The organism is Pseudomonas botevensis, from assembly GCF_019145475.1.
Classification (GTDB): Bacteria; Pseudomonadota; Gammaproteobacteria; order Pseudomonadales; family Pseudomonadaceae; genus Aquipseudomonas; species Aquipseudomonas botevensis.
In genome coordinates, this window is the sequence record NZ_JAHTKI010000006.1 from 170,306 (window position 1) to 227,976 (window position 57,671).

At 57.7% G+C, this 57,671-nt stretch carries 47 protein-coding genes, 2 tRNA genes, 1 other RNA gene and 1 pseudogene (2 of these 51 running past the window's edge); 19 read left to right on the forward strand and 32 right to left on the reverse strand.

Annotation, left to right across the window (positions count from 1 at the left end; all coding sequences use genetic code 11):
* The 11 genes from infB to rlmE form a co-directional block, all read right to left on the reverse strand.
* On the reverse strand, nucleotides 1-2,464 hold the 5' portion of the coding sequence (gene infB / locus KVQ74_RS10695) for a translation initiation factor IF-2 (RefSeq protein WP_217831038.1). It extends 65 nt beyond the left edge of the window; the window shows 2,464 of its 2,529 coding nt (coding positions 1-2,464); its start codon is at nucleotides 2,462-2,464; its stop codon lies beyond the left edge, outside the window.
* Nucleotides 2,465-2,491: 27 nt separating this feature from the next.
* On the reverse strand, nucleotides 2,492-3,973 hold the full coding sequence (nusA, locus tag KVQ74_RS10700; RefSeq protein ID WP_217831039.1) for a transcription termination factor NusA: 1,482 nt from the start codon (nucleotides 3,971-3,973) through the stop codon (nucleotides 2,492-2,494).
* 47 nt (nucleotides 3,974-4,020) lie between these two features.
* Nucleotides 4,021-4,479: a ribosome maturation factor RimP gene (gene rimP / locus KVQ74_RS10705; RefSeq protein ID WP_217831119.1), complete on the reverse strand. Its 459-nt coding sequence runs from the start codon at nucleotides 4,477-4,479 to the stop codon at nucleotides 4,021-4,023.
* 126 nt (nucleotides 4,480-4,605) lie between these two features.
* Nucleotides 4,606-4,682: transfer RNA gene (locus tag KVQ74_RS10710), tRNA-Met, on the reverse strand.
* A gap of 97 nt (nucleotides 4,683-4,779) precedes the next feature.
* Nucleotides 4,780-4,865: transfer RNA gene (locus KVQ74_RS10715), tRNA-Leu, on the reverse strand.
* A gap of 22 nt (nucleotides 4,866-4,887) precedes the next feature.
* Entirely contained in the window at nucleotides 4,888-5,271 is a 384-nt protein-coding gene (secG, locus tag KVQ74_RS10720) for a preprotein translocase subunit SecG (protein ID WP_011332406.1), read from the reverse strand.
* Nucleotides 5,272-5,275: 4 nt separating this feature from the next.
* Nucleotides 5,276-6,031, reverse strand: a complete 756-nt coding sequence (gene tpiA / locus KVQ74_RS10725; RefSeq protein ID WP_217831040.1) for a triose-phosphate isomerase — start codon at nucleotides 6,029-6,031, stop codon at nucleotides 5,276-5,278.
* A 65-nt stretch (nucleotides 6,032-6,096) separates the two neighbouring features.
* Nucleotides 6,097-7,434 carry a phosphoglucosamine mutase gene (gene glmM / locus KVQ74_RS10730; RefSeq protein ID WP_217831041.1) on the reverse strand — a complete coding sequence of 446 codons (1,338 nt, stop codon included), beginning with the start codon at nucleotides 7,432-7,434 and terminating at the stop codon, nucleotides 6,097-6,099.
* A gap of 16 nt (nucleotides 7,435-7,450) precedes the next feature.
* Nucleotides 7,451-8,302: a dihydropteroate synthase gene (gene folP / locus KVQ74_RS10735; protein WP_217831042.1), complete on the reverse strand. Its 852-nt coding sequence runs from the start codon at nucleotides 8,300-8,302 to the stop codon at nucleotides 7,451-7,453.
* An 8-nt stretch (nucleotides 8,303-8,310) separates the two neighbouring features.
* On the reverse strand, nucleotides 8,311-10,218 hold the full coding sequence (gene ftsH / locus KVQ74_RS10740) for an ATP-dependent zinc metalloprotease FtsH (RefSeq protein ID WP_217831043.1): 1,908 nt from the start codon (nucleotides 10,216-10,218) through the stop codon (nucleotides 8,311-8,313).
* Between the two features lie 216 nt (nucleotides 10,219-10,434).
* Nucleotides 10,435-11,058, reverse strand: a complete 624-nt coding sequence (gene rlmE / locus KVQ74_RS10745; RefSeq protein WP_217831044.1) for a 23S rRNA (uridine(2552)-2'-O)-methyltransferase RlmE — start codon at nucleotides 11,056-11,058, stop codon at nucleotides 10,435-10,437.
* A gap of 102 nt (nucleotides 11,059-11,160) precedes the next feature.
* Between rlmE and yhbY the strand changes: the two genes are divergently transcribed.
* On the forward strand, nucleotides 11,161-11,469 hold the full coding sequence (gene yhbY / locus KVQ74_RS10750; RefSeq protein ID WP_217831045.1) for a ribosome assembly RNA-binding protein YhbY: 309 nt from the start codon (nucleotides 11,161-11,163) through the stop codon (nucleotides 11,467-11,469).
* A 12-nt stretch (nucleotides 11,470-11,481) separates the two neighbouring features.
* Here the strand turns inward: yhbY and KVQ74_RS10755 are convergent, their stop codons facing one another.
* The 8 genes from KVQ74_RS10755 to grpE form a co-directional block, all read right to left on the reverse strand.
* Nucleotides 11,482-11,931, reverse strand: coding sequence for an MFS transporter (locus tag KVQ74_RS10755; RefSeq protein WP_217831046.1), 450 nt, complete (start codon nucleotides 11,929-11,931; stop codon nucleotides 11,482-11,484).
* Nucleotides 11,909-12,385: a transcription elongation factor GreA gene (gene greA, locus KVQ74_RS10760; protein ID WP_217831047.1), complete on the reverse strand. Its 477-nt coding sequence runs from the start codon at nucleotides 12,383-12,385 to the stop codon at nucleotides 11,909-11,911. Before greA ends, KVQ74_RS10755 begins: the two co-directional genes overlap by 23 nt.
* Complete coding sequence (carB, locus tag KVQ74_RS10765; protein ID WP_217831048.1) at nucleotides 12,382-15,603, reverse strand: carbamoyl-phosphate synthase large subunit; 3,222 nt, start codon at nucleotides 15,601-15,603, stop codon at nucleotides 12,382-12,384. The genes greA and carB overlap by 4 nt, the downstream gene beginning before the upstream one ends.
* A gap of 126 nt (nucleotides 15,604-15,729) precedes the next feature.
* The gene (gene carA / locus KVQ74_RS10770; protein ID WP_217831049.1) at nucleotides 15,730-16,866 is read right to left on the reverse strand and encodes a glutamine-hydrolyzing carbamoyl-phosphate synthase small subunit; all 1,137 of its coding nucleotides are present in this window, start codon (nucleotides 16,864-16,866) and stop codon (nucleotides 15,730-15,732) included.
* 257 nt (nucleotides 16,867-17,123) lie between these two features.
* Nucleotides 17,124-17,930: a 4-hydroxy-tetrahydrodipicolinate reductase gene (gene dapB, locus KVQ74_RS10775; RefSeq protein WP_217831050.1), complete on the reverse strand. Its 807-nt coding sequence runs from the start codon at nucleotides 17,928-17,930 to the stop codon at nucleotides 17,124-17,126.
* A gap of 9 nt (nucleotides 17,931-17,939) precedes the next feature.
* Entirely contained in the window at nucleotides 17,940-19,064 is a 1,125-nt protein-coding gene (gene dnaJ, locus KVQ74_RS10780; RefSeq protein ID WP_085711856.1) for a molecular chaperone DnaJ, read from the reverse strand.
* A 298-nt stretch (nucleotides 19,065-19,362) separates the two neighbouring features.
* Nucleotides 19,363-21,279, reverse strand: a complete 1,917-nt coding sequence (gene dnaK, locus KVQ74_RS10785) for a molecular chaperone DnaK (RefSeq protein WP_217831051.1) — start codon at nucleotides 21,277-21,279, stop codon at nucleotides 19,363-19,365.
* A 103-nt stretch (nucleotides 21,280-21,382) separates the two neighbouring features.
* Nucleotides 21,383-21,949 carry a nucleotide exchange factor GrpE gene (grpE, locus tag KVQ74_RS10790; protein ID WP_217831052.1) on the reverse strand — a complete coding sequence of 189 codons (567 nt, stop codon included), beginning with the start codon at nucleotides 21,947-21,949 and terminating at the stop codon, nucleotides 21,383-21,385.
* A 240-nt stretch (nucleotides 21,950-22,189) separates the two neighbouring features.
* Here grpE and recN point away from each other — a divergent pair, with 240 nt between their 5' ends.
* Nucleotides 22,190-23,863: a DNA repair protein RecN gene (recN, locus tag KVQ74_RS10795; protein ID WP_217831053.1), complete on the forward strand. Its 1,674-nt coding sequence runs from the start codon at nucleotides 22,190-22,192 to the stop codon at nucleotides 23,861-23,863.
* A gap of 79 nt (nucleotides 23,864-23,942) precedes the next feature.
* Here the strand turns inward: recN and fur are convergent, their stop codons facing one another.
* Nucleotides 23,943-24,347 carry a ferric iron uptake transcriptional regulator gene (gene fur / locus KVQ74_RS10800; protein WP_064119476.1) on the reverse strand — a complete coding sequence of 135 codons (405 nt, stop codon included), beginning with the start codon at nucleotides 24,345-24,347 and terminating at the stop codon, nucleotides 23,943-23,945.
* Between the two features lie 97 nt (nucleotides 24,348-24,444).
* Between fur and KVQ74_RS10805 the strand changes: the two genes are divergently transcribed.
* Nucleotides 24,445-24,972, forward strand: coding sequence for an outer membrane protein assembly factor BamE (locus tag KVQ74_RS10805; protein WP_217831054.1), 528 nt, complete (start codon nucleotides 24,445-24,447; stop codon nucleotides 24,970-24,972).
* 60 nt (nucleotides 24,973-25,032) lie between these two features.
* Here the strand turns inward: KVQ74_RS10805 and KVQ74_RS10810 are convergent, their stop codons facing one another.
* The 3 genes from KVQ74_RS10810 to KVQ74_RS10820 are packed head-to-tail and all read right to left on the reverse strand — an operon-like array spanning nucleotide 25,033 to nucleotide 27,185.
* On the reverse strand, nucleotides 25,033-25,347 hold the full coding sequence (locus KVQ74_RS10810; protein WP_217831055.1) for an RnfH family protein: 315 nt from the start codon (nucleotides 25,345-25,347) through the stop codon (nucleotides 25,033-25,035).
* Nucleotides 25,340-25,774, reverse strand: coding sequence for a type II toxin-antitoxin system RatA family toxin (locus KVQ74_RS10815; RefSeq protein ID WP_217831056.1), 435 nt, complete (start codon nucleotides 25,772-25,774; stop codon nucleotides 25,340-25,342). Before KVQ74_RS10815 ends, KVQ74_RS10810 begins: the two co-directional genes overlap by 8 nt.
* Nucleotides 25,775-25,781: 7 nt before the next feature.
* A complete protein-coding gene (locus KVQ74_RS10820) occupies nucleotides 25,782-27,185 on the reverse strand; it encodes a sodium-dependent transporter (protein ID WP_217831057.1) in 1,404 nt (467 codons plus the stop codon).
* A 119-nt stretch (nucleotides 27,186-27,304) separates the two neighbouring features.
* Here KVQ74_RS10820 and smpB point away from each other — a divergent pair, with 119 nt between their 5' ends.
* A complete protein-coding gene (gene smpB, locus KVQ74_RS10825) occupies nucleotides 27,305-27,787 on the forward strand; it encodes an SsrA-binding protein SmpB (protein ID WP_217831058.1) in 483 nt (160 codons plus the stop codon).
* Nucleotides 27,788-27,928: 141 nt separating this feature from the next.
* Here the strand turns inward: smpB and KVQ74_RS10830 are convergent, their stop codons facing one another.
* Entirely contained in the window at nucleotides 27,929-28,696 is a 768-nt protein-coding gene (locus KVQ74_RS10830; protein WP_217831059.1) for a GntR family transcriptional regulator, read from the reverse strand.
* A 262-nt stretch (nucleotides 28,697-28,958) separates the two neighbouring features.
* On the opposite strand from KVQ74_RS10830, the gene KVQ74_RS10835 reads away from it, so the two are divergent.
* The 12 genes and pseudogenes from KVQ74_RS10835 to KVQ74_RS29290 all read left to right on the forward strand — a co-directional run bounded on the left by KVQ74_RS10835 (nucleotide 28,959) and on the right by KVQ74_RS29290 (nucleotide 42,670).
* Nucleotides 28,959-30,653 (forward strand): lactate permease LctP family transporter, encoded by a 1,695-nt coding sequence (locus tag KVQ74_RS10835; protein ID WP_217831060.1) that lies wholly within the window; start codon nucleotides 28,959-28,961, stop codon nucleotides 30,651-30,653.
* 150 nt (nucleotides 30,654-30,803) lie between these two features.
* Nucleotides 30,804-31,628 carry a (Fe-S)-binding protein gene (locus tag KVQ74_RS10840; RefSeq protein ID WP_217831061.1) on the forward strand — a complete coding sequence of 275 codons (825 nt, stop codon included), beginning with the start codon at nucleotides 30,804-30,806 and terminating at the stop codon, nucleotides 31,626-31,628.
* On the forward strand, nucleotides 31,625-33,079 hold the full coding sequence (locus tag KVQ74_RS10845; protein ID WP_217831062.1) for a LutB/LldF family L-lactate oxidation iron-sulfur protein: 1,455 nt from the start codon (nucleotides 31,625-31,627) through the stop codon (nucleotides 33,077-33,079). Before KVQ74_RS10840 ends, KVQ74_RS10845 begins: the two co-directional genes overlap by 4 nt.
* On the forward strand, nucleotides 33,079-33,750 hold the full coding sequence (locus KVQ74_RS10850) for a LutC/YkgG family protein (RefSeq protein ID WP_217831063.1): 672 nt from the start codon (nucleotides 33,079-33,081) through the stop codon (nucleotides 33,748-33,750). Before KVQ74_RS10845 ends, KVQ74_RS10850 begins: the two co-directional genes overlap by 1 nt.
* Complete coding sequence (locus KVQ74_RS10855; RefSeq protein WP_217831064.1) at nucleotides 33,747-36,557, forward strand: FAD-binding and (Fe-S)-binding domain-containing protein; 2,811 nt, start codon at nucleotides 33,747-33,749, stop codon at nucleotides 36,555-36,557. The genes KVQ74_RS10850 and KVQ74_RS10855 overlap by 4 nt, the downstream gene beginning before the upstream one ends.
* Nucleotides 36,558-36,686: 129 nt before the next feature.
* A complete protein-coding gene (locus tag KVQ74_RS10860) occupies nucleotides 36,687-36,968 on the forward strand; it encodes a hypothetical protein (protein ID WP_217831065.1) in 282 nt (93 codons plus the stop codon).
* Nucleotides 36,969-37,064: 96 nt separating this feature from the next.
* Nucleotides 37,065-37,454, forward strand: a transfer-messenger RNA (tmRNA) gene (ssrA, locus tag KVQ74_RS10865).
* Nucleotides 37,455-37,640: 186 nt separating this feature from the next.
* Nucleotides 37,641-38,824: pseudogene (locus KVQ74_RS10870) on the forward strand (tyrosine-type recombinase/integrase).
* 905 nt (nucleotides 38,825-39,729) lie between these two features.
* Nucleotides 39,730-41,097 (forward strand): YfjI family protein, encoded by a 1,368-nt coding sequence (locus tag KVQ74_RS10875; protein WP_217831066.1) that lies wholly within the window; start codon nucleotides 39,730-39,732, stop codon nucleotides 41,095-41,097.
* A complete protein-coding gene (locus KVQ74_RS10880) occupies nucleotides 41,081-41,440 on the forward strand; it encodes a hypothetical protein (protein WP_217831121.1) in 360 nt (119 codons plus the stop codon). Before KVQ74_RS10875 ends, KVQ74_RS10880 begins: the two co-directional genes overlap by 17 nt.
* Complete coding sequence (locus tag KVQ74_RS10885) at nucleotides 41,418-42,398, forward strand: integrase domain-containing protein (protein WP_217831067.1); 981 nt, start codon at nucleotides 41,418-41,420, stop codon at nucleotides 42,396-42,398. Before KVQ74_RS10880 ends, KVQ74_RS10885 begins: the two co-directional genes overlap by 23 nt.
* On the forward strand, nucleotides 42,395-42,670 hold the full coding sequence (locus KVQ74_RS29290) for a hypothetical protein (protein ID WP_225929946.1): 276 nt from the start codon (nucleotides 42,395-42,397) through the stop codon (nucleotides 42,668-42,670). Before KVQ74_RS10885 ends, KVQ74_RS29290 begins: the two co-directional genes overlap by 4 nt.
* 113 nt (nucleotides 42,671-42,783) lie before the next feature.
* Here KVQ74_RS29290 and KVQ74_RS10890 read toward each other — a convergent pair whose 3' ends face one another.
* From KVQ74_RS10890 to KVQ74_RS10925, 8 genes are all read right to left on the reverse strand, one after another.
* Nucleotides 42,784-44,166: an HsdM family class I SAM-dependent methyltransferase gene (locus KVQ74_RS10890; protein ID WP_217831068.1), complete on the reverse strand. Its 1,383-nt coding sequence runs from the start codon at nucleotides 44,164-44,166 to the stop codon at nucleotides 42,784-42,786.
* The gene (locus tag KVQ74_RS10895) at nucleotides 44,163-44,747 is read right to left on the reverse strand and encodes a restriction endonuclease subunit S (RefSeq protein WP_217831069.1); all 585 of its coding nucleotides are present in this window, start codon (nucleotides 44,745-44,747) and stop codon (nucleotides 44,163-44,165) included. The genes KVQ74_RS10890 and KVQ74_RS10895 overlap by 4 nt, the downstream gene beginning before the upstream one ends.
* 498 nt (nucleotides 44,748-45,245) lie before the next feature.
* On the reverse strand, nucleotides 45,246-48,368 hold the full coding sequence (locus KVQ74_RS10900; RefSeq protein WP_217831070.1) for a type I restriction endonuclease subunit R: 3,123 nt from the start codon (nucleotides 48,366-48,368) through the stop codon (nucleotides 45,246-45,248).
* A complete protein-coding gene (locus tag KVQ74_RS10905; protein ID WP_217831071.1) occupies nucleotides 48,365-49,417 on the reverse strand; it encodes a PDDEXK nuclease domain-containing protein in 1,053 nt (350 codons plus the stop codon). The genes KVQ74_RS10900 and KVQ74_RS10905 overlap by 4 nt, the downstream gene beginning before the upstream one ends.
* Nucleotides 49,414-50,352, reverse strand: coding sequence for a COG2958 family protein (locus KVQ74_RS10910; RefSeq protein ID WP_217831072.1), 939 nt, complete (start codon nucleotides 50,350-50,352; stop codon nucleotides 49,414-49,416). Before KVQ74_RS10910 ends, KVQ74_RS10905 begins: the two co-directional genes overlap by 4 nt.
* 1 nt (nucleotide 50,353) lies before the next feature.
* Complete coding sequence (locus tag KVQ74_RS10915; protein ID WP_217831073.1) at nucleotides 50,354-51,661, reverse strand: restriction endonuclease subunit S; 1,308 nt, start codon at nucleotides 51,659-51,661, stop codon at nucleotides 50,354-50,356.
* The gene (locus tag KVQ74_RS10920; protein ID WP_217831074.1) at nucleotides 51,651-53,378 is read right to left on the reverse strand and encodes a class I SAM-dependent DNA methyltransferase; all 1,728 of its coding nucleotides are present in this window, start codon (nucleotides 53,376-53,378) and stop codon (nucleotides 51,651-51,653) included. The genes KVQ74_RS10915 and KVQ74_RS10920 overlap by 11 nt, the downstream gene beginning before the upstream one ends.
* Before the next feature lie 336 nt (nucleotides 53,379-53,714).
* Entirely contained in the window at nucleotides 53,715-54,716 is a 1,002-nt protein-coding gene (locus tag KVQ74_RS10925; RefSeq protein ID WP_217831120.1) for a restriction endonuclease, read from the reverse strand.
* Nucleotides 54,717-55,023: 307 nt separating this feature from the next.
* On the opposite strand from KVQ74_RS10925, the gene KVQ74_RS10930 reads away from it, so the two are divergent.
* The 3 genes from KVQ74_RS10930 to KVQ74_RS10940 all read left to right on the forward strand — a co-directional run.
* Nucleotides 55,024-55,404: a DUF6124 family protein gene (locus tag KVQ74_RS10930; RefSeq protein WP_217831075.1), complete on the forward strand. Its 381-nt coding sequence runs from the start codon at nucleotides 55,024-55,026 to the stop codon at nucleotides 55,402-55,404.
* A gap of 260 nt (nucleotides 55,405-55,664) precedes the next feature.
* Complete coding sequence (rimJ, locus tag KVQ74_RS10935) at nucleotides 55,665-56,252, forward strand: ribosomal protein S5-alanine N-acetyltransferase (RefSeq protein WP_217831076.1); 588 nt, start codon at nucleotides 55,665-55,667, stop codon at nucleotides 56,250-56,252.
* A 69-nt stretch (nucleotides 56,253-56,321) separates the two neighbouring features.
* Nucleotides 56,322-57,671, forward strand: the 5' portion of a protein-coding gene (locus tag KVQ74_RS10940; RefSeq protein ID WP_217831077.1) for an ArnT family glycosyltransferase. The gene runs 84 nt beyond the window's last position; only the first 1,350 of its 1,434 coding nucleotides appear in the window; it begins with the start codon at nucleotides 56,322-56,324; the stop codon falls past the right edge of the window.

Here is a 57,671-nt window from a genome sequence, read left to right on the forward strand (position 1 = left end):
TGTAGCTCTTCACGCCGATACCGCATTCCATGCCGGCACGTACTTCGGAAGCGTCATCCTTGAAGCGGCGCAGGGATTCCAGCTCGCCTTCGAAGATAACGATGTCTTCACGCAGTACACGGATCGGACGGTTACGGTGAACGACACCTTCGATCACCATGCAACCGGCGATCGCGCCGAACTTCGGCGAACGGAACACGTCACGCACTTCGGCCACACCCAGGATGTTCTCGCGAACATCGCTGCCGAGCATGCCGGTCAGGGCTTTCTTGACGTCTTCGATGATGTCGTAGATCACGTTGTAGTAACGCATATCCAGACCTTCCTGCTCGACGATCTTCCGTGCGCCAGCATCGGCACGCACGTTGAAGCCGAACAGTACAGCGTTGGAAGCCAGTGCCAGGTTGGCGTCGGATTCGGTGATACCACCGACACCGCCACCGACCACGCGCACTTGCACTTCGTCGTTGCCCAGGCCGTTCAGAGCGCCCTGCAAGGCTTCCAGCGAACCACGGACGTCGGACTTGAGGACGATGTTGAGCGTCTTCTTCTCTTCCTGGCCCATGCTTTCGAAGATGTTTTCCAGCTTGCCGGCGTGAGCGCGAGCCAGTTTGACTTCGCGGAACTTGCCTTGACGGAACAGAGCCACTTCACGGGCTTTCTTCTCGTCGGCAACCACACTCATCTCGTCGCCAGCGTCCGGCGTACCGTCCAGGCCGAGGATCTCGACCGGAATGGCCGGACCTGCTTCCTTGATCGGCTTGCCGTTCTCGTCGAGCATGGCACGTACACGGCCATAGTTCGAGCCGACCAGCACCATGTCGCCCTGGCGCAGGGTACCGTCTTGAACCAATACGGTTGCAACCGGACCACGACCCTTGTCCAGGCGGGACTCAACCACTACACCACGGCCAGGAGCCGAAGGAGTCGCGGTCAGTTCCAGTACTTCGGCTTGCAGCAGAACGGCTTCGAGCAGTTCGTCAACGCCAGTACCCATCTTCGCGGAAACCGGTACGAATGGGGTGTCGCCGCCCCACTCTTCGGAGGTCACACCGTGAACCGACAGTTCGCTACGGATGCGATCGAGGTCGGCACCCGGCTTGTCGATCTTGTTCACCGCAACCACCAGCGGAACGCCAGCAGCCTGGGCGTGCTGAACGGCTTCGATGGTTTGTGGCATCACGCCGTCGTCCGCCGCAACCACCAGGATCACGATGTCGGTCGCCTTGGCACCACGGGCACGCATTGCGGTAAACGCGGCGTGACCCGGGGTGTCGAGGAAGGTGACCATGCCGCGTTCGGTTTCAACGTGGTACGCACCGATGTGCTGGGTGATACCGCCGGCTTCGCCCGCAGCAACCTTGGCACGACGGATGTAGTCGAGCAGCGAGGTCTTACCGTGGTCAACGTGGCCCATTACGGTCACGACCGGCGCACGAGGAACCGCTTCACCTTCGAACTTCAGGGACTCGGCCAGGGAATCTTCCAGGGCGGTGTCACTGATCAGGGTCACTTTGTGGCCCAGTTCTTCAGCAACCAGTTGGGCAGTTTCCTGATCCAGTACCTGGTTGATGGTGGCTGGAGTGCCCAGCTTGAACATGAACTTGATGATTTCGGCAGCCTTGACCGACATCTGCTGGGCGAGATCGCCAACAGTGATGGTTTCGCCGATTTTCACTTCACGCACGACAGGGCCGGTCGGGCTCTGGAAACCGTGGGCATTGCGTTTCTTCAGCTTGGACTTGCCGCGACCACCACGACGGAAGCCATCGCTTTCTTCGTCGGTAGTACGTGGCGCCGCACGTGGAGTCGGCGCTTTTTCCTTGACCGAGGCGCGATGCGGAGCATTTTTGCGCTCGCCATCACCACCACCGCGACGGCTGTTTTCATCAGCACGTGGCTTGTCCGGACGGCGTTGCTCGTCACGCTTGCGAGTGTCGGCAGCTGGCGCGGCAGCCTCGACCGGCGCAGCTTCGCGCACAGGTTCGGCCACAGCAGCAGGAGCAGGAGCAGCGGCAACCGGCTCGGCGGCAGCGACTGGCGCAGCAACAGGCTGGCGACGCGCTTCTTCTTCGGCGCGATGCTTGGCTTCTTCTTCAGCCTTCTGGCGGGCAGCATTTTCTACTGCACGACGCTCGTCCAGTTCACGCTTGCGCTCGGCTTCGATTTCTTCCGGGCTGCGCTGTACGAAAACTTTCTTCTTGCGAACTTCAACGCTGATGCTTTTGCTGCCAGCCACACGCAGGGTGCTGGTGGTTTTACGCTGCAGCGTGATCTTGCGTGGTTCTTCCACTTTCGCCTTGTGGCTGCTTTTCAAGTGAGTCAGCAGGGATTGCTTTTCACTGTCAGTCACATTTTCTTCGGCGGCGGTGTGCGGCAGACCTGCCTCACGCATCTGCTGCAACAGGCGCTCTACCGGTGTTTTGACCTCATCGGCCAGTTGTTTCACCGTGACTTGCGTCATGCACTTCTCTCCTCAGGCCGCGCCTAATTACTCGAACCAGTGGGCTCGGGCGGCCATGATCAACTTGCCGGCACGATCATCGTCAATGCCGTCGATGTCGAGCAGGTCGTCAATAGACTGCTCGGCCAGGTCTTCGCGGGTAATTACGCCGCGCACCGCCAGTTCCATCGCCAAATCCTTGTCCATACCCTCAAGCGAGAGCAGGTCTTCGGCCGGATGGGCGTCTGCCAGCTTTTCCTCAGTAGCGATGGCTTTGGTCAACAAGCGATCCTTGGCACGAGCACGAAGCTCGTTGACGATGTCTTCGTCAAAGCCGTCGATGTTGAGCATTTCTTCCAACGGTACGTAGGCAATCTCTTCCAGGCTGGTGAAGCCTTCATCTACCAGCACCTGCGCCAGTTCTTCGTCGACTTCCAGCTCGTCGATGAAATTGCGCAGGATGTCGCCGGTTTCAGCTTGCTGCTTGGCCTGGATGTCCGATTCAGTCATCACGTTCAGGGTCCAGCCAGTCAGCTGGCTCGCCAGACGCACGTTCTGACCACCACGACCGATGGCCTGAGCCAGATTGTCTGCGCCGACGGCGATGTCCATGGCATGGGCATCTTCATCAACGATGATGGCCGCCACTTCTGCCGGCGACATGGCATTGATCACGAACTGTGCCGGGTTGTCGTCCCACAGGACGATGTCGACACGCTCGCCACCCAACTCGCCCGACACGGCCTGGACGCGCGAACCGCGCATACCGATGCACGCGCCCTGCGGGTCGATGCGTTTGTCCTTGGAGCGGACGGCGATCTTGGCACGCGAACCCGGATCACGGGATGCGGCCATGACTTCGATCAGGCCTTCGGCGATTTCCGGCACTTCGATGCGGAACAGCTCGATCAGCATTTCCGGCGCGGTACGCGACAGGATCAACTGCGGACCACGGTTCTCGGTGCGGATTTCCTTGAGCAGCGCACGCAGACGCACGCCAACACGGAAGGTTTCGCGGGAGATGATGTCTTCACGGGCCAGCAACGCTTCGGCGTTGTTGCCCAGGTCGACGATCACGTTGTCGCGGGTTACCTTTTTCACGGTGCCGGAGATGATTTCCCCCAGGCGCTCGCGATAAGCGTCAACCACTTGGGCGCGCTCGGCTTCGCGCACTTTCTGCACGATGACCTGCTTGGCGGTCTGCGCAGCGATGCGGCCGAACTCGATGGATTCGATCTTCTCTTCGACGACGTCGCCAACCTTGGCACCAGGATGCGTTTCGGCAACCTTGCTCGGCCAGGTTTCGATCGCTGGATCGTCGAGATCATTCTCTTCGACGACTGTCCAGCGACGGAAGGTTTCATAGGAACCGGTGTGGCGGTTGATTTCCACACGCAGGTCAACTTCGTCCTCGAAACGCTTTTTGGTAGCAGTGGCCAGAGCCAGCTCCAGCGCTTCAAAAATCACGCCTGCCGGTACACCCTTTTCATTGGATACCGACTCAACAACCAGCAGTACTTCTTTGCTCATCGTACGCCTCGCCTTTCGCAAGCCATTGGATCCGCGGGATCCGCGTCTCAGTCAAAACTGGGAATAATGTTGGCCTTGTCGATCATATCGATCGGCAACAGGAACTCATGGTCATCTACCTGCACCACGACATCCTGCTCTTCTACACCACGCAGAAGGCCCTGAAAGTTGCGTCGACCTTCGAAAGGCGAGCGCAGCTTGATCTTCACTTGTTCACCGGCATGCGAAGCAAACTGTTCCAAGGTGAACAGTGGGCGATCCATGCCAGGAGAGGACACCTCAAGGGTGTATTCAGAACTGATCGGGTCTTCGACATCGAGAACCGCGCTGGCCTGATGGCTGACCGCAGTGCAGTCTTCGATCAGGATGCCGCCCTCTTTATCGATATAGATTCGCAGAACCGAATGTTTGCCTTGAGAGATGAATTCGATCCCCCAGCATTGATAGCCAAGAGCCTCGACTACCGGGGCCAACAAGGCCTGCAGCTGTTCTAGCTTGCTCGACACCTGAACCCCCTCGTGCATGCTTTGCAAATAAAAAATGGGCAAAAAGCCCACGTGAGATCGCCATTGAAAATCGGCGTCATAAAGTATTCAGCTAACAAAAAGCCCCTGAAAAGGGGCTCCTTAAACTGGTTGCGGGGGCCGGATTTGAACCGACGACCTTCGGGTTATGAGCCCGACGAGCTACCAGACTGCTCCACCCCGCGACAAAGCTGGGGCGGAAGTATACGACCGATCCCTTAGAGGGTCAATGTAACCTTCCACCTGCAAGAAAGCCCGCAACAGCGGGCTCTCCTGACTAATTGGTACCGAGAAGGGGACTCGAACCCCTACACCCTATGGGCACAACCACCTCAAGGTTGCGTGTCTACCAATTCCACCACCTCGGCAAAACTACGTTTGAAACTCTTCTTACTTCTGCTCTTGAGCTGGAGGTACGTCAGTCGCTGGAGTAGCCGACTTTTGCTCTTGAAGCACCGGGACATCATCAGAAGCCGGTTGTTGCTTTGGAACTTCCAACACTGCCGGGTTTGGCAGACCTGCTTGAGTCAGCTGATGAGCCTTCTCTTTAGCAAAGTAACCTAACCCCAAGCTGGTTATGAAGAAACCGGCGGCAAGTATAGCAGTAAACTTACTAAGAAAGGTAGAGGAACCTTGGCTTCCGAACACAGTATTTGAAGCACCTGCTCCGAAAGACGCGCCAGCATCCGCACCTTTACCCTGCTGCAGCAAAACCAGAGCAACTACGCCCAATGCACCCAGCAGATGAAAAACGACTACGACTGTTTCCAGCATTTTTTCAGTTTCCCGCGGCGCGACAGATCGCACCGAACTCATCTGCATTCAGGGAAGCTCCACCAATGAGCCCCCCATCGATATCCGGCATGCCGAACAGCTCGACCGCATTGGCCGCCTTCACGCTGCCGCCGTATAGAAGCCGCACACCTCGTGCCACTTCAGAATTCTCTGCCGCCAATTGCTCGCGAATGGCTTTATGCACATCCTGCGCCTGTTGCGGCGTTGCAGTCAGCCCGGTGCCAATGGCCCAGACCGGCTCGTAAGCGATCACTGCCTTGGCAAAGGCGCCGACACCCAGCTCCTCGATGATGCTGCCCAGCTGACGCCCGACAACCTCAAGAGTTTTCCCGGCTTCACGCTGCTCAAGGGTTTCCCCTACACACAACACCGGAATCAAGCCACATGCCTGTGCCGCTGCGAACTTGCGATTCAGCATCCCGTCTCGCTCGCCCATTATCTGGCGGCGTTCGGAGTGCCCGACAAGCACCAGGGAACAACCTGCATCCACCAACTGACTCGGTGCAACTTCACCCGTCAACGCACCTTGCATCGATTCCACCGCAGAGTTCTGTGCGCCGACCGAAATCGACTTGCCTTTCAAGCCATCAATCACTTGATTGATATACAAGCAAGGCGGGAACACCGCGACATCAACACCGCTTGGCAAGGCCAGATGACGAAGGCCATTGATCAGCTCAGCGACGCTGGCGCGGGTACCGTGCATCTTCCAGTTACCAGCTACCATAGGGCGACGCATGCTGTACCTCGTCGGTCAAAGTGGGCGCAGATGTTACCCAACACAATCATGGCTGGCAAGCCGAATCAGGCAGAAACTTCAGTTACCAGTTTTGCCAGCTCTTCGGCATAGCCGCGAACCTGGGTTTCATCCTCGCCTTCAACCATGACACGCACCAGAGGCTCTGTCCCGGACTTGCGCAAAAGCACACGACCACGACCCGCCATCGCCTGCGTCACACGAGCACTGGCTTCCTTGACAGCCGGATGCTCCAGCGGACTTTCACCCCCACCGAAACGCACGTTGATCAGCACCTGTGGGCACTTGCGCAGGGCCTGACGCGTTTGAGCCAGCCCTTCGTTGCGGGTTTTCAGCGCCATCAGAACCTGCAGCGCCGCAATGATCGCGTCGCCGGTCGTGGTGTGGTTGAAGCACACGACATGACCTGAGTTTTCACCACCCACCAGCCAGTCTCGCTCCAACAACTCGGCGATCACATACCGATCGCCCACATTGGCGCGCACAAATGGAATGCCCAGATCCGCCAGGGCCAGCTCAAGCCCCAGATTACTCATCAACGTACCGACGACACCGCCCTGCAGCTTGCCGCGCTCCTGCAGATCGCGCGCGATGATGAAGAGCAACTCGTCACCATCGACAATCGCCCCCGTGTGATCGACCATCAATACCCGATCACCATCGCCATCAAAGGCAATACCCAGATCGGCATCCTCGGCGAGCACAGCGGCCTGCAGAGGCCCCATATGCGTGGAGCCGCAGTTGTCGTTGATATTCAGGCCGTTGGGCTGAGCCGACAGCACCACGACCTCGGCACCCAGCTCCCGGAACACGCTCGGCGCCACTTTATAGGTGGCGCCATGAGCACAGTCGATCACGATCTTCAGACCGGAAAAACTGGTTCCGGTCGGTACGCTGCTTTTGCAGAATTCAATGTAGCGGCCGGAAGCATCGTTGATTCGCGACACCTTGCCGATCTTGCTCGATTCGACCACCGTCATTGGAGTATCGAGCAACTCTTCGATCATCAACTCCACATCATCCGGGAGCTTGGTGCCCTTGCCGGAGAAAAACTTGATGCCGTTGTCGTCATGGGGATTGTGCGATGCACTGATCACGATACCGGCCTCGGCCTGGAACGTGCGCGACAGATAGGCGATCGCCGGTGTCGGCATCGGGCCGAGCAACATTACGTCAGCCCCCGCCGATGTCAGACCAGCCTCCAGCGCCGATTCGAACATGTAGCCGGAAATCCGCGTATCCTTGCCGACCAACACCTTGCAGGCACCCATCTTGCGAAAGGCCATGCCCGCCGCCCAGCCGAGCTTGAGCATGAAGTCAGGAGTAATCGGGTATTCACCGACACGACCACGAATGCCGTCAGTACCAAAGTATTTCTTGCTCATAAGCGCTCCATCATTCTTATTCGGCTGATTCCACGGCAGCGAGCATCCGCACGACGTCCACCGTTTCCGCCACATCATGGACGCGCAATATACGCGCACCCTTCACCGACGCCAGTGCAGCCAGTGCCAGACCACCATGCAGACGCTCACCCACGGGGCGATTCAACGCATGACCGATCATGCTTTTGCGTGACACGCCCACTAATAGCGGTCGACCCAGCGCATGCAGGGCTTCCATATGTTTGAACAAGCTTAGATTGTGCTGCAGGGTTTTGGCGAAGCCGAAGCCGGGATCAAGAATGATTCGCTCGGGAGGAATTCCAGCCGCCGCACACTGAACCATTCGCTCGGCCAGAAACTCACCCACTTCCCGAGTGACATCCTGATACTGCGGATCATCCTGCATGTCGCCTGGCTCGCCCAGCATATGCATCAGGCATACCGGCAATCCTGTAGCCGCAGCAGCATCGAGCGCACCGTCCCGACGCAACGAACGAACATCGTTGATCAAGCCCGCGCCCAGCCGCGCAGTTTCGCGCATCACGGCAGGCGTGGACGTATCGACCGAGATAACCACGTCGAGTTCGCGATTGATCAGTTCGACGACAGGCGCGACACGCTCCAACTCTTCCAGCGGCGAAACCGCCCGAGCACCCGGCCGGGTCGACTCTCCGCCAACATCGATCAGCGTCGCACCGGCCACAACCATTGCTTCGGCGTGCCGCAAGGCCGCATCGAGCTGGCTGTATCGGCCGCCATCGGAAAAGGAATCAGGAGTGACATTGAGAATGCCCATGACATGTGTCTGGGCCAAATCAAGAACCCGGTTGCCGCAAGGCAACCGGGTCAGGGACTGTACAGAAGTCATTTCAAACCTTAAACGTCAGCAGCCGGACCGCCGATCGGTGTTTCCGGGCGCTCATCCTGAACCACCGGAGGCGTACCAGTACCCGTACCACCCGACCAGTCACGCGGCTCGCGCGGAGTACGACCCGCCATGATGTCGTCAATCTGCTCGGCATCAATGGTTTCGTACTTCATCAGCGCATCAGCCATTGCGTCGAGCTTGTCACGATTGTCCGTGAGGATCTGCTTGGCGGTGCCGTAGCACTGATCGATGATGCTGCGCACTTCCGAGTCGATCAGCTTGGCTGTTTCGCCGGAGAAGCTGGCGTTTTGACCGCCACCGCCACGACCGAGGAATACTTCGCCCTCTTCTTCGGCATACATCAGCGGGCCGAGTTTTTCCGACAAGCCCCACTTGGTCACCATGTTCCGCGCAATCTGACTGGCGCGCATGATGTCGTTGGAGGCGCCGGTAGTCACGCCATCGAAGCCCAGGGTCATTTCTTCCGCGATACGGCCACCATACAGCGAGCAGATCTGACTGATCAGCGCACGCTTGGACAGACTGTAACGATCTTCCTCCGGCAGGAACATGGTGACACCCAGCGCACGACCGCGCGGAATGATCGAAACCTTGTAGACCGGATCATGCTCAGGAACGACACGCCCGACAATGGCGTGGCCAGCCTCGTGATAAGCGGTGTTCTGCTTCTCTTTTTCGGACATGACCATGGATTTGCGCTCGGCGCCCATCATGATCTTGTCCTTGGCCAGCTCGAACTCTTTCATTTCAACGATGCGTTTGCCTGCACGGGCTGCAAACAGCGAGGCCTCGTTGACAAGGTTGGCAAGGTCGGCACCGGAGAAACCCGGAGTACCACGAGCGATAACGGCCGGAGCCACATCGTCGCCCATCGGCACCTTGCGCATGTGTACCTTGAGAATCTGCTCACGACCACGGATGTCCGGCAGACCAACCACGACCTGACGGTCGAAACGGCCCGGACGCAGCAGCGCCGGGTCGAGGACGTCTGGACGGTTGGTGGCGGCAATCACGATGATGCCGTCATTCATCTCGAAGCCGTCCATCTCTACCAGCAACTGGTTGAGGGTCTGCTCACGCTCGTCGTGACCGCCACCCATGCCGGCGCCACGGTGGCGACCAACGGCGTCGATTTCGTCGATGAAAATGATGCATGGCGCGTGTTTCTTCGCCTGTTCGAACATGTCACGAACACGGCTGGCACCGACACCGACGAACATTTCGACGAAGTCGGAGCCGGAAATGGTAAAGAAAGGAACCTTGGCTTCGCCGGCAATGGCTTTCGCCAGCAGGGTCTTACCGGTACCTGGAGGACCCACCATCAGCACACCGCGAGGAATGCGGCCGCCGAGGCGCTGGAACTTGCCCGGATCACGGAGGAACTCGACCAGCTCGCCGACTTCTTCCTTGGCTTCATCGCAACCGGCAACGTCAGCCAGGGTGGTTTTCACCTGATCTTCGGAAAGCAGGCGCGCCTTGCTCTTGCCGAAGCTCATCGGGCCGCCCTTGCCGCCCGCGCCCCCCTGCATCTGGCGCATGAAGAACATGAACACGGCGATGATCACGAGGATCGGGAAGCTGGCCACCAGAAGCTGGGTCCAGATGCTTTGCTGCTCAGGCTGCTTGCCCTCGACGACGACGTGGTTGTCGACAAGATCGCCGATCAGCCCATTGTCCTGAATGGCCGGACGAATGGTCTTGAAGCTGTCGCCATCGTTGCGCTTGCCGGTAATCACATAGCCATCGACGGCCACGCGCTCGACCTTGCCATCCTTGACCTGCTGGATGAAGTCGGAATAGTTGAGGGTCTGCGGCTCGTTAGGGCTGGAGAAGTTGTTCATCACCGTCACCAGGACAGCCGCGATGATCAACCACAGGATCAGATTCTTTGCCATATCGTTCAATTAACTACCCTCTGAAGCAAGCTCCGCTACTGGCGCGCGCTTCGCATGATATTCACCGGCCTAACTTACTACATTACCTACAGCTCTGGCAGGCGCCGTCTGTAACCCTTTGTGAAACCTAGACTACACGATGTTCGTCCAGGTCAGGCGAAGTGTCCTATTGCAAAAAACTATAGAACACCCCTAAAGCCGCCGGCCCGAGGCCTGTCACTCGCCGCGATAGCCCCATGCCAGCAGGTATTGCTCGCGGGAGCTGTCGCGGGAAGAGTCGGGCTTGATCATCTGGACCTTGTCGAATTTCTGACGAGCGTCCTTCAGGTAAGCGTCGAACCCTTCGCCCTGGAAAATCTTGATCAGGAAATTGCCGCCCGGCTTGAGTATCCGGGCCGCCAGATCAAGGGCCAGCTCGCACAAAAACATGGCTTTTGGCATATCCACGGCAGGCGTACCACTCATATTGGGGGCCATATCGGAAATCACAAGGTCCACTTGCGAATTACCCACGGCCTCGAGGATCTGAGCGAGCACTTCATCTTGGGTAAAGTCACCCTGGATGAAGGTCACATCCGGAATGCTGTCCATTTCCAGGATGTCGGACGCAATCAGGCGCCCCTGACCACCGATCAACCGACTGGTGACCTGCGACCAGCCGCCCGGCGCGGCACCCAGATCGACTACGCTCATCCCCGGACGGATCAGCTTGTATTTCTCCTGGACTTCCAGAAGCTTGTAGCTCGCACGCGAGCGGTAACCATCCTTCTGCGCCTGCTTCACATAAGGATCGTTTACATGTCTTTTCAGCCAGCCAAGGCTTGTCTTGGAACGCGCCATTGGGCACCTCGATGATTAGGGTCGTGATTTATCGGGCGGATCCACGAGCCCTCGGGTAAAATGGCCGCCATTTTTACAGAATCCAGACGAAAGGGTCAGATTATGCCGCTCAATAACGAGCAGAAGAAACAATTCAAATCCATTGGTCACGACCTGAAACCGGTCCTGATCGTGGCAGGCAATGGCCTGACCGAAGGTGTTCTCGCCGAACTGGAACGCGCACTGGTCGATCATGAGCTGATCAAGGTGCAGGTCAAGCTCGAAGACCGCGACGATCGTCGCGCAGTCATGGAAGAGCTGGCCAAGGCCGGTCGGGCCGAGCAGGTGCAGACCATCGGCAAGATGGTGCTGCTGTACCGCAAGAACCCGCAGCCGAACAAGCAACTGTCCAACATCCACCGTTACAAATGACGGTGGCCCCGGTCAGAGGTGCGGCTTGCGCGCCCTGACCGGCACGGACTGAGCCACCAGTACGAGACCGCTGATCCCCAGCACTACGAAACAGAACATCTGCCAGCGCTCATCGACAGATATGCCGTAGTGCAGCAAGTAATAGCCAAAGCATGCTGCGAGACCGACCAGCAGTATCTGGCCACTGAATACCCGCCACCATGCCGAAACACCGGCAACCCTCGCCAGCACCACCAGCTGGGTCAATACCCCTACCGCTGCAACACCAATCAACCAACGGTCGATCTGTGCAGCCAGGTCGTCGACCAGCAGCGGCGCCAGACCAATGATTCTCAGCGCTGGCACCAGGCCAACGTGAAACACCCAAAGGCCGCCGACCCAGAAAACCTGGGACAGCTGCCAAAGGATGGCTTCAATGGCAGGCGCCCGGAAGATCGCGTCAGATGTGTTTGACTTCGACAATCTCGTACTCGACCGTGCCGCTTGGGGTTTTGATTACGACCGTATCGCCTTCTTCCTTGCCGATGATCGCGCGGGCAATCGGCGCGTTTGCCGAGAGCTTGCCCTTCTTGATGTCGGCCTCGTCCTCGCCAACGATCTGGTAGGTCACCTGATCGCCAGTCTCGGTGTTTTCCAGGTCCACGGTGGTCCCGAAAATCACCTTGCCGGTATGGGCGATGGTGGTGACGTCAATCACCACCGCGTTCTGCATGCGGCCTTCGATGTCGCGGATCCGCGCCTCGACCATGCCCTGCTCTTCACGGGCAGCATGGTATTCGGCGTTTTCCTTGAGGTCGCCGAGCTCACGCGCCTCGCCGATCGCCTGGCTCAAGCGCGGACGCTCGACCTTGCTGAGGAATGTATGTTCTTCCTCCAGGGCCTTGGCGCCCTGGACGGTCATTGGGTACTTGATCATGCCTTCAATCCTGCGTGTAGATCCTGCAAGCGGCGCACGGTCTTCTCGGGACCGAACTTCAGCGCTTCGCAGATAGCTTCGCCAGCAGCAATGGTGGTGGTGCAGTAGATCTTGTGCTGCAAGGCATTGCGACGAATGGAGTAGGAATCAGCGATCGACTGACGGCCTTCAGTGGTGTTGATGATCAGGGTGACTTCGTCATTCTTGATCATGTCGACCACGTGCGGACGACCCTCGGTCACCTTGTTCACGCGACGTACTTTCAGGCCTGCGGCTTCGATCAGCTTGGCAGTGCCGGCAGTGGCGACGACTTCGAAGCCCAAGTTGATCAGATCACGGGCCACGCCTGCAACCAGCGGCTTGTCATCGTCACGCACGCTGATGAAGGCAGTACCGCCGGTCGGCAGCACTTCGCTGGCGCCCATCTGAGCCTTGGCGAACGCTTCGCCGAAGGTGTCGCCCACACCCATCACTTCACCGGTGGACTTCATCTCTGGGCCGAGGATCGGGTCCACGCCAGGGAATTTGGCGAACGGGAACACCGCCTCTTTCACGCTGTAGAAGTTAGGAATGATTTCCTTGGTGAAGCCGATTTCCTTGAGTGTCTTACCGGCCATGACGCGAGCCGCGATCATTGCCAGGGAGACACCGATGCACTTCGATACGAACGGTACGGTACGGGAAGCGCGCGGGTTGACTTCGATGACGTAGATGTCTTCGCCTTGCAGCGCCAACTGAACGTTCATCAGGCCGACAACGCCCAGCTCCAGGGCCATTTTCTTGACCTGTTCGCGCATCTCGTCCTGGATGTGCGCCGGCAGCGAGTACGGCGGCAGCGAGCACGCGGAGTCACCGGAGTGAACGCCGGCCTGCTCGATGTGCTGCATGATCGCGCCGATCACCACGTCCTTGCCGTCGCAGACCGCATCCACGTCCATCTCGATGGCGCAGTTGAGGAAGTGGTCGAGCAGCACCGGGCTGTCGTTGGACACTTGCACCGCGTCACGCAGGTAACGCTTGAGTTCTTCTTCCTTGTAGACGATTTCCATCGCCCGGCCGCCCAGTACATACGACGGACGAACCACCAGCGGGTAACCGATTTTCGCGGCGGCGCGCACGGCTTCGTCTTCGCTGCGCACGGTGGCGTTTGGTGGCTGACGCAGGTTCAGGCGCTCGACCATCTGCTGGAAGCGCTCACGGTCTTCGGCACGGTCGATGGCGTCAGGGCTGGTGCCGATGATCGGCACGCCGGCCGCTTCGAGGGCGCGAGCCAGTTTCAACGGAGTCTGGCCGCCGTACTGGACGATCACGCCTTTCGGCTTCTCGACACGGACGATTTCCAGCACGTCTTCCAGGGTGACCGGCTCGAAGTACAGACGGTCGGAAGTGTCGTAGTCGGTCGATACGGTTTCCGGGTTGCAGTTGACCATGATGGTCTCGTAACCGTCATCGCGCAGCGCCAGTGCCGCGTGTACGCAGCAGTAGTCGAACTCGATGCCCTGACCGATACGGTTCGGGCCGCCGCCGAGGATGATGATCTTGTCGCGACCGGACGGCGCGGCTTCGCACTCTTCCTCGTAAGTCGAGTACAGGTAGGCGGTGTCGGTGGCGAACTCGGCGGCGCAGGTGTCGACGCGCTTGTAGACCGGGAACACTTCCAGCTTGTGACGATGGGTACGCAGGTTTTTCTCGGTGACACCCAGCAGTTTGGCCAGACGCTGATCGGAGAAGCCCTTGCGCTTGAGGCGGAACATCAGGTCACGATCAATGGCCGACAGACCGAGGGTCTTGACCTTCTCTTCTTCCTTGATCAGATCTTCGATCTGCACCAGGAACCACGGGTCGATCATGTTCATCGCGAAGATTTCGTCGACCGTCATGCCGGCGCGGAAAGCGTCCGCCACGTACCAGATACGCTCGGCGCCCGGCACGGTCAGTTCGCGCTTGAGCACGCTCATCGCATCCGAACTTTTCAGGTCAACCTTCTCGTCCAGACCGCAAACACCGACTTCCAGGCCGCGCAGGGCTTTCTGCAGGGATTCCTGGAAAGTACGGCCGATGGCCATGACTTCACCCACCGACTTCATCTGAGTGGTCAGGCGCGCGTCAGCGTTGGCGAATTTCTCGAAGGCGAAACGCGGCAGCTTGGTGACGACATAGTCGATGGACGGTTCGAAGGACGCCGGGGTCTTGCCACCGGTGATGTCGTTCGACAGTTCGTCGAGGGTGTAACCGACCGCCAGTTTGGCCGCGACCTTGGCGATCGGGAAACCGGTGGCTTTCGAGGCCAGTGCCGAGGAACGCGAGACGCGCGGGTTCATCTCGATCACGACCATGCGGCCGGTGTCCGGGCAGATACCGAACTGCACGTTGGAACCGCCGGTTTCGACGCCGATCTCGCGCAGTACCGCCAGCGAGGCGTTACGCAGGATCTGGTATTCCTTGTCGGTCAGGGTCTGGGCCGGAGCTACGGTGATCGAGTCTCCGGTGTGTACGCCCATCGGGTCGAAGTTTTCGATCGAGCAGACGATGATGCAGTTGTCCTTTTTGTCGCGGACAACTTCCATTTCATATTCTTTCCAGCCGATCAGCGATTCGTCGATCAGCAGTTCCTTGGTCGGCGACAGGTCCAGACCACGGGCGCAGATTTCTTCGAACTCTTCGCGGTTGTAAGCGATGCCGCCACCGGTGCCGCCCATGGTGAAGGACGGACGGATGATGCACGGGAAGCCCAGGCGCTCGAGCACCGCGTTGGCTTCTTCCATGCTGTGGGCAATGCCGGAACGCGGGCATTCCAGGCCGATGGATTTCATCGCCTTGTCGAAACGCGAGCGGTCTTCAGCCTTGTCGATGGTGTCGGCGTTGGCACCGATCATTTCCACGCCGAACTTCTCAAGAACGCCTTCGCGTTCCAGGTCCAGGGCGCAGTTCAGAGCAGTCTGGCCGCCCATGGTTGGCAGCACGGCATCCGGACGTTCTTTCTCGATGATCTTGGCAACGGTCTGCCACTTGATCGGCTCGATGTAAGTGGCGTCGGCCATGTCCGGGTCGGTCATGATGGTGGCCGGGTTGGAGTTCACCAGGATGACGCGGTAACCCTCTTCGCGCAGGGCCTTGCAAGCCTGGGCGCCGGAGTAGTCGAATTCGCAGGCCTGGCCGATAACGATCGGGCCAGCGCCGAGAATCAGGATGCTTTTAATGTCTGTACGTTTTGGCATGGGTTTGTCACTCAAATCCGCAGGTCAGTCGGCAAGCCGTCTTGATCGATTTCTGAAGTTTCGAGGGGGCCGCCGGTTGCGGGGCCGCCCTCGAAGGGCTTCTCGCTACAGTCTCAAGGCGAGCGCTTAGCGTCGCTTGGCCATCTCGTTGATGAAGCGGTCAAACAGGGGCGCCACGTCGTTCGGGCCTGGGCTCGCCTCAGGGTGACCCTGGAAGCTGAACGCGCTCTTGTCGGTGCGCTCGATGCCTTGCAGGGTGCCGTCGAACAGCGATTTGTGGATCGCACGAACGTTGGCCGGCAGGGTCGCTTCATCAACCGCGAAACCGTGGTTCTGGCTGGTGATCATGACGACGCCCGTGTCCAGATCCTGTACCGGGTGGTTGGCACCGTGATGGCCATGGCCCATTTTCAGGGTCTTGGCGCCGGAGGCCAGGGCCAGCAGCTGGTGACCGAGGCAGATGCCGAATACCGGAATCTCGGTTTCCAGCACGTCCTTGATCGCCTGGATCGCGTAGTCGCAAGGCTCAGGGTCACCAGGGCCGTTGGACAGGAACACGCCGTCCGGCTTAAGAGCCAGCACGTCGGCCGCCGGGGTTTGCGCCGGGACAACGGTGACGCGGCAACCGCGCTCGACCAGCATGCGCAGGATGTTGACCTTGACGCCGTAGTCGTAGGCAACGACGTGGTACGGCAGCTCGGAGGCTTCGATGGTCGCGTGGCTGTCGGTTTTCAGTTCCCATACAGTGGAGCGCCATTCGTACTGAGTCTTGGTGCTGACGACTTTCGCCAGATCCATGCCCTTGAGGCCCGGGAAGCCTTGCGCGGCGGCAATGGCGGCTTCTTCAGAGATGTTGTCGCCCGCCATGATGCAGCCGTTCTGTGCGCCTTTTTCGCGCAGGATGCGAGTCAGGCGACGAGTGTCGATACCGGCGATCGCCACAACGTTGTTGGCTTTCAGGTAATCGGACAGGGACATCGTGTTACGCCAGTTGCTCGCTACCAGTGGCAGGTCACGGATGACCAGGCCGGCAGACCAGACGCGGTCGGACTCGGCGTCTTCCGGCGTGGTGCCGGTGTTGCCGATGTGCGGGTAAGTCAGGGTAACGATCTGTTGGGCGTAGGAAGGATCGGTAAGGATTTCCTGATAGCCGGTCATTGCGGTGTTGAACACGACCTCACCAACGGTCTGACCGTCGGCTCCAATGGCTTCGCCGCGAAAAATGCTGCCATCAGCAAGGGCGAGTATGGCTGGCTTAGTCAAGAAGACCTCCCGTAAATAACGCATGAAAGGGCAATCGCAGGTTGTAAAAAAGCGGAGTGACGTATGGACACGTCACCCCGCTTGTTCACTGAATTATTCTGCGCGCTTTTAGTGGACACACTAAAGCTGTAGCTTACAGAAAAAGGGATTTTTGGTCTACCGCCAATGAGCCTGAAAGGCCAGAGAATGCGACAGGGCGTCGCGTAGCGGAGTAAAACCGGCACAAACAGTCCGTTTGCGCCGGGTTGAAACAAGGCTCAACGCAGGTCGAGCACATCCTGCATGTCATAAAGGCCAGGCCCGCGAGCGTCCAGCCACAACGCCGCGCGCACCGCGCCCTTGGCGAAGGTCATGCGACTCGAAGCCTTGTGCGTGATCTCCAGACGCTCACCCTCACAGGCGAACAGCACGGTGTGATCACCCACCACATCGCCGCCACGAACCGTGGCGAAACCGATGGTCTCGCGCTCACGCGCACCGGTGTGACCTTCACGACCGTAGACCGCAACCTTCTGCAAATCACGATCCAGCGCCTCGGCGATCACCTCACCCATGCGCAGGGCCGTACCGGACGGCGCATCGATCTTGTGCCGATGGTGGGCTTCGATGATTTCGATGTCCGCATCGTCCTTCAATACGCGCGCAGCCATGTCCAGCAGCTTCAGCGACAGGTTGACACCGACGCTGAAGTTGGCGGCGAACACGATCGGAATATCCTTGCCCGCCTCGGCCAGCAACTGCTTCTGAGCCGCGTCGAGCCCGGTCGTGCCGATGACCATGGCCTTGCCGGCCTTGCGGCAGAACGCGAGATTCTTCAGCATCACTTCCGGCAGCGTGAAGTCGATCAGGACGTCGAACTCCTCGGCCACCGACTCCAGATTGCCGGACAACGGCACGCCAATACGCCCGAGCGAGGCCAGCTCACCGGCATCCACCCCGATCAGCGTGCTGCCAGGACGAACAATGGCGGCCGTCAGCCCGGTCAGCGGCGCGCGCTGCTGCACCGCCTCGACCAGAATCTTGCCCATGCGCCCGGCGGCGCCCATCACAGCTATACGTCGCATGCCGACTCCTTACAGATCGCCGAAGAAGCGCTTCACGCCATCGAACCAACCGGTGGTTTTCGGCGAGTGGCTGTTGTCGTCCGCCAGGGAGCTGCGGAACTCTTCCAGCAATTCACGCTGACGACGATTCAGATTGACCGGCGTCTCGACGGCCACGCGGCACATCAGATCGCCCGCACCACCGCCACGCACTGGCGCAACGCCCTTGCCGCGCACGCGGAATTGCTTGCCGGTCTGGGTACCTTCAGGGATTTTCAGCTTGACGCGGCCGTCGAGGGTCGGAATCTCCAACTCGCCGCCGAGCGCAGCGTCGACGAAGCTGATCGGCACCTCGCAGAACAGATGCTTGCCGTCACGCTGGAAGATCGCGTGTTCGCGCACGTTGATGACCACGTACAGATCACCAGTCGGGCCGCCCTGGGTGCCCGCCTCGCCTTCGCCGGACAGACGAATGCGGTCACCGGTATCAACGCCGGCCGGCACCTTCACCGACAGGGTCTTGTACTCTTCGACGCGACCGTCGCCGTGGCAGGAATCGCACGGGTCGGAAATGATCTTGCCCTGGCCATGGCAGCGCGGGCAGGTCTGCTGCACCGAGAAGAAGCCTTGCTGCATGCGTACCTGGCCGATACCGCCGCAAGTCGGGCAAGTCGATGGCGACGAACCTTTCTTGGCGCCCGAACCATCGCAAGGCTTGCAGTTGACCAGCGTCGGAACGCGGATATTCACGGTAGTACCGCGCACCGCTTCTTCCAGATTCAGCTCCAGGGTGTAGCGCAGGTCGCTACCGCGCTGGGCGCCGCCACGGGAGCCGCCGCGACCGCCACCGAAGAAATCACTGAATACATCGCCAAAGATGTCCGAGAAATTCTGCCCGCCGAAGCCCGCACCGCCGCCACCCATGCTCGGGTCGACGCCGGCATGACCGTATTGGTCGTAGGCCGCGCGCTTGCTGGAGTCGGACAGAACCTCGTAGGCCTCGTTGGCCTCCTTGAACAGCTCTTCCGACGCTTTGTCATCGGGATTACGGTCCGGGTGATGCTTCATCGCCAGACGGCGATAGGCCTTCTTCAGGTCAGCTTCGCTTGAGCCGCGCTCAACACCCAACACTTCGTAATAGTCACGCTTTGCCATAAGTCTTTGCACTCTTAAGGACGTTCGGCAAACCCCTCCTGAGCTTCGCCAAACTCGTTGAGCCCCCAAACAGGCCCGGACCCAACTCACGTCGATTTCAACGATCCTGGTCTTTGATTCAATGCGGCACTTTCGGCTCGAAAAGCAGGAGCATTCCCGGCCATGCCGCCACCACGCGAACCTTGTCGCATGCTGTAAAAATTCGCGTATTCCAGATACGCCAACGCGGGAGCAAGCTCCCGCGCGGCGACATCCTACCAGTCACCGCCGCAAGGCAGTCAACCGGCCGACCAACAACTTACTTGTGGTCTTTGACTTCTTCGAACTCGGCATCGACAACATCGTCAGCCTTTTCAGCTTTCTCGTCGTGCGGTGCCGCGCCTTCAGCAGGCTGAGCCTGTTCGGCGTACATCTTCTGGGCAACCGGAGCGGAGACTTTCGACAGCTCTTCGATCTTCGCTTCGATGGCAGCCTTGTCGTCGCCTTTCACAGCGGCTTCCAGGGCAACCACGGCCGCTTCGATTGCAGTCTTCTCTTCAGCGCTTACCTTGTCGCCAGCGTCGGTGACCATTTTGCGAGTCGAGTGAACCAGTGCGTCACCCTGGTTACGGGCAGCGGCCAGCTCTTCGAACTTGCGGTCTTCCTCGGCGTTCGCTTCGGCGTCACGCACCATGCGCTCGATTTCTTCATCGGACAGACCGGAGTTGGCCTTGATCACGATCGACTGAGTCTTGCCGGTCGCCTTGTCTTTCGCGCCGACGTGCAGGATGCCGTTGGCGTCGATGTCGAAGGTTACTTCGATCTGCGGCACGCCACGTGGAGCAGGTGGAATGTCGGCCAGGTCGAACTTGCCCAGGGATTTGTTCTGTGCGGCTTGCTTGCGCTCGCCCTGCAGGACGTGAATGGTCACGGCGCCCTGGTTGTCGTCGGCAGTCGAGAACACTTGCGATTTCTTGGTAGGAATCGTGGTGTTTTTCTCGATCAGCGCGGTCATCACGCCACCCATGGTTTCGATACCCAGGGTCAACGGGCTGACGTCGAGCAGCAGCACGTCTTTCACGTCACCGGCCAGAACGGCGCCCTGGATCGCAGCACCCATGGCAACGGCTTCGTCCGGGTTCACGTCCTTACGTGCTTCCTTGCCGAAGAAATCGGTCACCAGTTTCTGTACCAGCGGCATACGGGTCTGACCGCCGACCAGGATCACGTCGTTGATCGCGCCAACGTCGATACCGGCGTCTTTCATGGCGATGCGGCAAGGCTCGATGGTGCGTTGAACCAGGTCTTCAACCAGCGCTTCGAGCTTGGCACGCGAGATCTTCACGTTCAGGTGCTTCGGACCGGTGGCGTCTGCAGTGATGTACGGCAGGTTCACGTCGGTCGACTGAGCGGACGACAGCTCGATCTTGGCTTTTTCAGCGGCTTCTTTCAGGCGCTGCATCGCCAGCGGGTCACCCTTGAGGTTCATGCCGCTTTCTTTCTTGAATTCGTCAACGAGGTAGTCGATCAGACGAATGTCGAAGTCTTCACCGCCGAGGAAGGTGTCACCGTTGGTGGCCAACACTTCGAACTGGTGCTCGCCGTCAACTTCAGCGATCTCGATCACGGAAACGTCGAAAGTACCGCCACCCAGGTCATAAACGATCACGGTGTGATCGCCCTTGGCCTTGTCCATACCGTAGGCCAGAGCGGCTGCGGTCGGTTCGTTGATGATGCGCTTCACGTCCAGGCCAGCGATACGGCCGGCGTCTTTGGTCGCCTGACGCTGGCTGTCGTTGAAGTAGGCCGGAACGGTGATCACCGCTTCGGTCACGGCCTCGCCGAGGTAGTCTTCGGCGGTCTTCTTCATCTTTTTCAGGATTTCAGCCGAGATTTGTGGCGGCGCCATTTTCTGGCCGTTCACTTCAACCCAGGCATCGCCGTTGTCAGCCTTGGCGATCTTGTAAGGAACCATCTGAATGTCTTTCTGTACGACTTCTTCTTCGAAGCGACGACCGATCAGACGCTTTACCGCGTACAGGGTGTTGTGCGGGTTGGTCACTGCCTGACGCTTGGCGGACTGGCCGACCAGGATTTCGCCATCGTTGGCGTAAGCGATGATCGACGGCGTGGTACGCGCGCCTTCGGCGTTCTCGATAACCTTGGCAGTGCCGTTTTCAAGAATGGAGACGCAGGAGTTGGTAGTCCCCAGGTCGATACCGATAATTTTGCCCATGTTCACTCTCCCGAAACTTTTTGATTTGGTTGCCGCAGCAGTTGTGGCTGACTGCGGTAGCACTTAAACGCTTGACTTCTAAATGGGGGCCTTGCGGCTGATTTCAAGCCTTCTCGTCAATCGAAGGCGAAATTGGCGCCGGCGCCTTGCTGACCACAACCATCGCCGGACGCAGCAGGCGACCGTTGAGCTGGTAACCCTTCTGGAACACCTTCAGAACACTGTTCGGCTCGACATCGGCGCTTTCCTGCATGGCCATCGCCTGATGGTGAACGGCGTTGAACGGTTCGCCATGCGGATCGATTGCTTCAAGCTGATAACGCTTGAGGGTGTCGTGGAACATCTTCAGGGTCAGCTCGATGCCTTCGCGCATCGGACGGATGCTTTCGTCATCCGGGCTCGACAGCTCGAGGCCGCGCTCCAGGCTGTCGACGATCGGCAACAGGTCGCCGGCGAATTTTTCCAGCGCGAACTTGTGCGCCTTTTCCACGTCCTGCTCGGCACGGCGGCGGACGTTCTGCAGATCGGCAGCTACGCGCAGCGATTGATCCTGCGCGGCGGCCAATTGCTCTTCGAGCACTTGTACACGGGTCGCCAGGTCATCACCCGAAGCCTCGGGCGCCTGAGTGGCTTCCGGATTTTGCGTATCTACTGTCTGTTCGTCAGCCATGGAACTCTCCTTTCAATTTCGTCCGCGAGGTCGACTCGCGCTTCTGCCCCGGTATATGGGGCCGCAAAATCAGGCTTCAAGGGCTGACCGCGATTAACCCTACAAAAAAGTGCTGCATTGTCATTCCACGCCGCACTAAGCATTTGATCGGATCAACCGAATCGAGCTAAGCGAGGGCATTGTCAGCCCGAAACAAAACACTGTATAAATAACCAGACCTAAAGCCTGGGAGCGGCCTTCATGCTGGTGCACCTGTCCGTACACAACTACGCCATCGTTGAACATCTCGATCTCGAACTCGATCGCGGGATGAGCGTGATCACAGGGGAAACCGGCGCCGGCAAGTCGATCATGCTCGACGCCCTGGGCCTGACCCTCGGCGACCGTGCCGATAGCGGCGTGGTCCGCCCGGGCGCCGACAAGGCCGACATCCTGGCAACCTTCGACCTCGTCGACATTCCCGAAGCCAGCGCCTGGCTGGCCGAACGCGACCTGGAAAGCGACGGCCCGTGCATCCTGCGCCGGGTCATCACCTCCGAAGGTCGCTCACGGGGCTACATCAACGGCACCCCCTGCCCGCTCGGCGACCTCAAGGCACTGGGCGAATTGCTGATCGACATCCACAGCCAGCACGAACACCAGTCCCTGCTCAAGACCGACACCCATCGGCGCCTGCTCGACGAGTATGCCGGCGCCACCGATCTGGCCCGCCAGGTGCAACTGGCCTCCCAGCGCTGGCGCCAGACCCGCCAGGAGCTCGAGCGCCTGTCCAACTCCGGTGACGAGCAGCGCGCCCGCCACCAACTGCTCAGCTATCAACTGGAAGAGCTGGAAAACCTCGGCCTCGGCGAAAACGAACTCGAAGAGCTGGAGCAGGAACACAAGAACCTGACCAATGCCGAAACCCTGCTGGGCATTTGCCGACAAGTGGTCGAGCAATGCAGCGAAAGCGATTCCGGCAATGTGCTGAATGCACTGACCGCCAGCCTCAATCGCCTGTCGAGCGTGAACAACTCGGTAGGCGCCCTCGGCGAAGCCAGCAGCTTGCTGACCAGCGCGCAGATCCAGGTTGAAGAGGCGGTGGGCGAACTCAATCGCTTCCTCGACAACTTCGATGCAGACCCGGCGCGCCTGCAATATCTGGAAGAGCGCCTCGACGCCATCTACACCATGGCGCGCAAGCACCGGATCCAGCCAACCGAAGTCGCGCAGATGCAGCAGAAGCTGCTGGATGAAATCGAAACCCTGAACGCCAACGACGAGTCCATCGAGCGACTGGCAGACGAACTGGCCTCCTACGCCCGCCACTACCAGGAAAAGGCGCGAGAGCTGAGCGATTTACGTCATCAGGCAGCCGGCAATCTCGCCAGCGCCGTGGAGCAGGAGATTCAGCGCCTCGGCATGCCCGGCGGTCGCTTCACCATCGAACTTCACCCAAGCAACGGCGGTGAACTGCTGCCCAACGGGCTTGAGCAAGTGGAGTTGCTGGTCAGCGCCAACCCCGGCCAACCCTTGAAGGCACTGGCCAAGGTCGCGTCCGGCGGCGAGCTGTCGCGGATCAGCCTGGCGATCCAGGTCATCACTGCACAGACATCCCGGGTGCCGACGCTGGTATTCGACGAAGTGGACGTCGGTATTGGTGGGCCGACGGCGGAAATTGTCGGTCAGTTGCTGCGTCGCCTCGGCGAACGCGGGCAGGTACTGACGGTGACCCATTTGCCGCAAGTGGCTGCGCAAGGGCATCAGCACCTGTTTGTACACAAGGTTCGTGGTGAGCAGGCGACTCACACCGCCGTGTCGAAACTGAGCAAGAACGATCGTATAGAAGAAGTCGCGCGCATGCTCGGCGGCATCGATCTGACCAAGGAATCCCTGGCGCACGCCAAAAAGATGGTGGTTGCCGCGAAAGTTTAAGAACCGCAGATAGCACGAAGGCGACCCTTGGGTCGCCTTCGCTCGTTTCGCGAACCTGAAATTCGCGCGACATGCTTACTTACTTTTTCTTGCGGACGTACAGCACCAGATTGTGATCCACCAACTCAACACCGTGCTCCTCGGCGATCGCCTTCTGGAGTTTTTCGATTTCGATGCTGACGAATTCGACAACCTCACCGGTTTCCACGTTGACCATATGGTCGTGGTGGCCACCGTCGGCCAATTCGAATACCGCATGGCCGCCGTCGAAGTTGTGACGGACCACGAGGCCAGCCGCTTCGAACTGGGTCAGAACACGGTAAACCGTGGCCAGACCGACGTCCTCACCGGCTTCCATCAACGCCTTGTAGACGTCTTCGGCACTCATGTGACGCTGCTCTGTAGAGTCCAGCATTTGCAGAATCTTGACCCGTGGCAGGGTCACTTTGAGGCCAGCTTTGCGTAGTTCGCTATTTTCAACCATGGTCAGCTTTCTCGCGATGCTGCTTCGCAGCTTCTCTTAATGCGGGTATGATCGGCGTTTACCTTGTCCCAGCCAAGATAGTGGAAGTCGCCCACCGATGCAAAACACCAAGCTCTTGCTAACCAGTTTCACCTTTGTGGGACTGCTCGCACTCGCCGGTTGTTCATTCCCCGGGGTTTACAAAATCGACATCCAGCAGGGCAATGTCGTCACGCAGGACATGATAGACCAGTTACGCCCGGGAATGACCCGGCCACAAGTACGGTTTATCATGGGCAACCCTCTGCTGACCGACACGTTCCATGCCAATCGCTGGGATTATCTGTACAGCCTGCAACCTGGCGGCGGTGAACGCCAACAGGAACGCATCAGCGTCATTTTCAACTCGAACGACCAGCTTGTCAGCCTGTCCGGTGACTTCATGCCGGGCGTGAGTCGTGACGAAGCCATTCTCGGCAAGGAAAGTGGCACTAACGTGACCGCCCCTGCTGAAAACGCCGAGAAGCCAAAACCGGAAAAACCGGTCAAGCCAGGCTCCTTGCTGGATCAGATCCAGAAGGACGTGGATGGTGTGGAAACCGTTCCGGTTCCGACACCAGAGCCGCTGGAGACCTCGCCGCAATAATTTGCGACGCAATAAAAAACCCGGAAATTCCGGGTTTTTTATTGCCTGATTTTCAGCGACTCACTGATTTCGGGCCTTCGCTTCAGCCGCCCTGGCGGCCCGCAGGCGCCGCACTTCCTTCGGATCAGCCAGCAATGGCCGGTAGATCTCGATGCGATCCCCGTCCTGAATCACCCGAACATCCGGATCGGCAATCACCTTGCCGAAAATCCCCAGTGGGCACTGGCTCAAATCCAGCTCGGGAAATTCGGCATCCATAGCGGACGCGAGCAATGCAGCCCGCACCGTGGAGCCCTCAGCCACGCTGATCGTCCGCAACACCTGACGATCAACCGCCGCGTACACAACTTCGACTTCGATCACGGCCTCAACCATGCATCTGCTTGGCACGCTGGCAGAACGCGTCTACCAGGGTGTTGGCGGCCTGATTGAACAGCGGCCCGAGGGTGGCACGCACCAACGGCCCGGCGTAGTCGAACGACAGATCCAGACTGATCTTGCAGGCCTTTTCATTCAATGCCTTGAACACCCAGACGCCATGCAATTGAGTGAACGGCCCTTCCTCCAGGTTCATTTCGATCGACTGCCCCGGCACCAAGGTATTGCGCGTCACAAAATGCTGACTGAGTCCGCCCTTGGCCACGCCAACGCTGGCGCGCATGAACTCTGGAGAGCTTTCCAGAACCTCGGCGGACGAACACCACGGCAGAAACTCCGGATAGCGCGCCACGTCATTGACGAGGTCATAGAGGAATTGCGCCGGGTACGGCAGCAGCGCGGATCGTTGAATATGTGTCGTCATGTAAGCGTCACTTCCAGAGCTGGGCGGCAAACACTACAAGAATGCCGATTGGCGCCACATAGCGCATCAAGAACAGAGACAGGGCGAACAATGCCGGACTGCGCATCGACAACTCATCGCGCACCGCTTCACGCCCCATCACCCAACCGGCAAACAGCACGAAACACAATCCGCCGAGCGGCAACATGATCCGCGAGGTGAAGAAGTCGACCACGCCGAAGAAGTCCAGACCGCTCTTCGCACCCCATTGGTAGAGATGGAACAGGCCGTCTTCGTTCACGAAAAATTTGGCTTCCTTCCAGATATTGAAGGAAAACACTGTACCCAGACCTACGAACCAGCAGCTGAAGGCCAGCCAGAAGGTGACCCAGGCGCGGCTGATTTTTGTGCGCTCAACCAGATACGCCACCATCGGCTCGAGCAGGGAAATCGCCGAACTCCACGCCGCCACCGCCACCAGCACGAAGAACACCACGCCCATCAACTGCCCGAACGCCACGTTACCGAACGCGAATGGCAGGCTGACGAACATCAGGCCCGGACCTTCGCTCGGGTTCAGGCCGGCGGCGAACACAATCGGGAACAACGCCAAGCCCGCCACCAGCGAAATAAAGGTGTCGAGCAGCGCAATGCCGACGACCGTCCCGGTCATCGACGAATGTTTAGGCATATAGGCGCCGTAGATCATGATCGACCCCACACCGACGCTCAGCGAGAAGAACGCGTGCCCCATCGCCGGCAGCAAGCCGTCGAGGACCTTTTCCGGGTGGAAGTCGAACATGAAATGCATGCCTTCCATGAAATGCCCGGTGGTCATGCTGTACCCCAGCAACACCAGAACCATCACGAACAGCAGCGGCATCATGATGCGCAGGCTGCGCTCGAGCCCGGCCACCACGCCTTTGGCGATCACCACGGCCGACAGCAGCATGAAAACTGTGTGCCAAAGTGTCAGACGCCATGGATCGGCGATGACATTTCCGAAATAAGCCCCGACCTGATCGGCGGACACGCCCTGGAAGTCACCACGCCCCATGTCGATGATGTAATCCAGCGACCAGCCGCCCACCACGCTATAGAAAGACAGGATCAGCAGCGCCGTGATCATCCCGGCAAATGCGCCCCACGACCACTTGGCCGAGTGTCCGGCCTCCAGCGCCAGCGTCTTCAGGGCGTTGGCCGGACTTTGCCGGGCGCGCCGGCCGATCAGGGTTTCGGCGAGCATCACCGGGATCCCGATCAGCGCGATGCAGGCCAGAAACATCAGCACGAAGGCGCCACCGCCGTAGACCCCGACCATGTACGGGAATTTCCAGATGCTGCCCAGTCCCACGGCCGAACCGGTCGCGGCGAGTATGAATACCCAGCGGCTAGCCCAACTGCCGTGGACAGAAACCTTGTCTGTCGACATCGTTTATCACGCCCAAGCGTTAGAAAAAGAGGCCGCATTGTCCGGGATTCACTCAACCTGCTCAAGCACGCAGCATCACCGTAGCCGACGACCATTTATCTCCATATAATGCCGCCCCTATGGCTAAACAGAAGAAACACCCAACAGGAACCATCGCGCAGAACAAAAAGGCGCGACACGATTACTTCATCGAGCACAAGTTCGAGGCTGGTCTGGTTCTGGCCGGCTGGGAAGTAAAAAGTCTGCGGGCGAGCAAGCTGCAACTGGTCGACAGTTACGTGCTGCTCAAGGATGGCGAAGCGTGGCTGCTCGGCAGTCACATCACGCCTCTGATGACCGCCAGTACCCACGTCATCGCCGACCCGGTGCGCACCCGCAAACTGTTGCTCAACCGCCGGGAGCTGGAAAAGCTTTCCGCGGCCGTGCAGCAGAAGGGTTATGCCTGTGTCTGCCTGTCCTTCTACTGGAGCAAGCACATGGTCAAGTGCGAGATTGCTCTGGGCAAGGGCAAGAAGGAATACGACAAGCGTGACACCGAGCGCGAACGCGACGCGGGTCGCGAGTTGCAGCGTGCGGTGCGCAACAAGGGCAAGGAAGACTGATTTCCGCTGCCCCTGAAGCGCATTCGCGAGCAAGCCCGCTCCCACGCCCTTGGAGCTGACCGAGTTATCGGCCAGACGCCGAAAACTGTGGGAGCGGGCTTGTTCGCCAAGCGATGTCACGTCAATCCGCGAACGACTTGATCACATCCCCTTGCGCCGCTCCGCCCGAGCCACGCGCTGCACTTCCTGACGCACTTCTTCCAGCACTTCCTGCACATACAGAATGTGCCGGCTGGACACCTCCCGCGCCTGCTCCGCATGGCCCTCCATGATCGCCAGATACAGTTCCCGATGCTGAGTGATCAGCATGTCGCGGGTTTCGGTGCGCTGCTTGTACATGCCGCCGATGTTGGTCACCACGTTGCGCTTGAGCAGATCGAACAGACCGCGAATGGTGTGCAGCAGCACCGCGTTATGACTCGCTTCGGCGATTGCCATGTGAAATTTCGCATCCGCCGCGCCCTCTTCCGCCCGGCTCACTTCATCATGTCGCGCGTAGCAATCCTGAAGCTCTTCGAACGCTGTCGTGAGGCGTTCACGGTCGACATCGGTTGCGCGCAATGCTGCGTAATAGGCGCACGATGCCTCCAGAGTGTGCCGAAACTCCAGCAGATCGCGCTGCGCGTCGGGATTGCTTTCGAGCAATTGCAGCAGCGGATCGCTGAACGTCGAACCCAGGGTTTCCACCACATAATTGCCGCCGCCCTGGCGACTGACCAGCAACCCCTTGGCCGCCAGCTTCTGAATCGCCTCACGCAACGACGGGCGTGAAACACCGAATTGTTCGGCGAGTGTGCGCTCGGCCGGCAGACGCTCGCCGGACTTCAGCGTGCCCTCGAGGATCATCCCCTCGAGTCGCTCGACAATATCGTCAGACAAACGGCGCTGACGAATCTGATCAAACCCCATAACTCATTTCTCCACGATCCCGACCGCTCGCCGGGCTCTCTATTCTGGCTCATCCGCGCCTTGCCGACACCTGCCAGACGACATCCGCAAAACCAGATCAGATCCGCCTCTGCACCGGTTATTCGACAAAAGTTTCAGGGCGGCAAATTGACACACCGATATCAAGGCTTTTACCCTAGCCAACAGCGATTGTAAATTGGTCTTACCAATTATCCAAGAACGCTGACAGTGCCTGACCAACAACAATTAGGGGCCACCCCATATGCAAACCTGGCAACAGCTCTACAGCCCGCTCGGCAGTCTCGGCGTGTCCGCACTCGCGGCCGTCATCCCCATCGTGTTCTTCTTCCTCGCCCTGGCGGTGTTCCGCCTCAAGGGCCATGTCGCTGGCAGCATCACGCTGGCGCTGGCCATTCTCGTGGCAATCTTCGCGTTCAAGATGCCGGTCGACATGGCGCTCGCCGCCGCTGGATATGGCTTCGCCTATGGTCTGTGGCCGATTGCCTGGATCATTGTCGCGGCGGTGTTCCTGTACAAACTGACGGTCAAGAGCGGCCAGTTCGAAGTCATCCGCAGCTCGGTGCTGTCGATCACTGACGATCAGCGTCTGCAAGTTCTGCTGATCGGGTTTTGCTTCGGCGCGTTCCTGGAAGGTGCCGCCGGCTTCGGCGCACCGGTGGCAATCACGGCCGCCCTGCTGGTCGGCCTGGGCTTCAACCCGCTGTACGCCGCCGGCCTGTGCCTGATTGCCAACACTGCGCCCGTAGCGTTTGGCGCCCTGGGGATTCCGATCATCGTCGCCGGTCAGGTCACCGGGATCGACGCATTCAAGATCGGCGCCATGACCGGCCGCCAACTGCCGCTGCTGTCGCTGTTCGTACCGTTCTGGCTGGTGTTCATGATGGACGGTCTGCGCGGCGTGCGCGAAACCTGGCCGGCAGCACTGGTAGCAGGCCTGAGCTTTGCGGTGACCCAATACTTCACCTCGAACTTCATCGGCCCGGAACTGCCGGACATCACTTCGGCGCTGGCCAGCCTGATCTGCCTGACCCTGTTCCTCAAAGTCTGGCAACCCAAGCGCGCCGCCGGCCAGCACATTGCCGGCGCCGTGTCGGCCTCCGTGGTCAGCGCCAGCGTCGGCGGTTTCGGCCAGAAGCGCACCACCGTGGCGTCGCCCTACAGCTTCGGGGAAATTTTCAAGGCCTGGTCGCCGTTCCTGATCCTCACCGTGCTGGTCACAATCTGGACCCTCAAGCCGTTCAAGGCGATGTTCGCCGCCGGCGGGTCGATGTACGCCTGGGTCTTCAACTTCGCCATCCCGCACCTTGATCAACTGGTGATCAAGACCGCGCCGATCGTGGCGACTCCGACAGCCATTCCGGCCGTGTTCAAACTCGACCCGATTTCGGCGACCGGCACGGCCATTTTCTTCTCCGCGCTGATCTCGATGCTGGTGCTGAAAATCAATTTCAAAACTGGTCTGACCACTTTGAAAGAAACCTTCTACGAACTGCGCTGGCCCATTCTGTCGATCGGCATGGTGCTGGCGTTTGCCTTCGTCACCAACTACTCCGGCATGTCTTCAACCATGGCCCTGGTACTGGCGGCGACCGGTGCGGCGTTCCCGTTTTTCTCACCGTTCCTAGGCTGGCTGGGGGTGTTCCTCACCGGTTCCGATACCTCGTCCAACGCGCTGTTCAGTTCGCTGCAGGCCACCACCGCGCACCAGATTGGCGTCAACGACACCCTGCTGGTGGCGGCCAATACCAGCGGCGGCGTGACCGGCAAGATGATCTCGCCACAATCGATCGCCGTGGCGTGCGCCGCGACCGGTCTGGTGGGCAAGGAATCGGATCTGTTCCGCTTCACCCTCAAGCACAGCCTATTCTTTGCAACGATTGTCGGCCTGATCACCCTGGCTCAGGCCTACTGGTTCACCGGCATGCTGGTGCATTGAGACTACAAGCGACATTGAAATAACCGACGCCTGAGGGAGATTCCGGCGTCAGCAATTCACAACCTGGTCTGTAAGGCTGCTGAAAGCCATTTTCTCTATATTCAGCAGCCTCAGCGGACGGATAACCGGGACAACCCGGAGACACGCCTGATGAGCGAGCTTTTTTACAACGCCGTGCCCAATGCGACCCGTGTCGCACCACCACTGCCCGAACCCCGGCAATACCCCAGCGAGAAGCCGTCGCGGGTCTATCTGTTCGGGACGTGCGTGGTCGACCTGTTTTACCCCGAAGCCGGGATGGACGCGATCCACCTGCTGGAGCGCGAGGGCATTCGGGTCGACTACCCGCAAGGGCAGAGTTGCTGCGGACAACCGGCCTACACCTCGGGTTACACCGAGCAGGCACGGACGGTGGCGCGCTCACAACTGGCGCTGTTTGCCGGTGACTGGCCGGTGGTGGTGCCGTCAGGTTCCTGCGCCGGCATGATCCGCGAGCACTACGCCGATCTGTTCAAGGACGAGCCGCAAACGTTGCAACAGGTTCAGGCCCTCGCGGCACGAACCTATGAACTGGCCGAGTTCCTGTTGTTTGTCTGCAAGGTGCAGCTCAAGGACAGCGGCGCTCCGGTCAAAGTGGCGCTGCACACTTCGTGTTCGGCCCGGCGGGAAATGAACACCCACCTGCACGGCCGCGAGTTGTTGGCGCAGTTGAGCAACGTGGAACGGGTCAACCACGACCATGAAAGCGAATGCTGTGGCTTCGGTGGGACATTCAGCGTCCGTATGCCAGACATTTCCGGCGCAATGGTGGCCGACAAGACCCGGGCGTTGAAGGAATCCGGCGCGCATCAGGTACTCAGTGCCGATTGCGGCTGCCTGATGAACATCAACGGCTCACTGGAAAAACAGAAGGAAGCGCTGCGCGGCCAGCATCTGGCCAGTTTCCTCTGGCAGCGTACCGGAGGTGCCCGATGAGCACTTCCACGATTATTCCTACGGTTGCCGTAGAAGAAGATTTCCGCACCCGGGCACACAACGCCCTGGGTGACCAGCAGTTGCGGAACAACTTCCGCACGGCCATGGACTCACTGATGACCAAGCGGGCAGCCGCTTTCAGTGATGCCCATGAACGAGAACACCTGCGCGCACTGGGCAATGCGATCAAGGCCCGCGCGCTCTCCAAGTTGCCCGACCTGCTCGAGCAACTGGAACAGAACCTGACCCGCAACGGTGTGACAGTGCACTGGGCGGAAACGGTGGACGAGGCCAATGGCATCGTTCTTTCGATCATCCGTGCTCACGAGGCGCGGCAAGTGATCAAGGGCAAATCGATGGTCAGCGAAGAGATGGAGATGAACCATTTCCTCGAGGCTCGGGACATTGAATGTCTGGAGTCCGACATGGGGGAGTACATCGTCCAGCTCGACCACGAGAAGCCTTCTCACATAATCATGCCGGCAATCCACAAGAATGCCGGTCAGGTCGCGTCCTTGTTCCACGACAAACTTGGCGTGGAGTACACCAAGGACGTTGACCAACTCATTCAGATCGGTCGCAGGGTCCTGCGGCAGAAATTCTTCGAAGCGGACATCGGCGTCTCCGGCGTCAACTTCGCCGTGGCCGAAACCGGCACCCTGCTGCTGGTGGAAAACGAAGGCAACGGGCGCATGACCACCACCGTGCCGCCGGTCCACATCGCCGTCACCGGTATCGAAAAGGTCGTGGAAAACCTGCGCGACGTGGTGCCACTGTTGTCGCTGCTGACCCGCTCGGCGCTGGGCATTCCGATCACCACCTACGTCAACATGATTTCCGGTCCGCGCAAGGAACATGAACTCGACGGCCCCCAGGAAGTGCATCTGGTGCTGCTCGACAACGGTCGCAGCCAGGCCTTCGCCGACAGCGAACTGCGCCAGACCCTGAACTGCATCCGCTGCGGCGCGTGTATGAATCATTGCCCGGTCTATACCCGAATTGGCGGCCACACCTATGGGGAGGTTTACCCGGGGCCTATCGGAAAAATCATCACCCCGCACATGGTCGGTCTGGCGAAGGTTCCGGATCACCCGAGCGCGTCGTCGTTATGCGGGGCCTGTGGTGAAGTCTGTCCGGTGAAGATTCCGATCCCGGCCCTGTTGCGCCGGCTGCGGGAAGAGAACGTCAAGGCGCCGGACGCTCCGCATCAGGTGATGCGCGGCCAGGGCAGCAAGTATTCGCGCAAGGAGCGCTTCATCTGGAACGCCTGGGCGAAGCTCAACAGCTCGCCGCGTTTGTACCGGTTGTTCGTGTTGTGCGCCACGCGCCTGCGCGCCCTGACGCCCAACAATGTCGGCCCATGGACGCAAAACCACAGCGCACCGAAACCCGCCGCCCGCTCACTGCACGACATGGCCCGCGAGCATCTGGCCAAACAGGGAGACCGCTGATGAGCGCCAAGCAAAATATCCTAGGCAAGCTGCGCAAAAGTCTGACCGGCACCACGCCGATTGCCGACAACTTCGATGTCGAGCTGGTGACCCAGCCCTACACCTACAGCGCCGAACAACGCATTCCGCAACTGCGCAAACTGATGGAAGCGGTACACACCGAAATTCATTTGAGCACTGCGGAAGACTGGCCGGTACTGCTCGGACAATTACTGCGCGACCGTCAGTTACCTAGCCTATTGATCGCACCGACTACGCCCCACGGGCAGCAGATCGCACAGCACTGGTCGAATAATCCCGACCTGCCGACGCTGAAGTCCTATGACCGGCCGATGGAAGAGTGGAAAGCCGAACTGTTCAACGACACCCCGGCCAGCCTCACCGGCACCCTCGGTGCCATCGCCGCCACCGGTAGCCTGATTCTCTGGCCGACCCGCGAAGAACCACGCCTCATGAGCCTGGTGCCCACGGTGCATTTCGCCCTGCTCAAGGCCAGTCAGATCCGCGACAACTTCTATCAGGTGCAACAGGAGTTCGAGTGGGCGCAAGGCATGCCGACCAACGCCTTGCTGGTGTCCGGCCCGTCGAAAACCGCTGACATCGAACAAGTGCTGGCCTATGGCGCCCATGGTCCGAAAGATCTGGTGGTATTGATCCTGGAGGACCAATGAGCTTACCGGCGACTTTCCTGCGCGATGCGCAGAACCTGATTCCTGCCGAGCGGCGTTTCGACGATCCACTGTCGACTCTGGCGTTCGGCACCGACGCCAGTTTTTATCGACTGATCCCGAAACTGGTGATCCGCGTCGAGTCCGAAGACGAAGTGGTCACACTGCTGAAACTGGCGCAACGGGATCACGTCCCGGTGACCTTCCGCGCCGCCGGCACCAGCCTTTCCGGGCAGGCCATCAGCGATTCGGTGCTGATCGTGCTTGGGGATAACTGGAACGCACGGGAGATCCGTGGCCAGGGCACCCAGATTCGTCTGCAACCGGGGGTGATCGGCGCTCAGGCCAACGCCTGGCTTGCGCCATTCGGGCGCAAGATCGGCCCGGATCCGGCCTCGATCAACGCCTGCAAGATCGGCGGCATCGTCGCCAACAACGCCAGCGGCATGTGCTGCGGCACCGCACAAAACACCTATCACACCCTGGCCGGCATTCGCCTGGTGCTGGCCGACGGCACCCGTCTCGACACCGAAGACGCCGCCAGTATCGCGGCGTTTCGCACAAGCCACGGCGAGTTGCTGGAGCGTCTGGCGACACTGGGCCGCGAAACCCGCGCCAACGCCGAACTGGCCGCACGAATCCGCCACAAATACCGTCTGAAAAATACCACCGGCCTGTCACTCAATGCCCTGGTGGATTTCGATGAGCCTGTGGATATCTTGAGCCACTTGCTGGTCGGCTCCGAAGGCACCCTCGGTTTCATCAGCGCGGTCACTTACGACACCGTAGTCGATCACCCGAACAAGGCCTCGGCGCTGATCGTGTTCCCCGATGTGGAAACCTGCTGCAACGCAGTCACGGTGCTGAAAGGCCAACCGGTGTCGGCGGTCGAACTGCTGGATCGGCGCAGCCTGCGCTCGGTTCAGAACAAACCGGGCATGCCGGATTTCGTACAGCACCTGTCGAACAATGCCTGCGCGCTGCTGATCGAATCCCGCGCCGCGTCTTCCACATTGCTACAGGAACAACTGGCGCACATCATGGCGTCGCTCAGTGAGTTCCAGGTGGAAAAGCAGGTCGACTTCAGCGAAAACCCGGTCGAGAACGCGCGCCTCTGGGCGATCCGCAAGGACACCTTCCCCGCCGTGGGCGCCGTGCGCAAAACCGGAACCACGGTGATCATCGAAGACGTGACCTTCCCGGTGGAGCAACTGGCAATCGGCGTGAACCGGCTGATTGCGTTGTTCGACAAACATGCCTACGACGAAGCAATCCTTTTCGGACACGCGCTGGAGGGCAATCTGCATTTCGTCTTCACCCAAGGCTTCAACAGCGCGGAAGAAGTCGCACGCTATCAGGCGTTCATGGACGACGTGGCGCAACTGGTGGCCGTGGAATTCGGCGGCTCGCTCAAGGCTGAGCATGGCACCGGGCGCAACATGGCGCCGTTTGTCGAACTGGAATGGGGCAGCGACGCCTATCAGTTGATGTGGCAGCTCAAACGCCTGCTCGACCCCAACGGCATCCTCAACCCGGATGTGGTACTCAGCGAAGATCCGCAGATCCACCTCAAACACCTGAAACCGCTGCCGGCCGCCGACGAGATTGTGGATAAGTGCATCGAGTGCGGTTTCTGCGAGCCGGTCTGCCCGTCGAAAGGCCTGACCCTGAGTCCGCGTCAGCGCATCGTGATCTGGCGTGACATTCAGGCCAGAAAACGCGCCGGCATCGACACTTCCGAGCTGGAAAAAGCCTACGAGTACCAAGGCATCGACACCTGCGCCGCGACCGGTTTGTGCGCGCAACGTTGCCCTGTAGGCATCAACACTGGCGAGCTGGTGAAAAAGCTCCGTGGCCGACACGCCACCCATGTGAAAACCGCTAACTGGATCGAAGGAAATTTCGCCACGACCCTGCAAGGCGCACGTTTCACTCTGCATGTGGCCAACGGCGCGCGCATGCTGCTCGGGGCACCGCGTCTGGCGAAGCTTTCCGCGACATTGACGCGTCTGTCCAAAGGCCAGGTGCCGCTATGGACGAACGCAATGCCGCAACCGGAAAAAGCCATTCGCGTCAGCCCCGGCATAGCGGACGAGCGTCCGCGCGTGGTGTATCTGGCAGCCTGCGTTTCGCGGGTGATGGGGCCGGCGGCGGGTGACAAAGAGCAGATGTCGCTGTACGACAAAACCCGTGGCCTGCTGGAAAAGGCTGGCTATCAGGTGGTTTTTCCGGAGAACCAGGACAACCTCTGCTGCGGCCAGCCGTTCGCATCCAAAGGCTACGCCGAACAGGCCGAGCACAAGCGCCAGGAACTGATCAGCGCTTTATTACACGCCAGTCGCGGCGGGATCGATCCGATCTATTGCGACACCAGCCCCTGCACCTTGCGCCTGGTGCAGGATGTGGGAAATGTTCGCCTGGACCTGTATGACCCGGTGCGTTTTATCCGTACGCATCTGCTTGATCGACTCGATTTCATACCGCAGGAAGCACCGATTGCCGTGCATGTGACGTGCAGCACTCAACACTTGGGCGAAAGCCAGGCATTGATCGATCTGGCGCGCAAGTGCAGCAAAAACGTGGTGATCCCCGAGGGCATTCACTGCTGTGGTTTTGCCGGCGACAAGGGCTTCACCACCCCGGAGCTGAACAGCCACTCGCTGCGTGCGCTCAAGGACGCAGTGCAGCATTGCAGCGAAGGGATTTCCACCAGCCGTACTTGTGAGATCGGTCTGACACAACATGGCGGCATCGACTACCACGGGCTGGTCTATCTGGTGGATCGGGTGACCCGGGCAAAGGCCGTCTGAAGAAAAATAGAACCCTTGAGCACGACGGCAGTCCACAGAACAAGCCCCACAAATCGGGGCTTTTTCCTCCATTCGGTTGCCCGTCCTGACGGCCAGCGAAGTCTGGATCCTCAGTTCAAGGAGATTCATATGAAACGTTCTGTACTGTTAGGTCTGTTCGTTACTGCCTCGATGATGGCCTCCACCTCGTTTGCTGCAAGCAAGCCGGACAGCCTGTGCGAAGCCAATATTCAGACCATCGAGAATGCCAAGGCGCAATATCAGACGTCGACGGATCTCAATTCGCGCGTGACGGCCAGTGTGCAAAAGGCCAAGTCACTCAAAGCCGAAGGCAAGATCGATGATTGCGTCGCGGAAACCCAGCAAACCATTCTGGAAATCAGAAAAACCTCTAATGGTACGAACAACTGACCGAGCGTGCGGCCAACCTTCGGGTTGGCCTCGCCCGCCGTTTGGCGTACACTGCACAGGCTTGTTGCTCAACGAGATGTACGGGGCAATGAGTTCGGGGCCGATTAGGATTCGACGCCGGTGACGAAACTTTAGGTGCATGCCGAGTTGGTAACAGAACTCGTAAATCCACTGTTGCAACTTCTTATAGTTGCCAATGACGACCAATACGGTGCTGCTCTCGCTGCTTAATTGCAGCTGACATGCACTCCTGGTGCCTTCGGGCCCAGCAATCATCAGGGGATGTCTGTAAACCCGAAATGATTGTCATATAGAACAGAATCGCCGTGCAGTACGTTGTGGACGAAGCGGCTAAAACTTACACAACTCGCCCAAAGCACCCTGCCCGTCGGGTCGCTGAGGGTTAACTCAATAGACACGGCTACGCATGTAGTACCGACAGCGGAGCACTGGCGGACGGGGGTTCAAATCCCCCCGGCTCCACCACTTCAACATCTAAAGACGTCCACGGACGTCTTTTTTTGTGCCTGAGATCCAGTGAAATCACGGGCTTCAGAGCCATTGGCTTCCGCAGACGCATTAAGAGTTCCAGGCGTTTTGGTATCCCATTTGGTATCCCGGACCCACCGGTGTTATTTTTGGGATACCAAAACGGTGTCGGAGGTAGCTCTCATGCCTACTAATGCAACCCGCCTCTCAGACCGCCAACTCAAGGCAGTCAAGGCAACAGGAAAAGACTTCGTTCTCACTGACGGCGACGGCCTTCAACTCAGAGTCAGAGCCAGTGGCTCGATGATATGGAATTTCAACTACCGCGAGCCGGTAACCAAAAACCGCCTCAATATGGCGCTAGGCATTGACCCCAAGGCTCACCGCGATGAGCTCAGGCAAGCCAAGCTGGCGAAGACCGAACACACACTCGAGAAGGTGGCCACCGCCTGGTTCGAACTGAAAAAGCATTCCGTCACAACGGCCTACGTCGAAGACATCTGGCGCTCACTCACGCTGCATGTTTTTCCCAGCCTCAAAGCCCCCCCCTCGCAGACATCACCGCCCCCATGATCATCAAGCTCCTACGCCCGATCGAGGCCAAAGGCAGCCTGGAGACGGTCAAGCGACTTTCCCAACGTCTCAACGAAATCATGGCCTACGGCGTCAACTGCGGGCTGGTCTTTGCGAACCCGCTCAGTGGCATTCGGGCAGCCTTCAAGAAACCGCAAAAACAAAACATGGCGGCACTTCCTCCCGAAGAACTACCCGACCTGATGCTGGCGATTGCCAACGCCAGCATCAAACGCATCACCCGCTGCCTGATCGAATGGCAACTGCACACAATGACCCGCCCTGCCGAGGCTGCTGGGACGACCTGGGCAGAAATAGATTTCGAGAAACGCATCTGGACCATTCCAAAGGAGCGCATGAAAAAACGCCGTGCGCACCCCATCCCCCTAAGCGACCAGACGCTCGCGCTGCTAGAGACACTCAAGCCCTACAGCGGCCACCGGGAACATGTATTTCCGGCCGACCGAAATCCGCGTACACACGCAAACAGCCAGACCGCGAACATGGCATTAAAGCGTATGGGCTTCCAGGATCGGTTGGTCAGCCACGGCCTGCGATCAATGGCCAGCACCATCCTCAACGAACATGGATGGGACCCGGAGTTGATTGAAGTCGCACTCGCCCATGTCGACAAAGACGAAGTCCGAAGCGCGTACAACCGAGCGGACTACATCGAGCGAAGACGCCCGATGATGACTTGGTGGAGCGACTACATTCAAAAAGCCGCCACCGGCAATTTGTCGGTGACGGCCATTCATGAAAACAAAAACGGGAACGTCATCCCGTTTCGTTAATCAGTTCCTACTGGCGACAGCGGCGACACTGGCGACAACCCACTTATTTAGCGGTCCTGCGCATGGCGACAAAGCGGCGACCGTCGCCACCATCTGCATCGCCCACAAGCTTTTAAGGCCCAGCCCCTGAGGGCAGGAAGGCTTTGCCTTCCCGTCCTCAGGGGCTCACTTTAAAAACCGACGAACGGCCTACTGTCCATTCAAAACCACCGTCTTCCATACACATCCATCGCCTAAAAACCCCACCCCATACACGGTTGACCACCCTCCGAGCACGCGCTACACCAGAGCCGTAGAGCGCTGTCATCGACAGCATTGCCCAGGTAGCCAGGGATCTTTAAGGCTACGCCCTACAGTGGTGGTCCCAGCCATGCGCGCTCGCTTCCAATTAGGCGCGCAGTCACGCCCAACGTGATCGAAGCCAACTTATCCACAGTGCAAATGCGGCAGCCCACGCCCGTCTCTTTCTCCAGGAAAGAGACGGGCGCCGAAACCACTGCCGCAGCCCTTGCCGGGCAACACATTGCAGCGTTTGTCACTGTGACAATCGGCGTGACAAACCCCGATGTCACCCGCAGCAGCAATGCAGATGATGGTGCCGCAGCCCACGGAATGGACTGCACCTGACTGATAGTCAGGCACGCCCTGGTCATTGCATTACTGCCCGCAACAGACTCAGGATCTCGCGGCGCTGGTCTCGTCAGCCAACGCAGCCTCCACCCGCCCACCGCTATCGGTGCTCAGGAGGCCAGATCATGAGATGCCCAAGCTCTCGGTCGTAAAGAGCCGCCCGTCCCGCGTAAGTGGACAACCCTCACAGGCTGCAGGGGCCTTGATCCCTGATAACACTCAACAACCGTGGCGGGGAGAGTGAGGGAAAAACTCGAAGCACCAGGAGAATGACGATGCAATTGTGCGAAGCGTTCGACCTGCCCCGGCCGCTGCTGGAATACCGGCCCGAGCCACTGGCGTATCCGGTCGAAGCGTTGGGACAGATATTGGGACCAGCCGTCGAACGCATGGCCGAGGTGATCGGCGTGCCCTGCGCCATGGCTGCGCAATCGGTGCTGGCCACTGCCGCCCTGGTGGCCCAGTCGCACGCCAATGTGCATCTCGATGACCGTGTTTATCCGTTGTCCCTGTACATGCTGACGGTGGCATCGTCGGGTGATCGGAAAAGCGCAGTGGATCATCTCGCGCTGGCGGCTGCGCGTGAGTGGGAGCAACGGCAGTGGATGCTGTACTTGGAGCAACTGAAAGCCAATCGCGCCGTCATTCGAGGAAAGCACGACGCTCGTGAGTTATCCGACCCCGTGCCGCCCAGGTTGATCATCGCCGAGCCCACCATTGAGGCACTGATAAAAAACCTATGCCTGGGCTTGCCCAGCATGGGGTTATTCAACGATGAGGGCGGTCAGTTTTTGGGCAGCAGCACAATGAGCAAAGAGAACCAACTCAAGGCCATCACCACCCTGTCAGCGCTCTGGGATGGCAGCCCCATCGACCGGGCGCGCTCCATGCCTGGCGAAAGCCTGCGAGCTTATGATCGTCGCCTCAGTCTGCATCTGATGCTGCAACCTTACCTGGCCAACCAGCTACTCACAGATCGAATGATCAATGGCCAAGGCATTCTTGGGCGCTGCCTGATCAGTTGGCCCGAACGCCTGGTGGGGCGGCGCTTGTACAAGGCCGTCGACCTGACGCGAGATGCCAAAATCCTGCGTTACCAAGCACGTATCACCGATCTGCTGGATAAGCCGATGTCGTTGCACAAGGAAGGTTCACTTAACCCTGACAGGCTGGAACTGACATCCAGAGCGCGCACTGCCTGGATCGATATTCACGACACCATTGAATGCCAATCTGGTGAGTTTGGCGAGCTGTCCGGCGTTCAATCCGTCGCGGGGAAAGCAGCCGCCAACGTACTGCGTATCGCCGGGGTATTGGCGGTGATTGAAGACGCGCATGCAGTGGACGAACCCCATATCCAGCGCGCCTCGACGCTGATGGATTACTACCTGGCCGAAATCCAGCGCCTGACGGAGCAAGAGCCCATCAACACGTTACGCGAGGAGGCGGATCGACTGCTGCGCTGGCTGACACAAAAAGGCTGGACCCAATTTACCGTCCGCGACCTCAATCGCAATGGCCCCCGCTTTGCCCGCAAAAGCAGCCATCACGCCATTACGTTGCTGGTCGAATTGATCTCACATAGCTGGCTGGACTCTCATGACGGAAAGACCTTCGAGGTGCGCCATGTTCCGCCTCAATGATGCGGTGCGCCGTTACCAGGCGCAGCATCAGACCCGACCTGCGTTGCGGAGCGTCACCACTTCCGTCGCCGCCTTGTCGCCATGCTTCAGACCAGCAACTACGCGGGTTGTCGCCAGTGTCGCCGCTGTCGCCACACCCGCCTTAGGGCCTGTCGACATCGGCCAACTGATCCACCAACTGCGCGAAGAGGGAGCAATGCTGCGGCATCAGCAAAACGCCCTGATTATTTGCCCCACACATTGGCACCAGATGCACAAAGTCAGCGTCCACTGGAAAGCGGTGCTGCGCTTTCTGCAAGACACGGAAAACGGTGAAGCCGATGGCATTGGTAGGCCGGCGTGACGGGCGCAACTTTGGCTATGGCCGTCAGCTCAGCTATGCCGGCCCACAAGCGCTGAAAGATATGTTTGGCGGCGGCCACTTCGCTACGGTCAAAGCACACAGTGATCGCTGGCAGGCTTTCGTGAAGTGGTGTCGATCAGCGGACGGCCCAGGTTACAACGACGCCCGCCAGATAGATCGCAGTACCTTGCACAGCTACGCCACGCACCTGCGTCAGCAAATCCAACAAGGTGAAATCTGCATCGCCACCGCGCAGAACCGCCTGAGTAGCGTAAACCGTACCCTCGCAGCACTACGCGGCGACCAGTACATGAAAATCGCCAGCCCGAGTAAGGCACTCGGCATGCAGCGATCAAGCGTACGCACCCGCGCACCGGATGGCCAAGAGCATCAACAACTGAGTCGAGTGATTGAAGCGCTTCGCGAACAGCACCACCACCGCGTCGCTGCGATTATCTGCTTGGCCCGCGCAACCGGCATGCGCTTGCGCGAAACGATCCTGGCTGACCTCCCACGCTTGCAACGTGAGGCTAAACACTTAGGCCGCATCAATATTCAGGATGGGACCAAAGGTGGCAGATCCGGGGCCTCTGCGCCCCGATGGATAGCGGCCGATGAAGAGGTGAAGGCGGCATTGCAAATGGCTTGTCACGCCTCACCGGCCAGCAGCCGCAACTTGCTGGCCCAAGGCGAAAGCTATGCGACTTTTCTGCAGCAGACGGTGCGGCCCGCTCGCGAATTACTAAAGAGGCAGGGGGTGAAGGGGTTTCATGAGTTGCGAGCTGCCTATGCCTGTAAACGTTACGAGCAACTCACCGGCCACGACGCCCCGGTCAATGGTGGTCACTGTTATCGTATGGATCACGACCTTGATCGATGGGCACGACAACGGATCAGTGCTGAGCTCGGGCATAACCGGGTCGATGTGCTGTCGGCCTACATTGGAGGTCGAGCATGACAAAGCCTTTCGATATGGAGCTGTTCCTGAGCGGTTTGCTGACCGGTTCGAAAACCACTCAGCAACGGCACCTACGGCAAGCCAGAATAATGCAAGCCGCCATCAACCAAAGATGGCAGCGAGATAATCCTTGGACATGGCAGAGTAAACATCTGATCTGGTTTCTCACTCAGCATCTGAGAAGCCATTCTGTCACCTCGCGGTATTATTATCAGCTCACAGTCCTATTAATCCGAAAGCGTTTGAGAAAAAATCGCAGAGTACCAACCTAACATTCAGTCAATTTAAATTATGAGAAAACGAGGGATCTAAGGCCAACGCCGCAAGGCAGTTAACTTTAGTGCCATGTTTGAAAACCGCGGAGCTGGCTGTATGCTTTCGCTAGCTAGTGAGTGCTAATTTCGTGCTCAGCCAATAACTCACCGAACTCCCTTTGCAGCTCCGCCAGACGAGCCTCCAACTCTCTCTGCTTTTTAGCCAAATCAGGAAGTTCCATTTTTTGCACTTGCTGAGTTATCACATACCTTGAAATATTTAAAATGTAGCTATTGCTCTCCAGCTCTTCCGTCGTTACGAGTTTAGAGACACCCTCAACCTCTTCAAATTTTTTATATATTTCAAGAGCTGAGTCAAATAGAGACTTTAGCGGTGCGGGAGGACTAGCATCTACATATTTTTCCGCTTCAGCCGCATCAATCAATAGAACAGGTTTATTTTTAACCCCAGGATTTTTTAATACCAAGATAGCCGTTGGTATCCCAGTATATTTTATAACTCCACCAGGCAGAGAAATTACAGCCTCGATGATTCCGGCCTGCACAATTTTCGTCCGAATGCCTTCTTCGACCCCACCTCGAAAAAGAACGCCATTAGGAACTAGCACGGCAGCGCGCCCATCCGGCTTAAGAGATTTTATAATCATCTGCAAAAAAGCGAAGTCAGCATTGCGTGGAGGAGGCAAGCCGAAATCCAAATATGAGCAAATATTACCTCTCTGATAGCTATCTGTAGCAAGTGAAAACGGAGGATTAGCAAGTACTATATCGTAAGCAGAAACCTCCAGACTTTGGAGGGAGTCTGATACACGAATATCGCCATCAGTAATTCCATGCACAATGCAATTTATTCTTGCAATCCGCGCAGCTGATAAGTTTATTTCTCTACCGTGGATCTGAACGGGAGTACGACTGTCAGATTTCAACGCTTTGTTATTGGCCGAAATTAAGAAACCACCGGACCCACAGGTAGGGTCGTATACACTTTCCCCTCCTTTTGGCTCGACAAGTTCAACCATAATTTCCACTAACTCACGTGGGGTATACGCCTCGCCAGCCCTCTTTCCCTCTGCCTCTGAAAAATCCTGAATTATTTTCTCAAAGCAATCGCCAGCGACAGAGGGAAACTCACTACTTGAAACTACGCTGTAGAGGTTGATACAAGCCTGCCTAAAGTCGGAAGCATTTGCCTTTCCCGCACGTGTTATTAAGTGCTCTATGGTTTCTGTAAGACCCAGCTCGCGATTATAAAAAACATCAACCCGTTCAGCAGCTAACAGAAGCTCAGAAAAAAAATCCTCTCTACAAGCCGTAGACATTGGCTGTAAACAGGATGAATCGACATTACTTATGAGATCACGCCGATGAGATGATATAAAAAAAACAAAAAAAACGCTAACAAAAAAGTCTTTGTATTCTTGAGTATCGAGATTTGTATTTGAACGCAGTTCCGAAATTATCGCGCTTATGTACGATTGATTCAGCTTGCTCATGATTGGCCTCCCATAACCTGAACACAGAAAGCATCTAGCAGTTCTTCACCGTTTCTAGCAAGTGATTCCAGGACCTGTTTTTGACATATCCAGTTTCTGTAGGCTTTAGCTATCTTTAACTGAGCGCCTAAATTTGGCAGCGGCACTGAGAGATCTGATAAATCTTTTAGCCCCACGTTTGAGATGACACTACCTGCTTTAAGACGCGATATTTGGGAGTGCCCCTCGCTAGAGTTAAGATACCAGCATATATAGCCCGAATTAACACCAACCTCTGGCGCACTCAGAATAGCTACTTGATTCGTAGTAATAATAGACTGATCACTAGGTAGCTCAAGCAAGACGGCCTCTATTCGATTCCCACGAAGAGGAATGAGAATATCATCAGAGCGCAATGTTTTTTTTGCTTTACCTGGTTCTACGGCCGCAAAAGGAAGAATAGAAAAGTCGACGCCTCCTTCGCGAATATCTTTTATCTGGACTACTTTATACCCGTCGCTGCGACTGGCATCTTCTGCCTTACCTCTGAAGGTATGCCCTGCGCGGACTTCCATAATTTCGGATAGTTTTTTAATATTCAATGTTGTCTACCCGTTTTCATTGGTTGTTCTAAGTGAGAGTTTACCTCAATGTACATCGTGGAGCCTGCGCCAGATCCCAACACCGTGTGCTCGTAGGAGACGTTGAAGTTCTGAAGCAGACACAACCAAGGTATGATGACACCCAAGATCTTAGCTTTTTTCATTGTGATCCCCTTATGACACCGAAGCAGTACCAACAGTACTGCTCAATGCGAGAAAATATACCCCAGCCCCGCTCGCAGGTCAACAGTATCATCGGTACTGCATTGATTTTCAGAGGTTCTACATGAAAGTTAGGGGTCTATTGATCGCATGAGCTGTGTGCTCACGGTGTTTTTTTGGAAAGCCCTTACAACCCAGTGTCCTTAGATAGCTACCATCTCTGAGCATCCCATAGACGAGGAGAGGCCATTCACTCAGTTTTTTCGTGATCGTAGAGACCTGGGGATGAGGACCTTACGAATCTAGCTCGCAAAAACTCCTCGTTTTTAACACCTGTTAGAGCCACCCCTCACACAGCTTCGATGCCTGGTCGAGTATCATCTGCGCCGCATCCTCAGCCTTATCCGGTGGATACTTGTATTTACGCAAAATCCGCCGCACCAAGATCCGCAGCTTAGCCCTAACGCTTTCACGACTACTCCAGTCGACACTGACATTGGCCCGCAGACTAGCAGTGAGCTCATGGGCAATTTTCGCCAGGATTTCATCGCCCAACTCCCGCACAGAAGCTTCGTTAGTCGCCAAGGCATCGTAAAACGCCAACTCATCATCGTTCAGCCCAAGCACGTCACCGCGCTTGCTGGCCTGGGCGAACTTTTTGGCCATCTCAATCAGTTCTTCAATGACCTGCGCCGTTTCAATGGAACGGTTCTGGTAGCGCTTGATGACGTTTCCCAACAACTCAGAGAATTTCTTCTCCTGAGTCAGGTTAGAGCTGTAACGGCTTTTGATTTCTCCTTCGAGCAATCGCTCCAGAAGCTCCACTGCCAGGTTTCTTTCTGGAAGGTTGCGCACCTCTGCGAGAAACGCGTCATCGAGCAAGCCGATGTTGGGTTTCTCCAGGCCCACTGCCTCGAAAATATCCACAACATCACCAGAGACCACTGCATTGCCGATGATCTGTCGGATAGCTAACTCGCGCTCTTCGTCGGTTTTTTTCTGTTGACTGACTTCGCGTTTGATCAGAATGACTTTAATAGCCTGAAAGAACGCCACCTCTTCGCGAACAACTTTGGCCTCATCCAGCGTGCAGCACAAAGTAAATGCTTTACCCATGGCCAACGCGTTATCGGCAAACCGCTTTTTGCCATCCTCCATTCCCAGGATATGGTTAGCTGCGCCGGCCAGTAGTTTGTGTCCCCCCGTGAGGAATTCACCGTAATCGAAGCCATGTAGCAGGCTGCGCAGAACGTCGAGTTTCTCCTCTAATACCGAGTAGGCCTCGTAAGCATCCACCGTCGGCCGGCCTTTACCTTTGCTGCCGGTGTACTCCTTCAGCGCGGTTTTCAGCTCGTTGGCAATGCCGATGTAGTCCACCACCAGGCCGCCCTGCTTGTCCTTAAAGACACGGTTAACCCGGGCAATGGCTTGCATCAGGTTGTGGCCCTTCATAGGTTTGTCCACGTACAAGGTATGGACGCACGGTGCGTCAAACCCGGTCAGCCACATATCGCGGACAATCACGAGTTTGAGGGGATCCAGTGGATCTTTGAAACGCTTCTCCAAGCGCTTTTTGACCTGCCCAGAATAGATATGCGGTCGCAGCAAGGCCTTATCCGATGCGCTGCCCGTCATCACGATCTTGATTGCACCTTTCTCCGGATCCTCGTCGTGCCACTCCGGACACCGAGCGATGATCTCGTTGTACAGGTGCACACAGATCTCGCGACTCATGGCGACCACCATGGCTTTGCCGGGCATCTGCTCCATACTGGCCAGACCCAGATTACGGGCCTCAAAGTGTGTGATCAGATCCGACGCAATGCTCCGAATCCGTGGTTCTGCCCCGACGACCTTTTCCAACGCGGCCCAACGGCTTTTCAGTCGCGACTGCTGATCGTCTTCTTCATCTTCTGCCAACTCGTCGACCTGATCGTCGATCGTAGGTAGCTCGCTCTCTTTCAGCGACAGTTTGGCCAAGCGCGACTCATAATAGATGGCGACGGTCGCCCCATCTTCAGTGGCCTGCTGCATGTCATAGACGTGAATGTACTCACCAAAAACCGAGCGCGTGTCGCGGTCCTCACCGGATACTGGAGTACCAGTGAAAGCGACAAAAGTGGCGTTCGGCAGCGCGTTGCGCAGGTGATGAGCAAAACCAACCTGATAACGCGCTTTGCTCTCAGCAACCTGAAGCCCCGCAGGTACTTTCAGCTCAGCGTTAAAACCATATTGAGTGCGATGAGCCTCATCGGCGATAACAACAATGTTTGGCCGCAAGGACAATACCGGGAAGCTGTCTTCATCGACTCCAGGCATAAACTTCTGGATGGTCGCGAACACGATACCGCCACTAGGACGGTTGGCCAGTTTCGCACGCAAGTCCCCACGTGACTCCACCTGGACGGGTTGCTCACGCAGCAAATCCTGGGATAACGAGAACACCCCGAATAACTGACCATCCAAATCGTTGCGGTCAGTGATCACCACAATGGTTGGGTTTTCCATCGCCGCTTCCTGCATCACCCGAGCCGCAAAACACGTCATGGTGATGCTTTTTCCCGAACCTTGCGTATGCCAGACCACCCCGCCCTTATGACTACCGCCGGGACGCGATGCCGTCACTACCTGCTGAATGGCAGCGCGAACGGCGTGGAATTGGTGATAACCGGCAATTTTCTTTACCAGACGGCCGTCGTCTTCGAACAAAACGAAGTAACGCAAGTAGTCGAGCAACATCTCTGGTACCAGAGCACCGCGTACCAATGTCTCCAGCTCGTTGAATTGCCCCAATGGGTCGAGATCCTGGCCGTCGATGGTGCGCCAATTCATAAAGCGCTCAAGATCTGCCGACAACGACCCCATACGGGCCTCACTACCATCGGAAATCACCAAGACTTCGTTGTATTGGAACAGGTCCGGAATCTGCTCTTTATAGGTCTGGATTTGATCAAAGGCTTTACCCAGATCAGCCTTCACATCTGCAGGATTTTTCAGTTCGAGCAATACCAACGGCAGCCCGTTAACAAACAAGATGATGTCCGGACGCCGAGTGTGTTTCGGCCCCTGGATACTGAACTGATTGACCGCCACCCAGTCATTGGCTTTCACATCAGCCCAATCGATCAGGCGAACGAAGTCGCCTCGGGTTTCACCGTCTTTTTGATACTGCACGGGTACACCGCCGACCAGCAGGCGATGGAACAAGCGGTTAGCCGACAACTGCACCGGCAGTCCCAACTCTAGCACCTGCTTTAACGCATCTTCACGCGCAGCTACTGGGACCTTTGGATTGAGCCTCGCCATGACATTGCGCAGGCGCTCGGCAAGCACCACCTGGCGATAGTTTTCACGCTCAGGTTGCTCGCCATCATGAGCGATATTCGGCCCATACAAATGGGCATACCCCACCTCTGCCAGCCAGCCGAGGGTCTCCTGCTCCAATTGGTCTTCGGTCATTCCAACTCACTTCCTGTGTTCAGATCACCGGCCAATTCGGCCTCAATCTCGGCAATGCTCGGCAGATTTCGGCCCAGGGTTTCGGGCAAGTCGCGCAGCAATTGGTATTCGGCAACGCCGATGGGTTTTTCGATGCCCGACAAAGCGTACTCGGCCACCAAGCGGTTTTGCTGTTTGCACAGCAGCAGGCCGATGGTGGGGTTGTCATCCTCAGCTTTAATCTGCGCATCCACGGCCGCCAGATAGAAATTCAACTGGCCAGCGTGTTCGGGTTTGAAAGCCGTTGCTTTGAGCTCTACCACCACATAACACTTGAGGCGGGTGTGGTAGAACAGCAAATCAATGAAGAACTCATCACCGCCCACATCCAGGCGAAACTGGCGGCCGACGAAAGCAAAGCCTGCGCCTAGCTCCAGCAAGAAACGAGTGATATGACGGATCAGTCCATCTTCAATATCACGCTCGTGAGCATCGTCGCCCAAGCCAAGAAAGTCGAACAGGTAGGGATCTTTCAGGGTTTCGTGAGCCAACGCCGACTCTGCAGCCGGTAAACGTGCAACAAAGTTGGTGACTGCCGCGCCCTGACGTTGCTGCAAGCGGTTCTTGATATTCTGCTCCAGCGTGCTGCGTGACCAACCGAGCAAGACGGTTTGCTGCGCATACCACTCACGCTCGGCAGGGCTGGCCAGCTTGGTCAGTAGGGTTACCACATGGAACCAGGGCAATTGGGCAGCAGGCTGCTGCCCAAATAAACCATTAGGGCAATGCTGAGCAAAAAACGCCATGTACTTGAGGTTACGGCTGGAAAAACCACGGATATCGGGAAAGGCATCGGAAAGGTCGCGCGCCAGTCGCTCAATGACTTTCGCGCCCCAAGCGTTAACCTGCTGACGTTGCCTGATCTCCGCTCCGATTCGATGATACAGCTGCACCAACTCTGCGTTGACAGCCAGTGCAGCACGTTGCCGAGATTGAGCAATATCGACTTTAAGTTGAATCAGCCAGTCGACGTAGCCTTCGGGCAATGCGGAAATCGTTTCTTTAGTCACTCACTCGCCTCCCACTCCTTGGCCGACACCTCACCGGTCTGGTGAAAACGACGTATACGGCCGATGAACTCGGCGAAGTCGATGTTCTCTTCAGTCAATCGATTGCACATATCCCAGTCGATTTCGCCACGTTCGCGAGCGGGGATCAGGATTTGGCTTTCTGCAGGATTCTCTACGTCGAGCTGCATTACGCCAATGCCGTGGGCCGAGGCGAGCATCCGTAACTCTTTGAGCGTGCCGTCTCCCTCGACGGTGCCAGCTACCAAGTAGCCGAAATGCGCCCAGGAGGAGTTGGACACGGCCTGGAAAAAGCTCTTGCGGGCATTCGAACGATTAAGCAGCAGTTTGACTTCGAAGGACCATAGCCGGGCACGACGTTCGCCTAGTACACGAACGCAATCACGCAGGTCTAGCGTCCAGTCAGCTGTCAGATTTTCCAGACCTACCAAATCGGGATGCAGCCATTCGTTGCCACCGCTGCCAGCACGGTTAGACGAACGTTTTTCGTTGATCCGCATGGCGTATACCCGCTGATCGTCCGTCAGCAGGTATTCGGCCAGCAATGGGTAAAGTGCGTGCTCACGCAACGGCGAGGGCTCAGGTAGGTCTGGCGTGGCGAGGGCTACCCCTTCAGCCGCCGCCACCTCAGCGTTGGCGTCCATTTCCGACCAGTAATAATGACGAGGCCGGCCTTCGGTTGTTTTCAACTGAGGATGCATCTGCTGCCAGCGTGGGCGTGAACCAGAAATCTCCGCGACCAGTTGCTGTACCAAATCACTGTCAGTCTGGATGTAACTGGCGCTGGCTGCTTTCTTGACTGCGCATTCCGCTGGGAACTGCTCGAAAACCCATTGAGCAAGTTCACGAGCGGTTTGCTGTGTATTTGGCAAGCTTTGCAGGCGGTCGACGACACGTTGACGGAGGTTAAGTGCCATATTAGAGAATCTCCGACAAAGTGGTTTCGATGTCATCTTCCATTATCGGCAATCGCAACTTGCCGGAGATTAGCCGCGGTAGCAGAGTATCGCGGAGTTGAGTAAGGGTTTTAACCTGGTCTTGGTTGGCCGTAATTTTCTGCTGAATGCTGCTGACGATAGCTTCAAACGCATCCGCCACCTCTTTCGTGGGAATAACTACGGGGTACCTTCCAAGAACATCATTCTGAACACGCTGCCGCCCACTGGTGCCAGACATACTTTGCACTACGTACTCACGAAACGCAGAATGGCGAGCCAATAAATATCCGTGATAAACAGGTAACGGTGCTTTTGGGCGAAGGACTAAAAATTCAGTCGAGCCCCAACCGACTTGATCTAGTAACAAAAAATCGACGAACGCAGTTTTTCCATTTTCGAGACACGGGGTGATACGGGCGAGCAAAGTGTCACCGTTGATAAATTTGGCTCCAGAGCCGATCTCCCTCTCAACCACGTTGCTGACAACATGGCCTTGCGTACTGACATTTGCCATATCGAGATAGGGTGCCACGCAACCCTTCTTGAGCTTTCGCGAAGGATTGATTTCATAAGCGTGCTCAAGCAGAAGTGTTCGCCATCCTACAGGCACTAGTCCCAACTCTGGCTCTTCAAAACTGTCGGGGAATAGCGCTGCGGTAGCAGCATCCATGCCTTCTGGCTCAAACCCTTCAGCCTTGGCACGCACTGGGTCGAAATCAACGAACCAGGATTTGAACAGCGCTTGAGCAATGGCCTCTAGGGTGGCGTTGGTTTCACCCAGTAGGGAAATACGATCGTCGAGTTTACGTAGCACATCAACCATGGCACGCTGGGCAATAAGCGGAGGCAAGGGCACCTCTAGTGCTGCAATAGCCTTTCCGGTTAGATGCTTGATAGTTGTTCCTGTGAAATGTGGCTCGAGGTAACCAGTTCTTGCTGCGAGACAAAACCAATAGAACAGATAGTAGTTGTCTAAAGTCTCTTTTGATCTGATCCGATGGAGGGCTTTCTGAATCTTGATACCCGGTGGGCCAGTCCATATTGCGCACCTCCCAGGTTCTCCTCCCTCACAAACGACTAAGTCGCCAGGCCGCAGGCTATAGCGCTCATCCTCGTGCGACTCAAATCTCATCTCCGCCAAACTTGAGATATCAAACTTGCCCCATCGAACATTGCTATTGCCAAGGTAGGGTTGAAACGCACCTTTATTTTTCTTTGCGTCCAGCATCTTGCCGAGCGAAGACACTACATGATCAGCAAGACGCACCAAGGGCCATTCAGAACTCATAGCCCAATCCCCCCAGCTTCTGCCGGATTACCTGATCGAGCTCCACGCCTTTGACCATCTGCTCCCTTAACAAGGCGGTGAGACTCTGCATCTTATCGGCAAAGGCTTCGTCGTCGTCCTCGACGGCTTCGGCACCGACATAGCGGCCCGGAGTGAGAACATGGCCATGCTCCGCTATTTCAGCGATTGTCACGCTTCGGCAAAAGCCGGGGATATCTGCGTATTCCGCGATCTCCCCGCCAACATCCAACGGTACACCGCGCCAATTAGCAACGGTCTGGGCAATACGTTCGATATCGCCGTCGAGCAGCTCGATCTGTACCCGGCTAACGTTGCTACCGAGCTTGCGCGCATCGATAAACAGCACTTCGCCGGGGCGAGCGAGCTTCTGTTTGGTCAAGAACCACAGACACGCTGGAATCTGGGTATTGAAGAACAACTGGCCGGGCAGCGCTACCATCACTTCCACCACGTCGGCCTCGACCATAGATTTTCGAATGTCACCTTCGCCGTTCTGGCTGGAGCTCATCGAGCCGTTAGCCAAGACGATGCCAGCACGGCCGCTGGACTTGAGATGAAACAACATATGCTGCAGCCAGGCGTAGTTAGCATTGCCTTGCGGTGGTGTGCCGTACGTCCAGCGCGGATCGCCTTCTAGGCTGCCATGCCACCAGTCACTGATATTGAACGGCGGATTAGCCAGAACAAAGTCGGCACGCAGGTCTGAATGTTGATTACGAATAAAGGTATCAGCAGGCTCACGACCGAGGTTGAAGTCGATACCACGAATGGCCAAGTTCATCGCCGCCAGACGCCAGGTGGTCGGGTTGGACTCCTGGCCGTAGATGGAGACGTCGCCAAGTTTACCGCCGTGGGCCTCGATAAACTTTTCCGACTGTACAAACATACCGCCCGAGCCGCAGCAAGGGTCGTAGACCTTGCCGTGGTGTGGGTTGAGTACCGCCACCAGGGTGTTTACGATGCTAGCTGGGGTGTAGAACTGCCCGCCTTTCTTGCCTTCGGCACTGGCGAATTGGCCGAGGAAATATTCATAGACCTGGCCGAGCAGATCGCGAGCCTGGTTGGCATCACCACCAAAACCAATAGTAGAGATCAAGTCGACCAGCTCACCCAGTTTACCGTCAGGTAGCTGGGCGCGAGCGTAGCGCTTATCGAGGATGTTTTTCAGGCTTGAGTTTTCTGCCTCGATGGCAGACAAGGCCTCATCGATACGTTTGCCGATATCTACCTGTTTCGCGGCAGCACGTATTGACTCCCAACGTGCCACTTCTGGAACCCAGAACACATTCACTTCTTTGTAGAAGTCGCGCTCCTCAAGCTCTTGAGCAAGTAATTCAGCATCGTCACTATCCAAATAATAGTCGTCGCTGGGATCAGCAAAACGACGTTCCAGCTCGACGCGGCGCCCAGCAAAGCTGTCAGATATGTATTTGAGGAAGATCAGGCCGAGAACGATGTGTTTGTACTCAGCGGCGTCCATGTTGGCGCGCATCTTGTCAGCAGTAGCCCACAGCGTTTTTTGCAGGTCCTGCAGGGTGTTACTGGTGGAGACGGCAGCCGTCTTACGGCCGGGTTTTTTCTTTACCGAATCAGGCTCTGGAGTGACAGGGCTTTCGCTCGACGAAAAACGAGCACGTGCCTGATTGAGCGCCTCTTCAGCAAGACTGCTGGGGGTGGCACCCTTTTGATCTGTCATGGACTACTTCCTACATTTGACGCAGATGAGTTGCGTGTAAAAATTGAAAACCCGACCACCGAGGTTCAGGCGAAGATTGCCCGCATGATAACGGGTCACCACCCGTTTCGTCTGAGTTGTAACGACCAAGAGAACGCGTACCACCTTGCAAGGCAGGAATTACCCCGAGTCAGGGTCAGTCCAGCGAGCTTGCAAGGCCTCAAGAAAACCCGCCGCGGTCTAATCGGTATTCCAATTGGTATTCCAACCAAGAAAATCGAACTGATATTTACATTATTAATCGACAACCTACAGAATCAATTCAACTTACCCCGGCCAAACAAAACCCTGCCCCCTTCAAGCAGGCACATAAAAATAACTCAACGGCACCAACCGCTTTGTCTCCGGATCGGTCGCCGGGTAATGCGCCATCAACGTGCGTGCCAGCTCATCCAGCGTCCACATTGTCAGATGCACATTGGCTCGTTCCCCTTCATACAGCGCGTCCTTGGTGAATCCGCCAGTACTGACATACAGGCCTCGATCATCTTTGTGTCTACCACCCAAAAAGCTGCGAATCTCACTGCTTCCCATCCGAGCGCTTCGATGTTTGACCTCTACAACGATCCGTGGCGGTTCGAATCCGAAGCCGTCGGGCGAAGCAATGATGTCTTTACCCCGGTCAGCACCTGCTGGTGAAACAAGTGTCTTGTAGCCCATTGCTCGCAAGATTCCCGCAACCAGTTCCTGCATTTCATCCCATTCAAGGCTGTTGATCTGATCCTTGATCCGTTCGAAAGCAATCTCCTGAACTCCTTTCAACGGATCTTCAAGAGCTTCCGGTTCTTCAATCGAGTCTTTTGGCGCAAGGGATACGGTGTTGCCCGTAGCGAGAGCCAGCAACTCCTTCTGTGCATCTTCGGCAACATTGAATACAGTCAGGGTAGATCCCAGACTGTTTCTGCTTGCTCCAGTAAGTTTGTCTCGATCAACTTCGTTTGCGTACCACTCAACGGGTCTGGTCAGAGACATACCGTCATCTGCCAGATCGGGACGGGGCTGGCACGCGCCAGTAAAGCGGCCCACCAAATAGGTGCGGTTTGCGGGGGAATACGTGACGACCGTATCGCCGATATTGATTTCGTTAACGAAACGGAACACCTGCGAAGCACCTGATATGGCGGTCCCTTCCTTTATGCCTGGCTGAATCTCCTTATAAGCCTGAATCAACGCCTTCCGTGAAACACCGGGCTTCGCCGCAGGCGCTAGCTGAGCCCAACCGATGGCGGCGAGATTGCGATCTCTGAAGTCGTCATAAAGACGGCCGCCGTCACCTCGAATCATCCACATTGTTGGCATGTTGGTACTCATTCTTTCCATGGAATAGGGAGAAGACTGTAGCAACGGCGGTCGCCTGTGTGAATGAGAAGCTCGATACCGAACGCTGCATAGTTGAATGAGCCAACGGTGCGAGATTTCAGCGCGATGCCTTCCACACCAAGTCCTACACAATCTCCCCATCCTAGGACTTTTCCCTCAACCCACGTCGACTTCCATGAACTGGTGGCACTCGTTTCATGAAGTTACCCTGCTGCCTTCGCTGCACTTCGGTGAACGGCGCCGGCAAGCCGGGACCCAGGGATCACCAACCACATGGAGCTATGTCATGAAGAAAGAAGACCCGAATCCTTTTGAGAGCGCGACGCTCTGTGAGTCGAAGACGCTGACGATTTCCGAGCGCTCCAATGTTGCCGAGCCTCGGGGCAATGGACGGCGGCGTGGTTTGCCGCTGGTGCCGGTGAATCAGATGTTCAGTGTTCGTCCTGACGCCGATCTGATGACATTGCTGACTCATGCTTCGCAGAATCTGGCCTCGGTGAATGTGATGACTCTGGATATAGTTAATGATCCGCAGGGGCCACAGCGGGCGCGGGCGGTGGCAATTCATCAGTTGACGGGGCTGGCCGAGATGCTGGTCAGTTCGGCGTTGGGCAAGCTTGATCCGCTGCAATTACCGGCCGAAGAGAAGCCGTTCAGGTGCCATTGAGCCGCTTGGCGATCTTCAACCATTAGGTTGCGAGCCAGCGGTCCGCTGCCGGTCTGGCGACATGAACTTTTCTTCACTCCCCCCGCTTCGCCAAACCTGTAAAGTCTGCTCGCTCATTCAAGAAACTACGGTTCGCCCGCACTCTCCTGCGGGCTTTTTTTTGTCCGCCAAAAACACACGCCCCCACGAGAGGGATTCACGTTTGTGTTTTCTTCGCGACCGGGCAATCCTGTCGTTACCCCCACGACCCGGAGCACCCGATGCCGCTGCTGACCCTGCCCTGCCAACGCCTCACGCTCGCGGTGCTGTCCCCGGATCAGGCTGCGCTGGAGAGCGATTTCTACCGGCGCAATCAGCGCCATCTCGCGCCGTGGTCGCCGATCCGTACCACCGATTACTTCTCCACCGAACAGATCCGCCGACGCCTCGAAGTGCAGGCCAGTGCGTTCGAAGCCTCGCTGGCCGTGCATTTCGCGATACTGACCCTCGACGGCCAGCAGATGATCGGCGCCTGCAATTTCAGCGGGATCATTCGCGGGGCGTTTCAGGCGTGTTATCTGGGGTATCACATCGACGAGACCCGGCAAGGCGAGGGGTTGATGCAGGAAGCGCTGGAAGCCGCCATCGCATACATGTTCGACACCCAGAACCTGCACCGGATCATGGCCAATTACATTCCCGGCAACGAGCGCAGCGCCCGTTTGCTCGAGCGCCTCGGGTTCGAACGGGAAGGTTATGCCAAGGCTTATCTGAACATCGCCGGGCGCTGGCAGGATCATGTGCTGACCGCGCTGGTCAATGCCGCCTTCGAGGCGCCGGAGCAGCGCTGGTCGCGTCGTCTCGCGTGACGTTCACAAATTGTTAAGGAATGGCCGCGTAAGCTGGGTTTCCCGCTCCCTTCCGGTTGCCTGAAACCTATGTCGCGTTCCGCCTCTTCGCTGTTTCTGCTTGCCGCCCTGCTGTTTTTCTTCGCCTTGGGCAACCATCAGTTGCAAGGCTCCACCGAGGCCCGGGTCGCGGGCATCGCGATGGAGATGCATCTGGACAATGACTGGGTAACGCCGCGTCTGTTCGGCGAGCCGTTCCTGGAAAAACCGCCGCTGAGCCTGTGGCTGGATGCTGGCGCCATGCGCCTGTTCGGGGTGTCGCCATGGGCGGTGCGCCTGGCGTCGGCGGTAGCCGGGCTGCTTAGCGTGATGTTGCTGTATGGCATGCTGCGTCGTTTCGAGCGGCCGAAGGCCGTCGCCTGGACGGCGGGGATTCTGCTGGCGACCATGGCCAGCTACTGGAGCAACGTGCGCGGCGTCGGTGAAGATGCGTTGCTGGCGCTCGGGGTCAGCATGGCGTTGCTGGCCTTTTTCCAGTCTCAGCGCGCCTCGACGCCCGGCAGCAGTTTGCTGTTCATCGCCGGGATTGCCATCGCCACCCTGAGCAAAGGCGTCCTGGGCCTGGCGATGCCTGGCGTGGTGATTTTCGCTTACCTGCTGGCGGACAACCTGCTCGACCGGCGTCTGAAGATCAGCGCCTGGTTGCGTCCTGGATGGTTGACCGTGGTTGGCCTGATCCCGCTGCTGATATGGCTCGCGGTGTTGTATCAGCGCGGTGGCATGCCGGCCGTCAGTGAGGTGTTGCTGACCAACAGCGTCGGACGTTTCAGTGGATCGTTCGTCGAGGCCGGGCATTACGAGCCCTTCTACTATTACCTCGCCAAACTGCCGCAAGCCTTTTTGCCGTGGAACATCCTCGTGTATCTGGGGCTGTGGCATTTTCGCAAGGAGCTGCGGGCCAATCGCTACCTGCTGTTTTTCAGCCTGTGGATCGTTGCGCAATTCGTCATGCTGACCCTGGCCTCAAGCAAGCGCACGGTGTACCTGATGTCGATGACCCCGGCGGCGGCCGTGATCGCGGCTGAGTATGCCAGGGTGCTGTTCGACAGATTGAAGGGGCGTGAAAACGGCTGGATCGGCTGGATCGCCCGCCATCGCCAGGCCCTGAGCATGAGCGTGCTGACGCTGGTGATCGGCAGTTACCTGGTTGCCGCTCAGTGGGCCTTGCCCCGTGCGGATCGCGAACTGTCGTTCCTGCCGCTGACCACCGAGATTCAGACCCTGCAAACCAACGGCCATCAGGTGGCGCTGTTTCAGGCCAATGAACGAGTGGGCGGCGCCAGCGTGTTCTACACCCAAAGCGTGCTCAAGGGGCTGGATACCGATGCGCAGCTTCGGGACTTTCTCGGTGCCTCTTCGTTGAACGTGGCGGTGATGTCC

Excerpts from the sequence above, each read along its gene's own strand:
- nusA (WP_217831039.1), bottom strand. The coding sequence starts at position 3,973 with ATGAGCAAAGAAGTACTGCTGGTTGTTGAGTCGGTATCCAATGAAAAG.
- secG (WP_011332406.1), bottom strand. The coding sequence starts at position 5,271 with ATGCTGGAAACAGTCGTAGTCGTTTTTCATCTGCTGGGTGCATTGGGC.
- tpiA (WP_217831040.1), bottom strand. The coding sequence starts at position 6,031 with ATGCGTCGCCCTATGGTAGCTGGTAACTGGAAGATGCACGGTACCCGC.
- glmM (WP_217831041.1), bottom strand. The coding sequence starts at position 7,434 with ATGAGCAAGAAATACTTTGGTACTGACGGCATTCGTGGTCGTGTCGGT.
- folP (WP_217831042.1), bottom strand. The coding sequence starts at position 8,302 with ATGACTTCTGTACAGTCCCTGACCCGGTTGCCTTGCGGCAACCGGGTT.
- ftsH (WP_217831043.1), bottom strand. The coding sequence starts at position 10,218 with ATGGCAAAGAATCTGATCCTGTGGTTGATCATCGCGGCTGTCCTGGTG.
- rlmE (WP_217831044.1), bottom strand. The coding sequence starts at position 11,058 with ATGGCGCGTTCCAAGACAAGCCTTGGCTGGCTGAAAAGACATGTAAAC.
- yhbY (WP_217831045.1), top strand. The coding sequence starts at position 11,161 with ATGCCGCTCAATAACGAGCAGAAGAAACAATTCAAATCCATTGGTCAC.
- greA (WP_217831047.1), bottom strand. The coding sequence starts at position 12,385 with ATGATCAAGTACCCAATGACCGTCCAGGGCGCCAAGGCCCTGGAGGAA.
- carB (WP_217831048.1), bottom strand. The coding sequence starts at position 15,603 with ATGCCAAAACGTACAGACATTAAAAGCATCCTGATTCTCGGCGCTGGC.
- dapB (WP_217831050.1), bottom strand. The coding sequence starts at position 17,930 with ATGCGACGTATAGCTGTGATGGGCGCCGCCGGGCGCATGGGCAAGATT.
- dnaJ (WP_085711856.1), bottom strand. The coding sequence starts at position 19,064 with ATGGCAAAGCGTGACTATTACGAAGTGTTGGGTGTTGAGCGCGGCTCA.
- dnaK (WP_217831051.1), bottom strand. The coding sequence starts at position 21,279 with ATGGGCAAAATTATCGGTATCGACCTGGGGACTACCAACTCCTGCGTC.
- grpE (WP_217831052.1), bottom strand. The coding sequence starts at position 21,949 with ATGGCTGACGAACAGACAGTAGATACGCAAAATCCGGAAGCCACTCAG.
- recN (WP_217831053.1), top strand. The coding sequence starts at position 22,190 with ATGCTGGTGCACCTGTCCGTACACAACTACGCCATCGTTGAACATCTC.
- fur (WP_064119476.1), bottom strand. The coding sequence starts at position 24,347 with ATGGTTGAAAATAGCGAACTACGCAAAGCTGGCCTCAAAGTGACCCTG.
- KVQ74_RS10805 (WP_217831054.1), top strand. The coding sequence starts at position 24,445 with ATGCAAAACACCAAGCTCTTGCTAACCAGTTTCACCTTTGTGGGACTG.
- KVQ74_RS10810 (WP_217831055.1), bottom strand. The coding sequence starts at position 25,347 with ATGGTTGAGGCCGTGATCGAAGTCGAAGTTGTGTACGCGGCGGTTGAT.
- KVQ74_RS10815 (WP_217831056.1), bottom strand. The coding sequence starts at position 25,774 with ATGACGACACATATTCAACGATCCGCGCTGCTGCCGTACCCGGCGCAA.
- KVQ74_RS10820 (WP_217831057.1), bottom strand. The coding sequence starts at position 27,185 with ATGTCGACAGACAAGGTTTCTGTCCACGGCAGTTGGGCTAGCCGCTGG.
- smpB (WP_217831058.1), top strand. The coding sequence starts at position 27,305 with ATGGCTAAACAGAAGAAACACCCAACAGGAACCATCGCGCAGAACAAA.
- KVQ74_RS10830 (WP_217831059.1), bottom strand. The coding sequence starts at position 28,696 with ATGGGGTTTGATCAGATTCGTCAGCGCCGTTTGTCTGACGATATTGTC.
- KVQ74_RS10835 (WP_217831060.1), top strand. The coding sequence starts at position 28,959 with ATGCAAACCTGGCAACAGCTCTACAGCCCGCTCGGCAGTCTCGGCGTG.
- KVQ74_RS10840 (WP_217831061.1), top strand. The coding sequence starts at position 30,804 with ATGAGCGAGCTTTTTTACAACGCCGTGCCCAATGCGACCCGTGTCGCA.
- KVQ74_RS10845 (WP_217831062.1), top strand. The coding sequence starts at position 31,625 with ATGAGCACTTCCACGATTATTCCTACGGTTGCCGTAGAAGAAGATTTC.
- KVQ74_RS10850 (WP_217831063.1), top strand. The coding sequence starts at position 33,079 with ATGAGCGCCAAGCAAAATATCCTAGGCAAGCTGCGCAAAAGTCTGACC.
- KVQ74_RS10855 (WP_217831064.1), top strand. The coding sequence starts at position 33,747 with ATGAGCTTACCGGCGACTTTCCTGCGCGATGCGCAGAACCTGATTCCT.
- KVQ74_RS10860 (WP_217831065.1), top strand. The coding sequence starts at position 36,687 with ATGAAACGTTCTGTACTGTTAGGTCTGTTCGTTACTGCCTCGATGATG.
- KVQ74_RS10875 (WP_217831066.1), top strand. The coding sequence starts at position 39,730 with ATGCAATTGTGCGAAGCGTTCGACCTGCCCCGGCCGCTGCTGGAATAC.
- KVQ74_RS10880 (WP_217831121.1), top strand. The coding sequence starts at position 41,081 with ATGTTCCGCCTCAATGATGCGGTGCGCCGTTACCAGGCGCAGCATCAG.
- KVQ74_RS10885 (WP_217831067.1), top strand. The coding sequence starts at position 41,418 with ATGGCATTGGTAGGCCGGCGTGACGGGCGCAACTTTGGCTATGGCCGT.
- KVQ74_RS29290 (WP_225929946.1), top strand. The coding sequence starts at position 42,395 with ATGACAAAGCCTTTCGATATGGAGCTGTTCCTGAGCGGTTTGCTGACC.
- KVQ74_RS10890 (WP_217831068.1), bottom strand. The coding sequence starts at position 44,166 with ATGAGCAAGCTGAATCAATCGTACATAAGCGCGATAATTTCGGAACTG.
- KVQ74_RS10900 (WP_217831070.1), bottom strand. The coding sequence starts at position 48,368 with ATGACCGAAGACCAATTGGAGCAGGAGACCCTCGGCTGGCTGGCAGAG.
- KVQ74_RS10910 (WP_217831072.1), bottom strand. The coding sequence starts at position 50,352 with ATGGCACTTAACCTCCGTCAACGTGTCGTCGACCGCCTGCAAAGCTTG.
- KVQ74_RS10915 (WP_217831073.1), bottom strand. The coding sequence starts at position 51,661 with ATGAGTTCTGAATGGCCCTTGGTGCGTCTTGCTGATCATGTAGTGTCT.
- KVQ74_RS10920 (WP_217831074.1), bottom strand. The coding sequence starts at position 53,378 with ATGACAGATCAAAAGGGTGCCACCCCCAGCAGTCTTGCTGAAGAGGCG.
- KVQ74_RS10925 (WP_217831120.1), bottom strand. The coding sequence starts at position 54,716 with ATGCCAACAATGTGGATGATTCGAGGTGACGGCGGCCGTCTTTATGAC.
- KVQ74_RS10930 (WP_217831075.1), top strand. The coding sequence starts at position 55,024 with ATGAAGAAAGAAGACCCGAATCCTTTTGAGAGCGCGACGCTCTGTGAG.
- rimJ (WP_217831076.1), top strand. The coding sequence starts at position 55,665 with ATGCCGCTGCTGACCCTGCCCTGCCAACGCCTCACGCTCGCGGTGCTG.